Annotated in this window: 66 protein-coding genes and 4 tRNA genes (2 of these 70 cut by a window edge); 4 read left to right on the top strand and 66 right to left on the bottom strand. The window is 70.3% G+C overall.

Annotated features, from left to right (window positions below; genetic code table 11):
• The 8 genes from KYK13_RS10685 to KYK13_RS10645 all read right to left on the bottom strand — a co-directional run.
• On the bottom strand, positions 1-65 hold the start of the coding sequence (locus tag KYK13_RS10685) for a hypothetical protein (RefSeq protein ID WP_223643961.1). The gene continues 1,006 nt to the left of window position 1, outside the view; the window shows 65 of its 1,071 coding nt (coding positions 1-65); it begins with the start codon at positions 63-65; the stop codon falls past the left edge of the window.
• Positions 66-117: 52 nt separating this feature from the next.
• A complete protein-coding gene (locus KYK13_RS10680; protein WP_223643960.1) occupies positions 118-1,308 on the bottom strand; it encodes a hypothetical protein in 1,191 nt (396 codons plus the stop codon).
• Positions 1,309-1,311: 3 nt separating this feature from the next.
• On the bottom strand, positions 1,312-2,685 hold the full coding sequence (locus tag KYK13_RS10675) for a baseplate J/gp47 family protein (protein ID WP_223643959.1): 1,374 nt from the start codon (positions 2,683-2,685) through the stop codon (positions 1,312-1,314).
• Between the two features lie 3 nt (positions 2,686-2,688).
• Entirely contained in the window at positions 2,689-3,093 is a 405-nt protein-coding gene (locus KYK13_RS10670) for a hypothetical protein (RefSeq protein WP_223643958.1), read from the bottom strand.
• A 608-nt stretch (positions 3,094-3,701) separates the two neighbouring features.
• Positions 3,702-4,412, bottom strand: a complete 711-nt coding sequence (locus KYK13_RS10660) for a Gp138 family membrane-puncturing spike protein (RefSeq protein WP_223643957.1) — start codon at positions 4,410-4,412, stop codon at positions 3,702-3,704.
• A gap of 3 nt (positions 4,413-4,415) precedes the next feature.
• The gene (locus tag KYK13_RS10655; RefSeq protein WP_223643956.1) at positions 4,416-5,252 is read right to left on the bottom strand and encodes a hypothetical protein; all 837 of its coding nucleotides are present in this window, start codon (positions 5,250-5,252) and stop codon (positions 4,416-4,418) included.
• Entirely contained in the window at positions 5,249-5,599 is a 351-nt protein-coding gene (locus tag KYK13_RS10650; RefSeq protein WP_223643955.1) for a hypothetical protein, read from the bottom strand. The genes KYK13_RS10655 and KYK13_RS10650 overlap by 4 nt, the downstream gene beginning before the upstream one ends.
• A 130-nt stretch (positions 5,600-5,729) precedes the next feature.
• Positions 5,730-6,644, bottom strand: a complete 915-nt coding sequence (locus tag KYK13_RS10645; protein ID WP_223643954.1) for a DUF2971 domain-containing protein — start codon at positions 6,642-6,644, stop codon at positions 5,730-5,732.
• Between the two features lie 501 nt (positions 6,645-7,145).
• Here KYK13_RS10645 and KYK13_RS10640 point away from each other — a divergent pair.
• Complete coding sequence (locus KYK13_RS10640; RefSeq protein ID WP_370645332.1) at positions 7,146-8,003, top strand: hypothetical protein; 858 nt, start codon at positions 7,146-7,148, stop codon at positions 8,001-8,003.
• 3 nt (positions 8,004-8,006) lie between these two features.
• On the opposite strand, the gene KYK13_RS10635 is transcribed toward KYK13_RS10640, so the two are convergent.
• The 53 genes from KYK13_RS10635 to KYK13_RS10375 form a co-directional block, all read right to left on the bottom strand.
• On the bottom strand, positions 8,007-8,585 hold the full coding sequence (locus KYK13_RS10635) for a phage baseplate protein (RefSeq protein WP_223643953.1): 579 nt from the start codon (positions 8,583-8,585) through the stop codon (positions 8,007-8,009).
• Positions 8,586-8,620: 35 nt separating this feature from the next.
• The gene (locus tag KYK13_RS10630) at positions 8,621-10,342 is read right to left on the bottom strand and encodes a phage tail tape measure protein (protein ID WP_223643952.1); all 1,722 of its coding nucleotides are present in this window, start codon (positions 10,340-10,342) and stop codon (positions 8,621-8,623) included.
• Positions 10,339-10,485, bottom strand: coding sequence for a hypothetical protein (locus tag KYK13_RS10625; protein ID WP_223643951.1), 147 nt, complete (start codon positions 10,483-10,485; stop codon positions 10,339-10,341). The genes KYK13_RS10630 and KYK13_RS10625 overlap by 4 nt, the downstream gene beginning before the upstream one ends.
• Positions 10,486-10,517: 32 nt before the next feature.
• A complete protein-coding gene (locus KYK13_RS10620; protein ID WP_223643950.1) occupies positions 10,518-10,931 on the bottom strand; it encodes a phage tail assembly chaperone in 414 nt (137 codons plus the stop codon).
• A gap of 25 nt (positions 10,932-10,956) precedes the next feature.
• Entirely contained in the window at positions 10,957-11,370 is a 414-nt protein-coding gene (locus KYK13_RS10615; RefSeq protein WP_223643949.1) for a phage protein, read from the bottom strand.
• An 8-nt stretch (positions 11,371-11,378) separates the two neighbouring features.
• Complete coding sequence (locus KYK13_RS10610; RefSeq protein WP_223643948.1) at positions 11,379-12,704, bottom strand: DUF3383 family protein; 1,326 nt, start codon at positions 12,702-12,704, stop codon at positions 11,379-11,381.
• Between the two features lie 9 nt (positions 12,705-12,713).
• Entirely contained in the window at positions 12,714-13,238 is a 525-nt protein-coding gene (locus KYK13_RS10605) for a hypothetical protein (protein ID WP_223643947.1), read from the bottom strand.
• Positions 13,239-13,604, bottom strand: a complete 366-nt coding sequence (locus KYK13_RS10600) for a hypothetical protein (protein ID WP_223643946.1) — start codon at positions 13,602-13,604, stop codon at positions 13,239-13,241. It abuts the gene before it with no gap.
• Positions 13,605-13,606: 2 nt separating this feature from the next.
• Positions 13,607-14,158, bottom strand: coding sequence for a hypothetical protein (locus KYK13_RS10595; RefSeq protein WP_223643945.1), 552 nt, complete (start codon positions 14,156-14,158; stop codon positions 13,607-13,609).
• Positions 14,159-14,160: 2 nt separating this feature from the next.
• Complete coding sequence (locus tag KYK13_RS10590) at positions 14,161-14,520, bottom strand: DUF4054 domain-containing protein (protein ID WP_223643944.1); 360 nt, start codon at positions 14,518-14,520, stop codon at positions 14,161-14,163.
• Positions 14,521-14,527: 7 nt separating this feature from the next.
• A complete protein-coding gene (locus KYK13_RS10585) occupies positions 14,528-14,875 on the bottom strand; it encodes a hypothetical protein (protein WP_223643943.1) in 348 nt (115 codons plus the stop codon).
• A 102-nt stretch (positions 14,876-14,977) separates the two neighbouring features.
• Complete coding sequence (locus KYK13_RS10580; RefSeq protein ID WP_223643942.1) at positions 14,978-15,931, bottom strand: major capsid family protein; 954 nt, start codon at positions 15,929-15,931, stop codon at positions 14,978-14,980.
• Between the two features lie 43 nt (positions 15,932-15,974).
• Entirely contained in the window at positions 15,975-16,478 is a 504-nt protein-coding gene (locus KYK13_RS10575) for a hypothetical protein (protein WP_223643941.1), read from the bottom strand.
• A gap of 42 nt (positions 16,479-16,520) precedes the next feature.
• Positions 16,521-17,726 carry a DUF2213 domain-containing protein gene (locus KYK13_RS10570; protein WP_223643940.1) on the bottom strand — a complete coding sequence of 402 codons (1,206 nt, stop codon included), beginning with the start codon at positions 17,724-17,726 and terminating at the stop codon, positions 16,521-16,523.
• 10 nt (positions 17,727-17,736) lie between these two features.
• On the bottom strand, positions 17,737-18,612 hold the full coding sequence (locus tag KYK13_RS10565; RefSeq protein WP_223643939.1) for a phage minor head protein: 876 nt from the start codon (positions 18,610-18,612) through the stop codon (positions 17,737-17,739).
• A complete protein-coding gene (locus tag KYK13_RS10560) occupies positions 18,609-20,042 on the bottom strand; it encodes a DUF1073 domain-containing protein (RefSeq protein ID WP_223643938.1) in 1,434 nt (477 codons plus the stop codon). Before KYK13_RS10560 ends, KYK13_RS10565 begins: the two co-directional genes overlap by 4 nt.
• A 48-nt stretch (positions 20,043-20,090) precedes the next feature.
• On the bottom strand, positions 20,091-20,456 hold the full coding sequence (locus KYK13_RS10555) for a hypothetical protein (RefSeq protein ID WP_223643937.1): 366 nt from the start codon (positions 20,454-20,456) through the stop codon (positions 20,091-20,093).
• Positions 20,457-20,741: 285 nt separating this feature from the next.
• On the bottom strand, positions 20,742-22,394 hold the full coding sequence (locus tag KYK13_RS10550; RefSeq protein ID WP_223643936.1) for a hypothetical protein: 1,653 nt from the start codon (positions 22,392-22,394) through the stop codon (positions 20,742-20,744).
• Positions 22,395-22,404: 10 nt separating this feature from the next.
• Positions 22,405-23,046, bottom strand: coding sequence for a terminase small subunit (locus tag KYK13_RS10545; protein WP_223643935.1), 642 nt, complete (start codon positions 23,044-23,046; stop codon positions 22,405-22,407).
• Between the two features lie 3 nt (positions 23,047-23,049).
• Entirely contained in the window at positions 23,050-23,271 is a 222-nt protein-coding gene (locus tag KYK13_RS10540; RefSeq protein WP_223643934.1) for a hypothetical protein, read from the bottom strand.
• A 149-nt stretch (positions 23,272-23,420) separates the two neighbouring features.
• Positions 23,421-23,612: a hypothetical protein gene (locus KYK13_RS10535; protein ID WP_223643933.1), complete on the bottom strand. Its 192-nt coding sequence runs from the start codon at positions 23,610-23,612 to the stop codon at positions 23,421-23,423.
• A gap of 74 nt (positions 23,613-23,686) precedes the next feature.
• Positions 23,687-23,845, bottom strand: a complete 159-nt coding sequence (locus tag KYK13_RS10530) for a hypothetical protein (RefSeq protein ID WP_223643932.1) — start codon at positions 23,843-23,845, stop codon at positions 23,687-23,689.
• Between the two features lie 886 nt (positions 23,846-24,731).
• Positions 24,732-24,929, bottom strand: a complete 198-nt coding sequence (locus KYK13_RS10525) for a hypothetical protein (protein ID WP_223643931.1) — start codon at positions 24,927-24,929, stop codon at positions 24,732-24,734.
• A complete protein-coding gene (locus tag KYK13_RS10520; RefSeq protein ID WP_223643930.1) occupies positions 24,926-25,456 on the bottom strand; it encodes a hypothetical protein in 531 nt (176 codons plus the stop codon). Before KYK13_RS10520 ends, KYK13_RS10525 begins: the two co-directional genes overlap by 4 nt.
• Before the next feature lie 208 nt (positions 25,457-25,664).
• Positions 25,665-26,018: a hypothetical protein gene (locus KYK13_RS10515; RefSeq protein ID WP_223643929.1), complete on the bottom strand. Its 354-nt coding sequence runs from the start codon at positions 26,016-26,018 to the stop codon at positions 25,665-25,667.
• Positions 26,015-26,479, bottom strand: coding sequence for a hypothetical protein (locus KYK13_RS10510; protein WP_223643928.1), 465 nt, complete (start codon positions 26,477-26,479; stop codon positions 26,015-26,017). Before KYK13_RS10510 ends, KYK13_RS10515 begins: the two co-directional genes overlap by 4 nt.
• Positions 26,479-26,772 carry a hypothetical protein gene (locus KYK13_RS10505; protein WP_223643927.1) on the bottom strand — a complete coding sequence of 98 codons (294 nt, stop codon included), beginning with the start codon at positions 26,770-26,772 and terminating at the stop codon, positions 26,479-26,481. Before KYK13_RS10505 ends, KYK13_RS10510 begins: the two co-directional genes overlap by 1 nt.
• Entirely contained in the window at positions 26,769-28,088 is a 1,320-nt protein-coding gene (locus KYK13_RS10500; RefSeq protein WP_223643926.1) for a hypothetical protein, read from the bottom strand. Before KYK13_RS10500 ends, KYK13_RS10505 begins: the two co-directional genes overlap by 4 nt.
• A 256-nt stretch (positions 28,089-28,344) precedes the next feature.
• Positions 28,345-29,007, bottom strand: a complete 663-nt coding sequence (locus tag KYK13_RS10495) for a hypothetical protein (protein WP_223643925.1) — start codon at positions 29,005-29,007, stop codon at positions 28,345-28,347.
• Positions 29,004-30,728 (bottom strand): DEAD/DEAH box helicase, encoded by a 1,725-nt coding sequence (locus KYK13_RS10490; RefSeq protein WP_223643924.1) that lies wholly within the window; start codon positions 30,726-30,728, stop codon positions 29,004-29,006. The genes KYK13_RS10495 and KYK13_RS10490 overlap by 4 nt, the downstream gene beginning before the upstream one ends.
• Positions 30,725-31,108 (bottom strand): hypothetical protein, encoded by a 384-nt coding sequence (locus KYK13_RS10485; protein ID WP_223643923.1) that lies wholly within the window; start codon positions 31,106-31,108, stop codon positions 30,725-30,727. Before KYK13_RS10485 ends, KYK13_RS10490 begins: the two co-directional genes overlap by 4 nt.
• The gene (locus KYK13_RS10480) at positions 31,105-33,348 is read right to left on the bottom strand and encodes a DNA cytosine methyltransferase (RefSeq protein WP_223643922.1); all 2,244 of its coding nucleotides are present in this window, start codon (positions 33,346-33,348) and stop codon (positions 31,105-31,107) included. Before KYK13_RS10480 ends, KYK13_RS10485 begins: the two co-directional genes overlap by 4 nt.
• A gap of 165 nt (positions 33,349-33,513) precedes the next feature.
• The gene (locus KYK13_RS10475; protein WP_223643921.1) at positions 33,514-33,678 is read right to left on the bottom strand and encodes a hypothetical protein; all 165 of its coding nucleotides are present in this window, start codon (positions 33,676-33,678) and stop codon (positions 33,514-33,516) included.
• A complete protein-coding gene (locus tag KYK13_RS10470; protein WP_223643920.1) occupies positions 33,671-33,862 on the bottom strand; it encodes a hypothetical protein in 192 nt (63 codons plus the stop codon). Before KYK13_RS10470 ends, KYK13_RS10475 begins: the two co-directional genes overlap by 8 nt.
• Positions 33,855-34,211, bottom strand: coding sequence for a hypothetical protein (locus tag KYK13_RS10465; RefSeq protein WP_223643919.1), 357 nt, complete (start codon positions 34,209-34,211; stop codon positions 33,855-33,857). Before KYK13_RS10465 ends, KYK13_RS10470 begins: the two co-directional genes overlap by 8 nt.
• Positions 34,204-34,509, bottom strand: a complete 306-nt coding sequence (locus KYK13_RS10460; RefSeq protein ID WP_223643918.1) for a LexA family transcriptional regulator — start codon at positions 34,507-34,509, stop codon at positions 34,204-34,206. Before KYK13_RS10460 ends, KYK13_RS10465 begins: the two co-directional genes overlap by 8 nt.
• Positions 34,506-36,113: a DGQHR domain-containing protein DpdB gene (gene dbpB / locus KYK13_RS10455; RefSeq protein ID WP_223643917.1), complete on the bottom strand. Its 1,608-nt coding sequence runs from the start codon at positions 36,111-36,113 to the stop codon at positions 34,506-34,508. Before dbpB ends, KYK13_RS10460 begins: the two co-directional genes overlap by 4 nt.
• Entirely contained in the window at positions 36,110-36,352 is a 243-nt protein-coding gene (locus KYK13_RS10450; RefSeq protein WP_223643916.1) for a hypothetical protein, read from the bottom strand. The genes dbpB and KYK13_RS10450 overlap by 4 nt, the downstream gene beginning before the upstream one ends.
• Positions 36,349-37,059 carry a PP2C family serine/threonine-protein phosphatase gene (locus tag KYK13_RS10445; protein ID WP_223643915.1) on the bottom strand — a complete coding sequence of 237 codons (711 nt, stop codon included), beginning with the start codon at positions 37,057-37,059 and terminating at the stop codon, positions 36,349-36,351. The genes KYK13_RS10450 and KYK13_RS10445 overlap by 4 nt, the downstream gene beginning before the upstream one ends.
• Positions 37,056-37,193 carry a hypothetical protein gene (locus KYK13_RS10440; protein WP_223643914.1) on the bottom strand — a complete coding sequence of 46 codons (138 nt, stop codon included), beginning with the start codon at positions 37,191-37,193 and terminating at the stop codon, positions 37,056-37,058. The genes KYK13_RS10445 and KYK13_RS10440 overlap by 4 nt, the downstream gene beginning before the upstream one ends.
• A gap of 407 nt (positions 37,194-37,600) precedes the next feature.
• A tRNA-Arg gene (locus KYK13_RS10435) sits at positions 37,601-37,674 on the bottom strand.
• Between the two features lie 11 nt (positions 37,675-37,685).
• Positions 37,686-37,759 (bottom strand) — tRNA-His (locus KYK13_RS10430).
• A 94-nt stretch (positions 37,760-37,853) separates the two neighbouring features.
• Positions 37,854-37,927 (bottom strand) — tRNA-Arg (locus KYK13_RS10425).
• A 44-nt stretch (positions 37,928-37,971) separates the two neighbouring features.
• A tRNA-Pro gene (locus tag KYK13_RS10420) sits at positions 37,972-38,045 on the bottom strand.
• A 71-nt stretch (positions 38,046-38,116) separates the two neighbouring features.
• Positions 38,117-38,704 (bottom strand): RdgB/HAM1 family non-canonical purine NTP pyrophosphatase, encoded by a 588-nt coding sequence (gene rdgB / locus KYK13_RS10415; RefSeq protein WP_223643913.1) that lies wholly within the window; start codon positions 38,702-38,704, stop codon positions 38,117-38,119.
• On the bottom strand, positions 38,701-39,405 hold the full coding sequence (gene rph, locus KYK13_RS10410; RefSeq protein WP_223643912.1) for a ribonuclease PH: 705 nt from the start codon (positions 39,403-39,405) through the stop codon (positions 38,701-38,703). The genes rdgB and rph overlap by 4 nt, the downstream gene beginning before the upstream one ends.
• Before the next feature lie 48 nt (positions 39,406-39,453).
• A complete protein-coding gene (locus tag KYK13_RS10405; RefSeq protein WP_223643911.1) occupies positions 39,454-40,260 on the bottom strand; it encodes an N-acetylmuramoyl-L-alanine amidase in 807 nt (268 codons plus the stop codon).
• Between the two features lie 71 nt (positions 40,261-40,331).
• Positions 40,332-41,396 (bottom strand): selenide, water dikinase SelD, encoded by a 1,065-nt coding sequence (selD, locus tag KYK13_RS10400; RefSeq protein WP_223643910.1) that lies wholly within the window; start codon positions 41,394-41,396, stop codon positions 40,332-40,334.
• A 13-nt stretch (positions 41,397-41,409) separates the two neighbouring features.
• Complete coding sequence (locus tag KYK13_RS10395; protein ID WP_223643909.1) at positions 41,410-42,354, bottom strand: DUF4388 domain-containing protein; 945 nt, start codon at positions 42,352-42,354, stop codon at positions 41,410-41,412.
• Between the two features lie 37 nt (positions 42,355-42,391).
• The gene (locus KYK13_RS10390; RefSeq protein WP_223643908.1) at positions 42,392-43,114 is read right to left on the bottom strand and encodes a lipopolysaccharide assembly protein LapB; all 723 of its coding nucleotides are present in this window, start codon (positions 43,112-43,114) and stop codon (positions 42,392-42,394) included.
• Positions 43,115-43,150: 36 nt separating this feature from the next.
• Entirely contained in the window at positions 43,151-43,855 is a 705-nt protein-coding gene (locus tag KYK13_RS10385; protein ID WP_223643907.1) for a hypothetical protein, read from the bottom strand.
• Positions 43,852-44,622 carry an outer membrane protein assembly factor BamD gene (locus tag KYK13_RS10380; protein ID WP_223643906.1) on the bottom strand — a complete coding sequence of 257 codons (771 nt, stop codon included), beginning with the start codon at positions 44,620-44,622 and terminating at the stop codon, positions 43,852-43,854. Before KYK13_RS10380 ends, KYK13_RS10385 begins: the two co-directional genes overlap by 4 nt.
• 12 nt (positions 44,623-44,634) lie before the next feature.
• Positions 44,635-45,141 (bottom strand): regulatory protein RecX, encoded by a 507-nt coding sequence (locus tag KYK13_RS10375; RefSeq protein WP_223643905.1) that lies wholly within the window; start codon positions 45,139-45,141, stop codon positions 44,635-44,637.
• A gap of 35 nt (positions 45,142-45,176) precedes the next feature.
• Between KYK13_RS10375 and KYK13_RS10370 the strand changes: the two genes are divergently transcribed.
• Positions 45,177-45,914: a hypothetical protein gene (locus KYK13_RS10370; protein WP_223643904.1), complete on the top strand. Its 738-nt coding sequence runs from the start codon at positions 45,177-45,179 to the stop codon at positions 45,912-45,914.
• Positions 45,915-45,942: 28 nt separating this feature from the next.
• On the opposite strand, the gene KYK13_RS10365 is transcribed toward KYK13_RS10370, so the two are convergent.
• The 4 genes from KYK13_RS10365 to KYK13_RS10350 form a co-directional block, all read right to left on the bottom strand.
• Positions 45,943-47,355 (bottom strand): type IV pilus twitching motility protein PilT, encoded by a 1,413-nt coding sequence (locus tag KYK13_RS10365; protein ID WP_223643903.1) that lies wholly within the window; start codon positions 47,353-47,355, stop codon positions 45,943-45,945.
• Positions 47,356-47,498: 143 nt separating this feature from the next.
• Positions 47,499-47,900, bottom strand: coding sequence for a 30S ribosomal protein S9 (gene rpsI, locus KYK13_RS10360; protein WP_120526842.1), 402 nt, complete (start codon positions 47,898-47,900; stop codon positions 47,499-47,501).
• A 9-nt stretch (positions 47,901-47,909) separates the two neighbouring features.
• On the bottom strand, positions 47,910-48,356 hold the full coding sequence (rplM, locus tag KYK13_RS10355) for a 50S ribosomal protein L13 (RefSeq protein WP_223643902.1): 447 nt from the start codon (positions 48,354-48,356) through the stop codon (positions 47,910-47,912).
• 191 nt (positions 48,357-48,547) lie between these two features.
• Positions 48,548-50,614, bottom strand: coding sequence for an ATP-dependent helicase (locus KYK13_RS10350; protein WP_223643901.1), 2,067 nt, complete (start codon positions 50,612-50,614; stop codon positions 48,548-48,550).
• 34 nt (positions 50,615-50,648) lie between these two features.
• Here KYK13_RS10350 and KYK13_RS10345 point away from each other — a divergent pair, with 34 nt between their 5' ends.
• Together KYK13_RS10345 and KYK13_RS10340 are read left to right on the top strand one after the other, a co-directional pair.
• Positions 50,649-51,209: a hypothetical protein gene (locus tag KYK13_RS10345; protein ID WP_223643900.1), complete on the top strand. Its 561-nt coding sequence runs from the start codon at positions 50,649-50,651 to the stop codon at positions 51,207-51,209.
• 22 nt (positions 51,210-51,231) lie between these two features.
• Positions 51,232-51,735 (top strand): caib/baif family protein, encoded by a 504-nt coding sequence (locus KYK13_RS10340; protein WP_370645331.1) that lies wholly within the window; start codon positions 51,232-51,234, stop codon positions 51,733-51,735.
• 25 nt (positions 51,736-51,760) lie between these two features.
• On the opposite strand, the gene KYK13_RS10335 is transcribed toward KYK13_RS10340, so the two are convergent.
• Positions 51,761-52,435, bottom strand: the 3' portion of a protein-coding gene (locus tag KYK13_RS10335) for a class I SAM-dependent rRNA methyltransferase (RefSeq protein WP_223643899.1). Its footprint extends 504 nt past the window's final position; 675 of the gene's 1,179 nt are visible here — the last part of the coding sequence; the start codon falls outside the window, past its right edge; its stop codon occupies positions 51,761-51,763.

Genomic DNA, 52,435 nt, shown 5'->3' with positions numbered 1-52,435 from the left:
GTGGGCGCGGTGGTGGCCCAGCGCGGCACCTTGCTGGGCTTGGGGAGGGGGTTGCCGAAGGGCATGGACTTCTCCTGGAGGGTGCCATCCCGGCTACCAGCGCTCCCCCAGCCATGGCTACACGGCCATGGCACCCGAGAGCCGCCCGCCCTCTGGCGATGCCCGCACTGCATTCCAGGCCCATGACGCGCCCACCGCATAGCCGGTGGAGGGCGCCCACTGGATAGCCACGCCGGAAGGGCTCCCGCCGGAGAGAAGCGGCACCAACCCCGTCCCCATGCCCGTGGCCGCGCTCCACGTCGCGCCGCCATTCAACGAGTAGCGGAACGTCCGGGCCGTGCCGCTCACCACCTCCACCACGACACGTAGCGACGCGGCGAGAGACGCCACCAGCGCCAGCGTGGGCGCCAAGGGCGCCTTCACCGTCCACTGCCAGGAGTCTCCCGACAGGTAGGGCTTGCCGTCCGGCCACGTCACCACCAGCCCCGAAGGCAAGCCCGTCGCAGCGAAGTCGAGCGGTACCGGCACGCCAGAGGAGCCCCCTGGGTACATGTACCCGCTACCCTGGAAGTCCTCGTCCAGGAACCACATGAACGTCCAGTCGGGCGCGGGGTCCAACACCTCCACCCGGTAGACGCCGGACACAGGCGCGCCACCCGCGACGAGCCCAAGAGTGGGTGCTGCGCTGCCATTGCCGTTTTCGACTTCGACGGCGGGGCCCAGGATGGGCGGTGCCACCACCTCTTCGCGCGCGCCCAGTACGTCCTCCTGCAGGCCGGCGAAACCCATGCCCGCACCGCCGCCCGCGAAGGCGAACGTGTCCGCGTCGGCTGCTGGCTGGTACTCCAGCAGGGCCCGCACGCCTGCGGCCTTCGCCTGCCGAAGGAGGGCGGCGAACTCCGTCACCCGCGCGAGCGCTCCGCCACCCACGTGGAGGGTGAAGGCGGCGGGAAACTCCTCGCGCAACTCCAGCGCCAGGGGCGTCAGCAGCCGGAAGAGGAGCAGCACCCGCTCCGCCTCCCCGCTGCTGCGGTTGAGGGCCAGGCGCTGGCGGATTCGCTGGCGGAACACCTCGTCACCCAGCCCGAGGCGCTCCGCACCCACGACGCGGCCGAGGACGTCCAGCGCCGCATGGGTAGCCGTGGCCAGCTGCCGCGACGTGAGGAGGGCCACCAGCGCGCCGTCCACCTCCTGGAAGGGTGCGGCCAGCCCGCGCACGAAGGCCTCGAAGCGAGGCTTCCCTCGCAGCGCCTGGGGCACCCGGGCCAGGGCGCGCGCCTCGTAGTCGTCCTGTGGCTGGAGGAGCATGGGCTACAAGTCCTCCACGCCCAAGCGCACCAGCGTCAGCGCGACGCGACTGGAGTCGAGGCGCGCCCGCTGGCGAGTGGTGACGTCGATGTTGGCGGTGCCCAGGCTGCCGGGACGGGTGCCGATGACGAGGCCGGAGACGTCCTCCACCCACGCCACTTTCACCAGCGCGCCCTCCACCTTCGTGCGCACCACGTTGCGGCCCACCTGGAGGGAGTCCCCCAGCGCCACCACGGCCGCGCGCAGCGTCGCCTTCGCCACCTCGTCGTCCGCGGGCGCGTCCGGCGTGAGGTACGCCGTCGCCTCGACGTACACGTCCAGCAGCTCGGGCCGGCTGAAATGCAGCACGTGGGGCTTGCCCTGGGAGTCCAGCACCGTGCCGCTTTCGGTGCCATGCGTCTGGATGCCAGCCGCCTTCGCCTGCCACAGCGTTTCCAGAATCCGCTGCGCCTCCCCGCCCTCCACCAGCACCTCCACCGCGTGGGGCGGCACGCCGTCCGCGTCCACGTCGGCCGTGGCATTCTCGAAGACGATGCAGGAGGTGGCCCCCGCGCCCGTGGACGCGTCCAGCATGCGCGCGCGGATGGCCTCCGCCGAGGCGTTGCCCTGGGCACGCAAGTCGAGGACGCGGCGGGCCCGCAGCGCGTCGTCCTCTTCCGTCTGTCTCCCCTCCTCCGCGTCCAGCGGATTAGCGACGCCGCGCCAGCCCGCCACCGGAGTTTCAATGGACGTGAGGCTGTGGGCCGGGGCGGCGAGCGGCCCCACCTCCTCCGCGGAGGCCGCGACGGAGGCCAGCGCCCCGCCCGCGCCGAGGAGGCGCCAGGTGACGCCGCCGTCCACCACCTCCGGGCCGCTGCCGGACGGCCCGCCCGAGCTCGCGGACGCGCCCGCCACACGGCAGCGCCACACCCGCCCATCGCCCACCACGACGTCCCCTACCGCGTACACCGTGGCGGGTGCCCACGCGGGCACGGCCACCAGCGTCGCGGACGCGGCCGTGGCGAAGCGCGCCCCCACACCCGTGACGGACGCGACGCTCCCCGCCGGCACCGTGGTGCCCGCGTCTCCTGTCAGCGCCAGCACCACGGTGGAGGCGGTGGCCTGGAGGCGTTGGGTGCCGGTGAGGGCGCAGAGTCCGTCCAGCGCCTCGCCCTCCGCCGCGTCGCCGTCGAAGGCGCCCCAGAGTCCTCCGCCCGCGGCCCACACTTCGCCCAGCATGTCTCCAACGAGTCCCGCCAGAACGCCGTCCGGCGTGCGCGCGGTGAGGGCCAGCGCGGGGCCCAGCTGCGTCCGCAAGCTGGCCACCACCGCCTGGTGGGACTCGTCCAGCGTGCGCGGGACGAAGCCCTTGCTGGTGACGCCGTACTCCGTGGCCATGCGCTACACCTCCACTGTGTCGGCCATCTGGGTGCCGTCCGTCGCCGTGGCCGCGTAGGTGACGGAGAGGCGGCGCTCCGCCGCGTTGAGGGACAGCTGCACCTGCCGCACGGACTCCACGCCGGGCACCGTCAGCAGCGCGGCCCGGAAGGCGGCGCTCGAGTCCTCGGCGTTGGGCGGCTTCACCCAGACGCGGCCGAAGTAGTCCACCCCGTCGCGCACGTCGAGGAACCACTCGCCGCGCACCAGCAGCAGCGCGAGGCGGCACTCCTGGGCGATGGCCGCCGCGCCGCGCACAAGGACGGCGCCGCCACCGACGAAGGCCAGGTCTCCGTCCTCGTTGAGGGCCCAGCCTCGCGCGGCCCCCTCGCCCAGGTTGAGGGCGGTGTCGTTGAGGGAGTCCGTCATCGCTTTTCGAGGTGCAGCGGGCCTCGGAGGCCCGTGGTTGGCGGAGCAACGAATTGCTCGGGCGGCATTGGAATCACTCGAAGCTCAATGCCAGCGTCATCCGAAGAGAATGCGCCGCAACCGCCGCTCGCGTTTCGATGGGACCGAATTCGCATGATGATCGACTGCTGATCATCCGGACGCGCGTGAACGCCTCCGTCCGCTCGCGTCTGAAAAACCGCACGCGGCAGCACGGCACTTGTCATCTCCGCGCCGACACATCCTCCCGCCTCAAAATATGACACCCCAGTGTTCGGGGAACACGTCGCGGTTTCCGGATCAAGACTCCAAACCCTGCCCACCTCGTCGATACAGGAAACGAGATAGTCTCCAGCGGCGACACCATTGGCATCGACATACACGAGTCGCGGCAGATCGACACCCGCCCCCGGCAACCCGCGCTCTCCTTGAGGCCCCTGCGGACCGGCGGGTCCCTGCGGACCGGCGGGTCCCTGCGGACCAGGAAGGCCTCGCTCGCCATCGGAGCCATCTCCGCCGGATGCAGCCTTCGTACACCCCACAATCGCTACCATCACTGCCACCAGGAGAGTCTTTCGCATGCTCGGAGCCTACTCCTTCACCTTCACTGTGGAGCTACCGACGCTGGTGGGCGCCGTGATTTGCGTTGGAGTCGGGGCGTCCGCTGGCGTCGTCGTCGGGCCCTGCGAGGTACCGTGGGTGTGCCCGTTGAACTTGCTGGCGATGTCCTGGAGGGCTGACAGCACCTTCTCCGCGAGCGCCACCGCGTAGGCCGGTGCCGACTCGCCCAGGGCAATGCCCTGCTTCGTCAGATGCAACTGCATGCCACCGCCCCGGCCGTCGTCGAAGCCCAGCGTCACCGCGTCCAGCCGCGCTCCCGTCCAGGGCGCCGCCGGCGAGCGAACTCCGGGGCGGAAGGTGGCGTCCGCGAGGTGGTGACGGCGCACGTCCTGCGGCGTGACAAGCCGCGCCTCCGTGCTCGACTTCCACTCGTCCAGCGCCCTGTCATGGAAGGAGAGGACGCCGGTGTCCCCGCGCTGCACCGGGAAGGTGAGGCGGAAGCCCCCCGCGCCGGGCCACTCCACGGGCACCTCGTTGAGGACAGGCAAATCCTCCACCACCTGCCCTCCGTCTCCGTCGTCCGCCACCTCGCGCAGCAGCGGCACCACCGACACGGTGCCACGCGCCTCGTTGTAGGACTCCACGCGCGCGGGCAGGTGCACGCGCAACCGCGCCGCGCCCGCGTCCACCGCCGCGCGGATGATTTGCGCCCAGGTGGGCGTCTGCCGCGTGCTGTCCATGGGTTACTTCCTCGCCACCGTCTCGCACTCCGACAGCCAGCCGGGGCCGTGCGTGTCCCCGCTGTGCGTCACCTTCAGTACCTTGAAGTCGCCCTGCACCGCGGCGGCGCGCACCTGCACCAACACGCCCGGGCGCAGCGACGGCTGCAACAGCGAGCGCACCTTCAGGGTGGGTGGCCCCTTCGCCTTGTCCGGCGTGTTGTACTCGGGGCTGCCCACCAAGCCCGTCTCCGGCGTCAGTAGCACCGCCTTGCCGGGATCCACCTCCGAGGCCCCCAGCACCTGGAGGCGTCCGTCCTGGATGCTCCACGAGAGTCCCCGGCTGGCCAGCAGCGTCGTCAGCTCGTCCGCCGTCCGGCCTTGCGTGCTGAAGCCATGCGGGAAGGGCACGTCCTGTACCTGCGTGAGGGCCTTCTCCAGGTTGCCCATGTCCACGCCCTTGAGGGTGTCCGCCAGCGCCCGCGCCACCTGGCGTACGGAGGTGCCGGGTGCAAAGGAGCGGCTGATGCGCGACGTGGTGAGGGCCGTCTCCCCGTCACCACACTCCACCTTCGTCAACCAGTCCGGCCCCGCGCGCACGTGCTGCACGCCACCCACGCGCCGCGCCTGCCCGGAGAAGAGGAGCCCCACCGTCCCCGTGTACCCGGCCGAGAGGCGCACCTGCGCCCGGTGCACCTGCGACAGGTGGCGCCGCGTCGTCTCCGCGAGGTTGTACAGCGTCACCTCGGCGGTGTTGGGCTCGACGCCGCTGGTGCGCACCACGCGGAAGACACACCGCAGGCCCGTCACCTGCGTGTCCTCCACCTGTACCACCACCTGCCGGCCGAAGAGCTCGCTCACGCGGCCAGCCCGGCGAGTAGCGCCTTCACGTCCGCCGCGTCCGTGTACGTGACGACGACGCGAGTCCCCAAGTCGTCGAAGCCCGGCTCCGCCTTGCCCTCCAGGCACTGCACCAGGAATTCACCCGGCGGGTGCGTGCCCGGGCGGCTGGGGCGCTGGAGACGCGCGCCCTTGCAGATGCGGACGCTCGCGCGCAGGAGGTTCCAGTCCGCGTCGTAGAGGTTCACCACCCACCACAGCACGCGGTGGTTCCAGCAGACGTCGAAGCCGTACGTGCGTCCGTCCAGCTCCACCTGGAAGCGCTGGAGGGGGACGCCGGGGAGAAGAGGGAGTTCCGTGGTGGCCATGCCGCTGGCCTACGCAGGGACCCCCCGTCTTGTCACCCATCTCCGGCATGCGGGATCAGGTCAGGGCCTCCACATTTAGAGGCAGACACAAAATACTGACAGCCCTCTCACTGCCCGACATTGGGACAAGTCACGAAGGCCGAAACGGAACACGCGACGTTTCGACCTTTACGACTCCAGCTGAATCGTACTCCGCAACCCTGAGAGACACTGCACGTGCCGCCAAATCGCGATGAGGCGATGGCCCGCACACAATCTTGGCGATGGGCAGTCCCTTGTCTTGCCCCCCGTCAATCCTGCCCATTCCAACCTCCAAATACGGAACAATAAACGAACCTGACGACCGAAATTTCAGCCTCCCATTATTCTGCTTACCGAACACAACCAAGCGCCACTCACGCTCATCACGAAAACTCGGATGCTTAAACCTAAAATAGGCCTCAGCAAGGGACAGGCGAAACTGAAAATGAAGGACCCGCAGATGCTCCTGCTCCGATTCTTTCCCCATCTCCACCGCCCGTTTAACCTGCTGACAAAACCAATCAATCTGCTGAAGAACATAAGCCTGCTGCACATCAGCGTCATACACCACTTTTTTCAAGTGACTGGAGACGCCATTCCCTTTCGTACATGCCTCAAGCCACCTTGCCTCCATTCCAATGGCATACCCAGACCCCGACGATCCATACCCACGCCACTGCCCCAAGGCATCGCCATCCTCACAAAAACAGGCAACATACGATGCAAAGTCTGCCGAATCCGCACCAAGCCTCTTCGACCACAAAAGAGTCTCACCCAGCATACTCCGCTCAAACTCGGACCCTGGCGATTTTAGCCGCCCCTCAATGGCATCCCGAATCATGCAGTACGCATAATCTGCCTCCACCATGTCATTCAGAAAACCCGTCTGACTAAACCACAAATTCTTTGTCCTCAAAATCTCCAAAAATCCAAATGGCGTCGTATAGTGGTAAATCGTCTCCGGTGGATTTCTATCAAAATCAAAAAACCGAGGAAACAAATCATCCATCAGTGGATTCGACATTCAACTCACTCCTATCCTTGAGCCATCAAACCCCAAAGACCGCCTTGGCGTAGCCAGGAACAGGGACCGACCGCCACTGGGAAGACGTAGGATTGCTCTGACGCTGGCGGCGAATGTACCAAAGAGCAGCGAGCACCGGATACCTCTCGGGCGAAAGACCTAGACGCCCCGCAGTGTCAACCGCCACGGATGCCTCGAGCTCGCCCATCGACACTGCCACGGATCGGAACAATGCGTCCGTCCCTGTCTGAGTATCTGCCAATGACGTGAGTCCGCTCATATCGACAGATGCATGCTCAATGAACCGGTCAACGGATAGGCCGGCTACTGCAGCTGCGATGCGAATGGACGAGGCTTCGAATGGAGTCGCGCGAAGTGCAAACGGAACAGACATGGGGTCTCCCGGCCAGTGAGTAGTTGAGCCTCTGCGCACCAAGTTCGTTCGTCAAGCTGCTGGGTTGGGGTCTTTCCGCCCCATGTCTTGCCATCGCAAGCCAGCCCATGCTGTCCTCCCCCCTCTCACTGGAGGGGATGATGCGCGCGTGGTGGCTCGTGGCAGTGCTGGCGGTAGGTGGGTGCAAGAAGGAGGCGGGGACAGCCCCCGGGCAGACGGCAGCGCCTGGTGACGCCCCGGGCCCTACCGCCAAGGCTCCCGCTCCCCCACCGCCCCCTGCCGCGCCCGCCCTCATCCACGTGGGCCCGCGCCAGCTCTGGGACGCCTACGCCGATAACGAGGTAGCGGCGGACATGAAGTACCGCGGCAAGCAGGTGGAGGTGACGGGGCTCATCCAGGACATCGCCAAGGACGCCACGGACAACATCCTCGTCTCGCTGGACGTGGGCGAGAGGATGAGCGCCGTCATGTGCCTCGTACCGGACGGGCAGATGCAGGCTGTGGCGGAGCTGTCGAAGGGTCAGCTCGTGGCCTTCCATGGCACCGTGCGTGGCCTATTCCTCAAGCGCCCCATCATCAAGGACTGCCGCGTCGCATGGGCCGGACCGAAGGCGAAGGAGAAAGTGGATCCGAAGGCATCGCTCCACATTGCCCGCTCAACAGAACTGTGCCTCCTCACGTGGATGACAGCAGATATCATGGCAACGAAATCGCGCCTGCCAGACGGCGGAGCTATCACAGAAGAGGCGGTTCGTGCCGCCCTTCTCTCAACCGACCAAGGCGGAGCGATCGCAAATATGGAGAAGAAGGCGCGCGCAGATATCGCAGAGACTGGCGAGACTGCGATCCCTTGCGACGCACCACTACTAAAGCAGGTTTTCTACTGCGAAGACGACGAACACGCTCGTGAGCCAGCGTGCCAACTGCGCCTCATGAAAGACTCGCAAGCGCAGCTGCAGCGCTGAGTTTCACTCAAAGGTCGAAGACGCCGCTCGAGCGATGCCGATCAGGACCGACTTGAGTCCAGCATCCGTCTTCTTCTTCAGCTCCTCGCTCGCCGGCTTGGCCACCAACTTGCCGCGGTTGAGGACGCCCATAGCCTTGTGCTCGGAGCGGAAGACGGGGACGATGAGGGAGTTGGCCGTGTGGATCTCCCGGAGGGTGAGGGAGAGGACTTCGCAGTGGGGCGTCGCGGTGGTGAAGGCGGTGCTGAAGCGGGTGAGGACGACGGGCTCCCGCTCCCCAATGGGGAGGGCCAGCACCAGCTTGCCGCGCGCCTCCAGCAGGCGGCCCAGTTGCTCCCGCGCGGAGCGGGCGCGGCCAGGTTCCGCGGGCCCGTCCACGGGCGTGTCGGAAATGGCAATGCGCACCTCCCAGGTGTCGGGGCGCAGCACCATGTGGTCCGTGACGTCGGCGCCGGACTCCACAGGGTTGTCGGTGGGCTGGGCCTCCTGGGTGACGTTGGCCTCCAGAATGGCGTCCGCCTCCAGGGTGAGAATGCGCTCCCCGGTGGTGGGGGAGTAGCGGAACAGGACTGGCCTTGCCATGGGTGCCTCCTCGCTGCGTGCTGCGGGGCTGGGAGCTACTGCTTTACGGCTTCGTAGGTGGCGCGCTGCTGGGCCTCGAGGGCCTCCTGGGCCCTGTCCATGGAGGCGTTGGCCACGTCCACGGGGGACTGCCCGGGGGCGGCCTGCACCGTCTGGTTGAGAGTCACCGGGGCATTCACCTCCATGTAGGAGGCGGCGGTGCGGGAGCGCGCGACGCTGGACATGGCGGTGTCAGCCCGGCCGCCAGCACCGAAGAAGGGCGTCAAGTCCTCGCTGCCCCGGCCGACGGAGAAGCCCGTCACCTTCGTGTCGCGCGCCACCATGCGGCCCCAGCCGACGACAGCGTCCGCTGCGTCCGTCACCCGGTTTTCCAGCGTCGGCCCGGCGGCCACGTCCGCGAAGCGCCGGCGCCGCTCCGCCTCCGTCACCGCAGTGCTGCGCAGCTCGGCGATGGGGCCGCCGCCAAAGCCAATCTTCATGTTCTTCAGCGGGGCGAAGATGGAGCCGATGAGCTCCACAATCAGGTCCACGTAGGAGGTGAAGAGGCGAAGAATGGACTCCAGGTACAGCTTCCACTTCCGCGTGTCCGTCAAGTCGAAGAGGACGGACATGCCGCGCTTGAAGAAGTTGATGAGGGCGTTGTCCTCCGGGTCGATGGTGTCCACCCACTTGATGAAGCGGCCGAAGAGGGAGTCACCGCCCTGGGAGAAGACGTACAGCTCATCCGCCGCGAGGACGATGGCCGCCGCCAGCAGGGCCCACGGGAGAATGGCGGCCCACGCAGCCACAGTGGCGGTGGCGCTCGCCGCCGCCGCGCGCAGGCTGGCCACGACGGCCGCCTGTCCCTGGGCCACCTGGGCCGCGGTGAGGGCGGACGTCGCCAGCAGCAGCTTCGTCACCATGACGACGGCAAGGGCGCCCAGCACCCAGTCCAGGTGCTCCCCGGCGCGCGCCACGAAGTCGAAGGCTACGCCCAAACCACGTGCCCACTCGCTCGCCTTCGACTTGATGATGGGCACCAACTCCTCTGCAATCTCCTGCAACCTCTCCACGAGGTGGGTAGCCGCCCTCATGAAGTTGGTGCCGAGCGAAAGCGCCAACCCGTCGAGAGTGCCCATCAGCCGCCCGAGGGCCGCGTCGAAGTCCTTCGAGGCCTGGATGGCCTGCGAGTTGAGGATGATGCCCAACTTGGCGGCTTCGTCGGCCTGGGCCTTCAGCCCGTCACGCCCCTGCGTGAGGAGTGGCAGCAGCTTGGCGCCCTGCCCTCCCAGCAGCTTCTGCGCGAGGGAGGCGCGCGTGACGTTGTCCGGCAGCTTCGCGAAGCCCTCCGCCAACTCCGCCAGCAGCACGTCCACGTCCTTCAGCTTGCCCTTGGAGTCGACGACGCTGACGCCCAGCTTCCGGAAGGCGCCCTGCAACTCTGTGCTGCCGCCCTTCGCGGCGACAGCCTTGTCCGCCAGGGAGACGAGGGCGCCGGCCAAGCCGTTGGCGTCCACGCCCACCGACTTCGCGGCGTAGGTGAGGAGCTGGAAGGAGTCCGTGGTGAGGCCAACGGAGGCCGCCAACCTGTCCACCTGGATGGCCGCGTCCGACGTCCGCTTCACCAGCGCGAAGAGGGCCGCGCCCGCGCCGGCCCAGGCAGCCCCAACGCCGAGGACAACCGTCGTCGCCTTCTCCAGGGCCGCGTCCGCCTTCGCCAGGCTGGACTCGTCCACCTGAATGCCGAGGACGGCCGTCAGCTCGCGGATGACACTCACGCCCTACCCTCTTTCTGGGCCAACGCCTCACGCGCCTCGCCCTCGGCATCCAGCCACTCATTGGCCTCGGCCACGTCGCAGATGTCCCAGTCCCTCTCCACCTCCGCCAGGGTGGCGTAGCCGGAGGCAACGACGCGCCACACGGGCGCGCACAGGTGCCCAACGGAGGCGAGTCCTACGCCCCCGGCGGAGGGGACAGCTTCACGCCGAGGGCGGAGGAGAAATCCTCGAACTGCCAGCTGAGCGCCTCGTACACCAGCGTCAGCACCTCGAAGGGCCCGGCCAGGACGGCGTCCACCTGGGGCCACACGGGCGTGCCGTTGAAGGTGCTGCACGCGAGCGCCTTCTCCGCGAGCCGCTCAAACTCCGCGGGCGACAGTCTGTCCACCAGCGCCCCCAGCGTCCCGCCCAGCGCGAAGAGGGCCTGCTCCTTCGTCATGCCCCCACGCAGCCCCTTGAAGACGGACTCCAGCGCGTGCGCGAGGCCGGCGCGGGCCAGCTCCAATAGCAGGCCCACCGCGGCCCGGGGCGTCAGCTTGCCCAACAGAATGCGCTTCCCGCCGACGGTGACTTCCTTCTGCGTCTGCATGTCTTCCTCCTCCTCGCCCAGGGGACTACCCGGGGATGTGGCGCTCCAGGTTGGCGATGCCGAAAGTCCACTCCGTGGCACCCGCCTCCTTGCCTCTCTCGATGTCGGCGCGGCGCTGCACCCACGCCGTCGCGGCGCGCACCAGCACCTTGCCCTGCAGCAAGTCACGCACCTCCAGCGGGCCAATGACGTGGCCGACGGAGGCCGCCTCCAGGAAGGCGTGGTCCGGGCTGGACTGGTGCAGGGTGACGGCGACGGTGGCCCTGTCGTCCGCGCTCCACGAGACGACGACGCTGCCGTCCGCCCCCGCGTAGGAGGTGGCGCTGTCAGACGCCATGGAGACTTTCACGAAGGTGCCGTCCGCCATCCCCGTGAGGACGCGGCCGTTGAAGACGACGGGGACGAGCCGGGAGCTGTACTGAGAAACCTGGCCGGGCATGGACTACCTCAGACGGAGAGGGTGACAACCAGCGGATCCACCGAGTGGATGGCGCCGGCGATGTACGCGGTGAGGGTGACGCCCGGCAGGCGGCGCGCAGCCTTGTCCGCGGCGGGCACCTCGGAAGCGCGCGGCGCGGACACCACCGGCGCGGGCTCCTCCGCGAGGAAGCCCGCGTTGACGCCCAGCCGGGCCCGCGCCCCGACGGTGCTGGTAACGACGGTGATGCCCGGGTCCGTGAAGGGCAGCTTGAGGCTGTTGGCCGCCAGCAGGAAGACGTCCTCCTTCAGCCGGGCGACGAACCAGTCCGTGTCGCGCACCTTGTCGGCAAACTCGTCGGCGGACACCTTCCCGTCGAGGACGACGTTGCGGCCGGCCAGGGTGACATAGGGGTTGGCGTTGCGTTGCCGGAGGTTGGCCACCTGGGTGTCGGTGAGAGGCAGCGCGGAGACACCCGCGAGCGTCTTCAGGTGGAGGGTGACGCTGCCGGGCTCCGTCGCGAGGAGGTAGCCCAGTGCGGCGGCGTCCGCGAAGTCCCCGGTGCTGGCCTGCTGAAGGGCCAGCGTGCGCGCGTAGCTGCCTGCCTTGAGGGCACCGAAGGTGTCCGCCGTCGGCTGGGCCGCGTTGAAGGGCCCCAGGTGGGCGGAGTCGATGGAGGCGACAGCGAAGAGGCGCCCGTTGGCCTCCGTCCACTCGGCGATGGCGAGCGTCTCCGCGCGTGAGGGCGTGGGCGTGAGGATGCCGTACCAGTCCGGCTGCTCCGTCGCGCACGCGTCCAAGTCGGCGGCCACGCCCGCGTCGGCCCCGTCCTGCGCGACGGCCAGCACGCCGGGCGTCAGCACGCGCACGTCATGCCACGCCCCCGCCGCGCCCACAGCCTTCACCGCAGTGCCAGAGCCCACATCGGTGATGGTGACGGCGGGCTTGTCCGTGAGGGCTGTCCACGCGGCCACCAGGCCCGCGGTGACTTCGGCGCCGGTGGCAGTCGCGTCCGAGGTGTACTCCACCACGGCGTCGTCCACCTGGAAGACATAGCGCGTGGCATTGGCGACGCTGGGGGTGAAGGTGAAGGACTGCACCGGGCGGTTGGCCCGGCGGCCCACGGCGACGCGCGGCGGGCGCGGCGACTGGGAAAACACCCGGGCGGCAATGCGGTACTCGGCGTCCGTCGGGAGGAAGCCGTCCTGCGCCATGGCGCGCGTGGTGCTGTAGTAGCGCACCCTCTCCGGGAAGCGCTGGCTGCTGCCCAGAATGAGGGGCACCCCGAAGCCCTGCTGTGCCACCCCGCCGGTGAGGGAGGTGACGACGACGTTGACGACGGACTCAATGCCCATGCCGGCTCCTCAGCGCTGGAGGGACGTTGAGACGCCCACCGTCTCAATGAAGGTGGTGCGCTCCGCCGCGGACTCCACCGCGTACAGCCGCACCTCCAACGAGGCCCTCGACTGCCAAGCCACCCCGGCAACTCCCGTTATGTCCAGCACCACGCCCGCGTCGAAGAGGCCCAGCCCCGCCTCCGCCAGCCGTCCCAGCACCCCGGGCAACTCCAGGCGCTGGCGCGCGCGACTCAGGCGCTCCACGGCCAGTGGCCGGGCGACGCCCTTCGGCAAGTCCTCGAAAACCTGGACGGCCGCCACCACCTCCACCAGCGAGGACGCGGTGACTTCCACCTCCTCGCCAGGCCGGGACATGTCCACCTCCTGCGTGAGGATGGCGCCACCGCTGGGGCGCAGCGTCGTGAGGCGCAGCGTGGCGTAGGCGGCGCCCGCCGGCTGGACGAGTCCATTCTGCGGTACCAGCGCGCACGGCACGCCCGTGCCCTCCTGCACCCATGCCAGCAGCGCGGCCTGCATGGCACCCGTGTCCACCTACCGCCCCACCTTCGCGGCGCGGGCTTTCCAGAAGCCGCCCAGCTCGTCCCAGCGCTCCACGGCCTCCACCTCGAAGGACTCGCCCCGGTACACCAGCACGTCGCCCTCGCGGCTCGCGGAGACATCGGCCGCGCGCAGCTCCGTCGCGGTGACGACGAGGAGGCGCTCCTCGCTGCGCTGCCCTTCCGGCAGCAGCTGCCGCTCGCGCCCGGACAGGGGCTGCACGCTGGCGAGAATGGAGAAGGACGCCTCCGGGGCCGCCACCATCACGCCATCCACCAGCGTCGTGAGGCCCGGCCGCCGCACCTGGTACGTCCCGCTCGCCAGGAGGGCGATGGCCCCCGCGAGGTTGGCCACCGGCACGGCTACTCCTCCCTCTTCGGCACGCCCTGCTCCACGGCCCAGGAGACGCTGTCCACCATGCGCCCGGTGTCCACCAGCGTGCGCACCTCGCCCGTGGGCTTCCCGTCCTTCCCCAGGCGGCCTTTGGCCTCCTTGCGCGCCAGCGTGGAGGGGGCGTTGGGGGGCGGCACCTCCGCGCCCTGGGTGACGAAATTCTTGATGTCGTTGGCCATGCGCGCACCCGCCAGCCCCAGGCCCTGCGGCAGAGAGACGCGGCCGTCCAACATGGCCACCACCGCCTTCTCCAGCAGGCGCGCGTAGTCCTCCCGGTGCTTGTCGAAGGCGGGCCGCACGAAGGGCCGCTCCGGAATGCCCACCTCCGGCGCACCGAATTCGTGCGTCGCCGCGAGCTCCGGCATGGTGAGGGCGTCGCCTTCCGGCCTGTCCCGCTCCTGCCCGAGGAAGCCCGTGCGGACGTGAATGGCCCCGTCGCGCAGCTGCCGCAGGTTGGCCTTCAGCACCGCGAGGCCCTTGCCGGTGGTGTGCAGCTTGAAGCTGGTGCGCGTGGTGGCCACAGCTACCCCGCGAAGAGGGCCGGGCCCAGGCTGGCCACCAGCTCGTCGAAGAGGACGCCGTAGCGCGTGGTGCCGTGGGCGCCCCCGGCACTCGCGGCGGAGGCCACGGCGAAGGACTGCGAGACGCCGCCCACGGAGACGGACTGCACCGGGCCCTGCGCCATGCTGGCGCCCAGGCCCGGGTTGTACGAAAGCAGCAGGTGCGCCGCGAGGTACGTCACCCCTTCCGCCAGCCGGGAGCCCCACCACTCCACGTCCAGGCGCGCTTCCGCGTGGCGCAGCGCCACGTCCACCTGCGCGTCCGTGGCCGCGTGCGCCTCCGCGCAGACGGCCTCCAACTCCTGGCGAGTGACGAGGGCCACGGGGCGACTACTCCTTCTTCGGCGCCTTCAGGCTGGCCAGTTGCTTCTCCAGCGCCGCCTTCACCTCGGCGCGCTTCTCCCCCTTCAGCCAGCCCTCCAGGGTGGCCTTGTCCAGCGTGTCGCCCACCAGCTTCACCGCGTCCTCGGTGGCCAGCTTCGCGAAGTCCACCGGGCCGGAGGACTTCACCTCCAGCGAGCGCGCGTCCAGCAGCGCCTGGACGGCCGGCGTGTACTTACCCTCCTTCGTCTGCGTGGCCTTCTTCCAGGCCGCGTCGTCCACGTTGGGGTTGGCGCCGGGCCGGAGGATGACGGGGCCGAAGGCGTAGACGCGGGCGTCGTTGTTTTCGATGTGCATGCGGCAGGTGTCCCAGAGGGTGGAGAGGAAACGACGCGAGGCCAGGCCCTCCGCAGCGAGGAGGAGGGGGGATGCAGCAAGAGGGCCCGGCCCCGCGCCAAGTCAGTGGCCGGTGACGTAGGTGACGGACAGCGGGTACATGCACTGCACGCCCGCGCTGTTCGCCCGGCACGGAACCCGCGTTTTGAAGCCGCGCACCTGGGGCGCGGCCTGCTCGAACTGGATGCCGGTGCGGTAGCGCAGCGCCCGCGGGTCGGCCCGGTAGACGATGCCCAGCCGCGTGCCGCCGGTGCCCGCCTCGGCCAGCCGGGGCCAGGGCTCCACCGTCTTCACCCACGGGTGCTTCGAGGTGAAGAATTCGAGGACGGTGGTGTCGCTCGCCTCGGACAGCTTCGTGGTGGCGATGAGGGTGAAGCGGTCCAAGTCCAGCAGCATGCGGTTGGGCCGCATGGGCGCCACGTTCTTCGTCAGGATGGGGCCGAGGTTGGCCGCGTTGTTCAAGTCCTTGAGGATTTCGGCCGGCGTCTTGTCCGTCCACTCGGTGGGGTTGCCCGCAGCCGCGCCCGGCTCGCAGGTGTAGACGTTGGCGTTGGGCAGCCGCGCGAAGCCCAGCAGGCCCAGCTCCGGCGCACCGAAGAGGGACACCTGCTCGTGGAACTCCTCCACCGCCATGCGCGCGGCCTCGGCGCGCGGCACGTCCAGCGGCACGCCGGAGAAGGCCGCTGCCTCCAGCTCCGCCTCGGTGTACTGGTAGGCGGTGCCGAAGTCCTTGATGGGGCTGGAGAAGCGCTTGGCGCTCACGTTGACGACGGGCAGGTCCTCCGCATCCGCGGACAGCCACTGGGCCACGCCCAGCCTGTCGTACATGTCGTAAGCGATGGACTCCGCGCCCCGGGGAATGGAGGTGTCCACGGGGATGTGCTTCGCGTACTCCACCTCCGCGTGCTCGACGTTGTAGACGGCCGGGTCGAGGTACTGGAGTTGCTGCTGCTGGAAGAAGGCGAGCGCCTCCGCGTCGTTGCGGAAGGCCGACTGGTAGGGGTTGCGAGGGGCCATGAGGGGGGGGGGCTCCGGGAAGAGGTGGTTGCGGCCGGCGCGGTTACGCCTGGCCCGCGCGGATGGTGTTGGCGTCGAGGAGGAGGACGGCGATGCCATTCGCCGCGGCGCTGGTGAGGTACATGGCGCCCTTCAACTCGACGGCGTTGGTGGTGTCGGCGTCCTTGCGGAAGGCGCCCTTCTGGCCGGTGCCGGAGAAGCGCGCGAAGGCCCTGTCGCCCTTCACCACCGCCTGCTCCACGCGCACCAGCACCGCGCCCTGGGCCAGGACGTTGAGGATTTCCTTCGGCTTCAGGCCGGTGCCGGAATAGGCCTCGTACCCGTGACGGGCCGAGTAGACGGTGACGCCCGCCACCTTGTCGGTGGCCGCCGCCAGCAGCTTCACGCCTTGGGCGCTGGTGGTGTCCTCGGCCACGAGGACGCCCCACGGAATGGCCGCCGTGGACTCGGCATTGAAGCGGGAGACGATGCGCTGGGGCGTGTCGTGCTCCGCGAGCTGGCCCGGGAAGCCGCGCTCCATCTGGTACTGCGGAATCGTCGTCTGCATGCGTGCCTCGAAGGTGCGGAAAGGGGTGGTGGAGGGGCGCGGCTACCTGCGCGCGTCGCGCTTCCACGAGGAGGTGAGCGTCTTCTCGTAGGCCGCGCGCGACGACGGGGCGTCACCGGGCGGGGCCACCGCCGCGTCCGCGTGGAGGCTGCCCCTGTCCTTCTCGAAGCGCGCCACCTCCATGTCGAAGAGGGCCTGGACATAGTCGTCGGACTTGCCGTCCAGCTTCACGTCGGGCGCCAGCTTGCCGAGGACGGCCAGCTTCACCGCCTTGTCGTCCAGCGCGTCCATCTTCACGGCCGCGCCCAGCACCGCGCTGGAGCGCTTCTCCAGGGAGACGCGGGCCTGCACGCGCTCGCGCAGCTTCACCGGATCCTCCGCGTCCTGCCGGGCCTTCTTCATGGCCTCCAGCTCGCGCGTCAGGGAGTCCACCTTGGCGTTGGCGGTGTCGGTGGCCTTCTTCGACTCCTCCACCTGAGTGGCGGACTCCTCCTTCGCCGTCTCCGTCTCCTCCTTCGCCGCGTCGATGGCCTGCTGGTACTGCGCGGCCTGCGCCGTCAACGCCTCGGCCACGTCCTTGGGCACCGCATACGCCTTGCCGCCGATGATGACGGGCACCGTCTCCATTGCCACTCCTTCGGAAGTTGGACTGCTTGCGGCCTCGGACGGCACCGCCGCACCTCCCGCCATGTCAACGTCGGGCGTCACCTGCACCGCGTCGCATGCGTCCATGCGTACCGCGCACGCGGGGCCCGCGCGGCCGGCCGTCACCACGGCCAGGTGGTTGCCGCGGATGTTCCGCTGAATGGCGTCGTAGGGCTGGCCCTCCCAGAGTCCGGGCGTCTCCTCCAACTCGCACGCGTACCCGTTGGAGAGCTCCGCGCGGACGCCGGACTCCATGTCCCGAATCAGCTCGTCGTCGGTGACGAGGAGCGTGGCGCGCACGTAGTCCCCGTCGCGCACCACCTCGCCGTCCACGTGCCCGCGCTGGTACAGCCGGGTGTTGGCCGCGGTGAGGTGCTCCGGCGGGTGCTCGCTGGTGATGGGGACGCTGCGGAAGCTGGCCATGGAGTCCGGGTGGAAGACTTCCTCCGGCAGGCGCAACTCCTTGCGGATGCGGCCGTCCGGCAACCGGTAGTTGAAGATGCCGACGCGCGTGGGCAGCCCTTCCGCGCGCAGCCAGCCGTTGGGGAGTCGCGTCGGAGGCGCCAGCGTGCCTCCGGAGTCGTAGCGTCGGACGGGGGCCATGGGGTGTCCTTCAGAGGGTGTCGAGCACCGATTCGACGTCAGGGTCCGCGTAGCAGCGGCAGTTGACGGCCTGCCCGGGGTGCCCCTCCGGCGGGGGCTTGTCCCAGGGAATGCGCTTGCCGGAGAGGGCGACGTGCTCCGGCCGCACGCGGTTGTCGCGCGCGGTGCGCCAGACGTAGTGGGTGATGCCCAGTCCCTCCTGGCGCGTCTTGTTGAGGCTGCCGTACAGCTTGCCCACCTGGTCATTCGCGATGAGGGCGGCCTTCGACTCGCTGACGGAGTAGCGCTGCTGCAGCACCTCGGCGAGCTGCTCCGCGCGCGCGCCGGTGGTGAGTGCCTGCACCAGGTGCGCCTCCACCTCCTCGAAGTAGCTGGAGGCCATGGACTGGATGAGGGCGACGTTGTCCCGCGTGAAGGACTCCACTAGCGGGCGCAGACTGGGCTCCGCGGAGAGGACGTCCACGCTGAAACCCTCCTTGAAGACGCGGCGGAACTGCGCGCGCTGGAAGTCGGACACCTTCCCCGCCACCACGCCCGCGAGGCGCAGCAGCTTCGGCGTCGGCACCTCGGCCAGCCACTGCTTCGCGGCCCGGCGCACGGCCGCGCGCGCCTCCACGGTGGGCCCGGGGCGGCCGAAGCCGCCGTCCGGGGACGGCGCGTCCGCGCGCTGGGCATCCTCCGCGCGCATGCCCTCCAGCACGGGGCGCAGTTCCGCCTTGAGAATGGAGTGCGCGTCGCGAAGCAGCGGACGCAGGAGGCGCAGGTACAGAAGGCGCTGGGACTCGGGCTCCGCCTGCCGGGGCAGACGTCGCGGGCCGCGACGCGGTGGGGCCCGGCCCGCCATGGCGGCGCGGCGCTCGGCCATGAGAGAGGCGAGCGTCTTCATGCCGGCACCTCACTCGTCGTCAGCGGCGGGAGGGCGGGCAGCTCCGGTGCGGGCGCCTCCGCGCCCTCACCTGTCTCCGGCGTCCCCCCGCGCGCGGCGGCCAGGGCGGCCCTGTCCTTCGTCTCCAGCTTCGTCTCGGCACTCCACTCCGGCCCGCCGAAGCGACTGAGGGCCACCTCCTCGGGCGTCAGCACGCCGGAGTTGATGTAGAGGGCGTCGGTGTCCGCCACCAGCTTGCGGCGCTCCGCCACCTCCTTCTGCGTCTCCTGGCGCAGGGGCCGGAAGACGAGCATCCACTTCGGAGGCTCCACGCCGCCCGTGGGCCCCTGCTGGCTGCGAAAGAGGACGCGCAGCAGCCGGTTGAAGCGCGGGCGCAGGACGGCCTCCTGCTGGGCCTCCACGTAGGCGTGCCAGTTGTCCATGTCCGCGCTCCCCGTCGCGGACAGGCCCGCCGGCGCCTCGCCCATGAGGACGGACAGGGGGATGTCCGCGGCGGCGGCCAGCACGCGCAGGAGGCGGTCGAAGGCGTCACCCGCGCCGGAGAGGGGCGCGGCCTGGCGCTGGAGGGCGTCGTCCTTGTCCACCACGGTGTAGCCGATGGCGGAGCGTGCCATCCGGATGGCGTCCAGCCGCGCGCGCAGCTTCGCCTTGCCGTCCGCGCCGGAGAGGAGGTTGGCCAAATCCTTCAGCCCCAGCACCGTCTCCCCGTTGCTGGCCAGGAGGGCCGCCAGGGTGCCCGAGCCGCCCGCCGCGTCCCAGAGGGCGTCCACGCACCGGGCCAGGATGCTGTCCCCCCAGCCCTGCTCCTCCACCCGGTGGTGGGGACTCGTCGTCACGCCCGTGAAGACGAGCAGCCGCGACTCGTGCACCAGCAGCCGCGCCGCGCCCCCGCCCGGGGACACGGGCTGCCACGCGTACACCTCCACCTCTCCGAAGCGCGGGCGCAGCGGGTCGCGGTACCAGCGGACGGGGGTGAGCTCCTGCCGGGTGATGGGCGTCAGGTGCGTGAGGCGTCGCACCGCCCGGGAGTCCAGCGGCAGGTCCGTCCCGAGCCCGTCATCCACACCCAGGAGGAGAGCCCCGCCGCCGTAGGCCCGCGCGTACTTCAGCGCGGTGGCGAGCCGGGCCCAGACGTCCAGGTCGTCCAGCTCCGCCGCGACGCGCTCCTCCGCGGCCTTATCCTCCCCCAGGCGCACGTCCCCGCGCCTCATCGTCATCGCCTCGGCGGGCTTCTCGATGATGCGGGCGGAGTACGCGTCCGCGCGCCACATGGCCTCCCAGTACGTCGGCGCCCGGCGCTGCACCACCGGCACTACGGCCGTGCGCGAGTCCTGCCCGGCGACGCCCAGGCCCGTGGCCAGGTTCTGCATGGCGTCCGCCCGGGCGACGGCGGCGCTACTTCGCGAGGAGGAGGGGCGAGGCTTACCCATGCCTCGCGGCTACCGGCGCTCCTCCCGTCTTGTCACCTGAGGCAGACGCTACTGCTGCTCAGTACCCGGAGAATCCTTGGCTACCGGATTGGCCGAACCATCTTTCGAGTCAGCCTTGCCGTCTTGAGGTTTCTCTGGATGAAGCAAGGCCCAGAGTGTGCCTTCCTCCGCCGTCGTGCCTTTGCGAGCCGCAACACATGGCGTCGATTCGGTAGTCGTCGGAAAACACCCATTGAGCCCGAGCTGCGGCGTGTAACCCCATGCAAGACACGAATCTAGCGAGGGAAGGGCTTCAACCTTGAAGATGATTTTCTTCGATGAAAAAGCCTTCGCGGAAAAACCCGGCCCTACATCTTGAATCTTGATGGCACCATCAGGTCCCGATTCTCCTTGGGCCTCCAGCTCGATATCCATCTGGCTGGCGATCTTTCCGCCTGCCTTCTGAATCTGATAATTCGTCTCAGCCAGGGCGCATGAGTGCATCAGCGCTGAACTGGCCAGGGGCATATGTGCGTAGAAGCCGCGATTCGCACACCCAGACGCAAGCAGTGAGAGCAACGCCAATATTTGAATTTTCATATCCCCCCAGCGAGCACAACGAGTTGCCCAGCAATCACAGGCACCGAAATCCAAACACTAACGGCAAGGCATTTTCAAGCCCCGCCCAGTCGATTTGATCAAACCGTGGCTGGGACATTCTCACCCCAGCCCCACGAGGCTCGCGAGCGAGTCACTATAGAGGGCCTCGGAGGTGCCGGACTGCCAGCGTAGGAGGATTTGCGACTGCTGATCCACCGCGTCCATGCCTTCGCCCTTTGGGGCGGAGCCGTGGGCGGCGATGTACCTGTCCCGCCAGGGGGCGTGTAGCGGCAGGAAGACGTTGCCGCCCTCCACGTGCCACGCGGTGGCGGCGGCGCGGGCCTCCTTGCTGCCGTACTCGGACACCGGGAAGGGCACCAGGCCGGGCACCTTGGACGCCAGGGTGTCGATGACAGCAGGGCCGTTGGCCTTGTCCTCCACCACCTTCGCGCCCACGCGCGGCCGGCGCAGGGCCTGGGCCTCCAGCGCCGCGCACGTCTCCGTGAAGGACAGCGGCTCCCACACCAGGTCCATGAGGTACTTGTGCGGCCCGCGCTTCGCCCAGGCGCCACCGGCCACCTTGCTGCTGCCCTCCGTCTTCTTGAAGGCACAGTCCCAGGAGAGTTCCTCCAGGTCGAAGGGCTCATCCGGGTTCAACTCTATCGTGCGCGACGCCAGCTCCGGCACCTCGTCTTCCCAGGGCCAGCGCCAGAAGCGCCACCAGGAGGCCTTGAAGAGGTTGCCCTCGGCCACCATGGGCTCCTGCTGGTGCTGCGCCGCCCAGCGCATGGACTTGCGCTTCTGCGCGGTGACGTAGCTGGGCCCGAAGCGCTCCGGCAGCGCGAGGACGCCGGGGCCGCGCTCGTCCCGCCAGCCCAGCGCCGTGTGCCCGCGGGTACAGGTGGCGCAGTCGCAGGCATTCTTCCCGTCGGCCTCCTGCTTGATTTTCAGGTGCTCCCAGTCGCCCTCCTCCTTCAGGACGTGGTGGCTCCAGTCCTGGGTGTGCACGCGCTGCTGGACGCCCAAGCGGATGGAGCGCTCCGGGTCATTCACGCGGGACTCCAGCGCGTCGTCCCACCGGTTGTTGACGCCCTCGCGCTCCGCCTCGCTCCAGACGCCCTCCGCGTCGTTTGGGTCGTCCAGAATCTCCGCGTCCGCGCGGTCTCCCGTCACCACCGCCTTCCAGCCCTTGGAGAGGCGCCAGCCGCCCGCGCTGGTGCGGTAGTGCCCTTTCGCGTCCTCCGTCTCGGAGAAGCTCCACCAGACGTCGAAGGTGTCCCGGTACCAGGAGGACTTCACCAGCTCGCGGCACCTCTCCGCGTCGCGGCGGGCCACGTCTGGGTTGCTGGAGAGACACAGCGCGGTGAAGCTGGGCCAGCGCAGCCACACCCACGCGAGGAACATCACCGAGAGGATGCGCGACTTCGCGTACCCCGGGGGGATGTTGACGAGCAGCTTCCGGAAGCGCTGGGGCACCACGCGCACGCGTCCCCCGTCCTCGAGGACGCCCAGGCGCCGGGCCTCCCGCCACAGCCCGGCCACGTGGTGCCGGCGCCTCTCTTCCTCCTCGCGCGCCTTCGCGTCCGTCGGAAGGGGCCCGGTGGGCAGCGGCGGCAGCGTGCCAATGCGGGCCAGCGTCGCACGCATCCAGTCCTCCACCAGCGCCTGGGCGTGCTGGCACACCACGGCCAGCGGCCACCCCCACACGAGGGGCTCCGTCGGCTCCAGCACCGGCCAGGAGGCGCGCACGAAGACGGAGAAGTCCGCCTCCATGCGCTCCCTCTCACGGGCCTTCTGGCGCCTCTCCAGTTCCGCCTTCACCGCCGCCGCGCTCGGCAGCGTCTCGGCGCCGGGCGGCCGCCTCGTGGATGGCGTGGATGGCCTGCAGCTCTTCATCCGTGTACCCCGACAAGTCTTGTTGGGCGTTTACCTGGACGGGCGCCCCGTCCTTCCCCGTCACCTCCAGCTTCTCCTTCAGCAGCCCCAGGTGTTTCGACAGCAGCTCCAGCGACTTCGGCTTGTCCCACATGCGCACCTTCGCCACGGTGCCGACGGCAGCCCCGTCCACCTTCAGCTGCTCCACCTCGATGCTGGCGATGGCCCGGCGCAGGCCCACCGGCATGTCCTTCAGCGGGCGCAGCGCCCCGTGCTCGTCGAAGGCGTCGGCCACGTCCGACGTCGCCAGCCGCGCCAGCTCCACCAGCACGTCGTCCGCCTTCAGCTGGACGCGCTCCGCCCTCGCCTTCTGGGCCGCCTCCACCGCCTCTTGAACCTTCGGGTTTCTCAGGAGCTCCGAGGCCATGGCCGCGGCGCTGCGCTCCGCGTACCCGGCGCGGATGGCGGCCCGGGTGGCATTCAAGTCCACCAGGTACTCGCGCACGAAGGCCGCCTGCCTGTCGTTGAGGCTGCCGCTCTTCTTCGCCATGGCCTACCCCACCTCGCCAGGGGCAGAGGGCACGGGCCGCTGCCCCCGGGCGTCCTCGGTGCGCGTCTGGCCCAGGCCGGCTTCGGTGAGCCACCCCTCCACCGTCTTGCGGTGCAGGCCCAGGCGCTCGGCGATGTCCGCGGCGGACAGGTTGGGATTCTTCTCTCGGATGGCGAGGGCGCGCGTCCGCTTCGCCTCGCGCTGCTCCTTCGTCAGGCACGGCATGGAGTCCTCCCCTGGCCGCGCGGAATGTCCCCGGCGGCGGGTATGGGTGGTGTCCCCAGCGGTGCTTTCCCTGGCGCTCCTGGACTTCGCGGGCCCGGCCGTTGGCGCGGCCGGCCCGCTTCCCTTCTACCTCTGACGCACAGGCACTACTACCTGAGCGCCTTCTTGAAGACTTCAGCCGCCGCGCGCTCGATGGCCCGGCGCTGCTCCGCCGTGAGTTCCGACGGCACCTCCGCCGCCCCTTCCGGCGCGGCGCACTCCTGAGCCGCCTTCTCCATCGTCTTCACCGCGCGCAGCATGGAGGCAGGCAGCTTGAACTTCACGTTGACGTTGGCCGACATGTAGGACTCCTCTTGAAAAAGGGCGCGGAAATGCACCCGTTTCCCTAAGAAGGGGCGGCCACCTGGCGGCGGGCCTAAAAAAGTGGAGGGCCGTTCGCCAGCCACCTCCCGCGCGGCAGCTTCACCCCGGCGCGGGCGGCGAGCTTCTTCAGCCCCGCGTAGGTGAGGCAGGGGAAGCGCTCCAGGACGGCGCTGTGGTGCACCCCTTCGCGGAGCAGCTCCAGCGCCTTCACGCGCTGCTGGCGCCGAAGCTGGGCGGGCGTCAGGCCCTCCGGCCGGTCCGGACCGAGGTCGCGGAGATCGCACGAAGGATCGCTCCACCTTCCGCTCCGGTCTGGCGACGTTCTCTCGGTAGAAAGCTGATGGCCACTCGCGGGACGGCGACACGTCATTGGGATCGCCCAAGTCTTCGCAACTTGCCTTGACGTAGAGGATTGGCGAGACGTGCCGAAGTATAAAACCCCGACCGTTTGACATTGGGTTCGCCCTGGCTACATTTGATGACGCTGCCCTTCGGCAGCGAAGCCCAAACAATAGGAGCAAAAAATGACAACAATATTTCGCCGTAATTCAGGAGAATCACACCCCGCCTCAAACGTGACCCATCGACGTGGCCAGCAGCACTATCAAACCGTGCGTGCACTCGGCGGCTTTCAGGAGCGCATCCCAACGCGCAAGGACCCAGACTCAGTGACCTTCGTTCTCCCTCGGGGCGTCTCGACCGGACTGGAGGAGGGATGTAGTCTTATCTCCCCACAAGGAGCATATCGACTATTCATAACTTCGGAGGACATGACCGAACATGGAACTTTTGTGACTGCGTTCACGCAGTAAGTCCTAAGACCTAAATCGGCAATGCTCAAGAGGCCCAGCCCCTGTGAGGGGCTGGGCCTTCCTATTTTAAGTGTCTCCCGCGCGCCTCATGTGGAGCATGTTGCGGCGGACGCGCATCTCCGCGTGCACGGCGTCCACGGTGGTGTCCCGGAGTAGCAGCCCACGGGCGAGTACCGCGAGACGCCGGGCCGCGCGGCTGTCCTGGCACAGCGGCACACCTTCCTGCGCTTCCTGGGCGCGCCTCCAACGGCAGCAGGAGTTGCTCCGGATCGTGGCAGGCCATGGCTACCCGCCCTCCGTCTTCGCACCCTGCCGCGACTCCAGCACCGGCACGCCCTTGTAGACGTGCCCGTCGCGGATGGCCTTGATGGTCTCCCAGTGGCAGCCGTAGAGCCGGGCCAGGTGCGCCACGCTGTACCCGGCGGCGAGCGCGGCGCGGATGCGGCCCACCTCCTCGCGCAGGTCCCCTGGGCGGCACGTCATGACTTCTTCCCTCCCGGGTAGCTGGCCGGCGTGGCGAGGGCCGCGAGCCCGCGCAGCGGCCGGGACGGAGCCTTTTTCGGTGCCTTCGGCTTCCGCGCCCTGGACGCGCGGGCAGAGGCGGCCTCGGCCGGCACCGGAGGCGGGGGCGGGGCCAGCGCGTCCTGGGCGCGGACAGCCGCGGCGAGGGCGTCATCCCCCCAGGAGAGTTCCACCAGCACCGAGGGCTCGCCCTGTGCCTGGGCGTACACCCAGCGCACCAGCGGCGAGGCGTCGTCCAGGCGCAGCTGCCGCGCCACCTCGTCGCGGATGCTCTTCATGGCAATGGGGAGGTTGTCCCCGCTGTCGAGCGTCCTAGGGGACACGCGCGTCAGGCGCACCACCAGGAGCGCGGGCCCGCTCCAGCCGGGCCACAGCAGGTGGGTGGCGTCGCGCTGTCCCTTCGCGCGCCTGTGGCGCTCCATGTGGTGCTCGCGCCGGTTGGAGGTGTTGACGGTCTCCACCGGCACCTCGAAACGGATGCAGCTCATGGACGGACGCCTCCCTCGCGGATCCGCTCGTGCAGGCCACAACTGCAGGCGAGCCGCCCGTGGGTGCGCGGCAGGCGGCACCCGCGCTGGTGGGCGCCGTACCTGTCCAGTGCCTCGGCGAGGCGACGGACGCGGGCGGAGAGCTCCGCCACGCGCTCCCTCTCGTGAGCCAGCGCCTTGTCTATGTCGGGGTGCTTCCGGCAGGACGTCACGACTCCACCTCCTCGGGCAGCGGGACGCGCTGGATGCGCAGCCACAGGCGGGCCTCCAGCACGTAGGACTTGCAGTGGCAGGACGCACACTCCACCTCCCGGCCAGGAGGGCCCAGGTGGTCCACCCACTGCGTTGCAGGGTGCTCCGCGGCGTGGGCGAAGTCGCCGAACTCATCGCACCAGGGGCACCGGAGGCTGTCCGCCTCGCCCTCCTGCACGGACGCCTCTGCGCACCGCTCGCAGAAGTCCGCGTCATCCAGCGCCGGCGCCGTGCAGCGCTCGCGGGCGCCGCGCTTCGGCGTCCGGACGGCGATGCAGAGGCGGCGCGGCGGAGCTGCTGTGGGCGTCACGACGTCACCTCGCGGATGAGGTGCCCCGCCCTGTCCAGGATGAGCGCCCGCCCTGGCCAGCCCTCGGCGCGGCACAGGCTCACCATGTGCCGCGTCCCGCGCCCCAGCCCCGGGTCCGTGTGCGCAGCCACCCAGCCCACGCGCTGGCCCTGGGCGGCGAGCGCGCGCAGGGCGTCCCGCATCGCCTCGTTGCGCTGAGGGCCCGCGCGGTTGCCGTCGCGCTTCCAGTCCGCGGGGAAGCGCTCCACGTCCTCCACGCGGAACCAGGGCCACTCCAGGTGGGCGGCCACCTCCCAGAGGCGGTCCGCGCCGAAGGCCTCGGGCTCGTCCGTCTTCCGCGCGTCCCCCGCGCCGTGGATGAGACGCATCCCCACGTGGCCGGCGAAGCGCCGCATGTACGCGCGCAGCGCCGGCAGGTGGTTCAGCGTCAGCCCACTGCTTCCGCAGGCCAGGAGCACCATCACGCCTCCCCCGCCACGCCGAGCATGCACAGCGAGGTGGGCTCCACCGCTCGCAACAGCTCCGGAGACACCACGGCCAGCGCGAGGAGGAGCGCGCCGCGCTCGGGCTTGTGCGGCAGCCCCTGCTTCCAGTCGCACTCGGGATGGGCATCCATGTAATCCCTGGCATGCCGCAACAGCGGACTCACGTCGGGGGGCTCCGGCACGAGGTGGACGGCGCCGATGACCGAGAGGAGCGCCTGCCCGAAGGCGCGCGGATCTCCCGGTGGAAGTTTGCGGAGTCGCCTCTTCATGGACTCATCTCCTGGGCGGCAGGGAGTGCTCCACGCGCCCGGGACGCCACCCAGCCCGAGACGCTCTCCGTCGTGAGGCGCGGCACATCCGCCTCCAGCCGTGCCGCGCAGGCCCGGCACAGCGGGTGCCCCCACACCACCAGGGCGGACACCGTTCCGCACCCGGTGCCGCAGGGGGCGCTGGGCTCCTCACCGCGGCCGACGCTCAGCTGCGCGCGACGACGGGCCTCCGCGGGGGGCAGCTGCGCCATGCCCGCGCTGCCCGCCTCTGCCCCGCCCTGCCCTGGGACGTGCCGGCGCCACACCTCGGGTCCGACGAAGGCCCGCGTGGCGCACACCGGTTGGCGAGCCTGCCCCCAGGCGTCCTCCAGCCACGCCAGCCAGGCCGCGCGCAGGCGCCCCTCGTCGCCTCCGACGGCGGCCAGCGCGTCCGCGTACCAGGTGGCCCAGCCCGGCGGGGGTGCCTCGGGGATGGCCCCGGGGAAGCGCCGGCAGCGCTCCTCCTGCGCCCACGCGAAGAGCACCTTGTCCGGGCTCGGCGCGTCGTCCTCCATCCACTTCGGCGGTGCCTTGCGGACGACGGGGGCCACCGGGACAGGGGCTGCCGGGGACGTGTCCCCTCCGGCTCGGGACAGGGGGACAGGGGACATGTCCCCGGGGACAAGGGGACAGGGGACAGGGGACACGTCGCGCGCGCTTTCAGCAGCAGCTCGCTTCTTCTCTCTCTGCTTCTGCTTCTTCAACCTCTCGTACTCTCTCCGCTTTTCGTCTTTCGACGCTGTTGCTGCTGCTTCCCCCCTACCCCCCTTCATGTCCCCTGTTGTCCCCGGGGACATGGGGGACATGTCCCCGGGGACAGGGGGGACAACCATGGGGACAGCGGGACGGGACGCGCCAGGGACAGGCGCGGGGACGGTGAGGGACGGGGCCAGCAGCGCGATGGCGTGCGCGAGCCCCTCCGCACGGCCCTCGCTGCGCGCCAGGTCCTCGCGCAGCTGGGCCATCTGGGCACGCAGCGCGTCCAGCTCATCGTGCAGGGCATCGGGGTCGAACGTGTGCGCGCAGCACGCCCCCGCGGGCTCGTGGCGGTAGGTGGGCGCGTCGGACTCCGGCGCGGGCGAGGCCTCACCGGGCCAGCGCGCCTCGGGCGGCAGCTCGCCGGGAATCACCTGGGCCGCCTCCTCCTCGCTGACGAGCTGTCCGGACAGCAGGCGCACCATGCCCGGGGGCACCGGCTCGCCCTCCGCGATCTCCGGAGGTGGGGGCGGGACAGGCCGACGACGACGGCGGGCAGGAGGCGTGGGGCAGATGCTCATGGTGTGGGGTCCTGCACGGGAAGAAGGGGCGACGCCTCCGGATGGGGGCAGCACGCGGGCGGGACGGGCCGATCCACGCAGTCGGCCAGCGCCGCGACGCCGTGGCCGCAGGTGGGCCAGGGGCCCGGGTGCTTCGCGCGCACGGACTCTGAGGCCACGCGCGGTGCGTGGGGCGCGGGCAGGCCAGCGGCGGTGACAGCGCCCATGCGCGGGGCGCCGCAGTCCTCGCAGACGACGGTGGGTAGGCGGCACCGGCTCAAGGCGACCCCCCCGTGGCGCAGGTGTGCGGCGGGCACCCGGGCGCAGTGCAGCGCCAGGCACGGCACGTGGGGCACTTCGTCATCGCGCGCCGGCAGCTGCACTTCCGGAGGACTCGGTCGCGGAGGCTTGCGGGCTCACGGCCCCCGGAGCGCGCGGCCAGGTCCTCGTAGGCCGCCCAGCGCGCCGTGTCCGCCTGGACGACGGCGCCGAAGGCGAGGCGCACGCGGGCCAGCACCGGCGCGGGCACCTCCCACAGCGTGTCCGCCGGGCCGGGCTCGCAGGCCACCGGCTCCGGCAGCGCCACCACGTCCTCCAGCCACAGCCCCACCGGGCCCACGTACCAGCGCGACTGCCGCTCGCCGTCCGGCCACAGCGACACCGCGGCGACACGCGCCACCGCCATCACCGCGCACGTTGGCAGTTCGTCCGCGGGCGGGGCGCTGACGCCCGGGCCGGAGGGCGAGGCCATCCAGCCCTTGAGCTCCGGCACGTACTCCGCCGCCGCGCACACCGCGACGTAGGCGCCCAGCACATCCGTCGGCGGGGCCCGGTGCAGGTTGAGCACCGGCGCGTTGCGGACCTGGACGGACCAGGCCCACGGCTGCGGCGCGGTGACGCCGAAGATGGGGACGCGCATGGGGGCGTCGCAGGGGCTCACGCCGCCCTCCGGTTCTTCAGGAAGGCCTCGGCCAGCTTCCGCACGCGCCCCTCGTCCGTCTCCAGCCGCTCCATGAGGCTGGCCTGCGGATCGCGGATGCCCTCCATCTGGTTGCGCTTGATGCCGAGGACATCCGCCACCACCGGGTCGGAGCCGGAGTCGGACACCAGGAAGTAGGCCATGACAGGGTCCGGCTGGCCGTCGCGGTGGACGCGGCCGCACGCCTGCTCGTGCACGCCGGGACTCCAGTCCAGCTCGCCGAACACCACCGTGCGGCAGCAGTGCTGGAGGCCGTCGAGGCCCGCGCCCGCGCGCAGCGACATGATGAGGATGGGCGTCTGGCCCGACTTGAAGCGCTGGGCCTGCTCCTCCTTCTGCGCGGGGCTCTCCTGGCCGGTGAAGATGGCCGGGGAGTACTCCGCGAGCCGCTCCCGCCAGATGCTGTACACCTCGTGGTGCCAGCCGTAGAGCAGCACGCGCTCGCCGTTTTCCACCAGCATGCGGACGAACTCGGCGACGAAGGGCGCCTTCGCGATGCCGGTGGCCTGCCGCAGGCGCCAGGACAGCTCCCCGGACGCGTGGAGCCGCTCCTCCGGCTTCACCCCGCCCTGGGCGAGGATGATGCGGGCGAGCTCCGCGGCCTTGTCCTGCACCTCGTCGAGCACCCGCGTGTCCGACTCGACGGTGTGCACATCGCGCGAGAGGGACGGCAGCTCCCGCCCGACGTCCTGCCGCGTGCGGCGCAGCATGAGTCCCGCGTCGCGCAGGTACGTGCCGAAGGCGCGCGGGTCCTTGAAGTTGAGCTTGTCGTCCACGCCGGTGCACCACTCCCGGCTGAACTCCTCACGCGTGCCCAGGACGCCGGGTTTGATGGCGTCGAGGACGTGAAACATCTCCCCGCCGTAGTTGTAGATGGGGGTGGCGGACAGGCCGATGACGAAGGGCGTGCGCTCCGCCAGGTAGTGGGCGGCCCGGTACTTGTCCGACTCCGGCCCGCGCCGCAGCTCCTGGCACTCGTCGAAGACGATAGAGCGCACGCCCGCGTTGGCCAGCGTGTCCGCCCAGCCGGACAGCTTGTGGTAGTTGAGGACGAGGACGTCCGGCCACGGCAGCTTCCGCCCGCCGCGCCCCCGGGTGACGTCCTCCGGCGTCGCGCGCTTCGCCACGTGCACGCGCAGGCGCGGCAGGAAGCGCGCCAGCTCGCGCTGCCACTGCCGGGGCAGGTGCGTCAGCGTCACCACCACGGCCGGCAGCGTGCGCGCGTCCGTGAAGCCCGTCAGCGCGGAGGCCGTCTTCCCCAGGCCAACGTCGTCCGCGAGCAACAGCCGCTGCAGTCGCAGCCACATGTCCGCTGCCTTCCGCTGGTACTCCCGGGGCGGGACATTCATCGCGAAGTCGGGCGCCTGGTACTCGGCCGCCAGCAGCTCCGCCACCTGCGCCTCGCGCCGTGCGTGCTCGCGCGCGCCGTGCCGGAGGAAGTCCTTCGCCTCCTTCCCCACCACCTCCATGGGGTAGCGCTCCAGGAACCAGTCCAGCTCCCGCGCCGTCTCCGCGGTGGCAGCCAGGAGGACTTCGCCGACGTCACCCTTGTTGATGCGGTCGAAGACGCGCTTCAGGCGCAGGGCCACGTGGGGCTCCGCCTGCACCACCCACGCGGGCCGCTCACCACCGCGGCTGCCCAGCTTCCGCGCCTCCAGGCGCACCGTCCCGTACGTCTTCACAGCAGGCCTCCCCTCAACACGGCGACGCGCACGGGCTTGCCCTGCATGAGGGCCGGCAAGCTGTCGTGGCGGCTGCGGGTGGTGACGAGCAGGAGGGCGTGGACGTCCTCCCTCTCGGCGTAGCGCAGAAGCTGGCGGGTGACCTCGGACAGGCCCCCGTCCACCTTCACTTCGAGGCCGACGTGGGCTTCCGACAGCAGGAAGTCGATGCGGCCCGCTTCCCCCAGCCGCACCTCGCGCTGAAAGGGGATGCCCGCCTCCGTCAGCACCTGGGCGAGCGCCTCCTGAAGGAGGGACTCCCCGGCGCAGCGGAAGCGGTGGCGGGTGACGAGGGCGCGGGCCTGCTCCAGCGCCGTCATGGCGGGCGTGGGCGCGCTCATGCCGCGTACCCCTCAAAGCCCGGGCGGAACCAGAAGTCGCTCACCAGCGACCAGCCGTGGCCCAGCTTCGACTTCAACGCGGCGAGGAGCTGCTCCTCCTGCCACACGAGGGCGCCGCCCGCCGGGATGCCGTCGCCCACCATGCTGCGCACGCGGGCGTCGCTGGAGGAGACGAACTCCAGCGGCATCCCGTCCACCACCGGCGGCAGTCCCTGGAGGACGGCCAACTCCAGCGTCGTGAGCGGCCGGTGCCAGCAGCCCGAAAGCGGCGAGAGAATGGCCGGGGCCAGCGCCCCCTTGGGCGGCTCCCAGCCCTCGGCGAGCAGCGCCAGGGCCAGGTGGATGCTGATGACGGGCCGGGGCGCGGGACGCGGGTCCGCGATGGCCGCGGAGCCGTTGTCCACCTGGAGGCTCCCCGTCACCGTGCGTGCCGGAGAGTCCCACTCCAACACGCCGTAGAAGCCGTTGCGGCAGGTGGGCCCGACGCCCAGCGCGTCGAGTGCCGCCGCGGCGCGCGAGTCCGCGAGCGCGGCCGGCGTGTTGCTGCTGCTCACCGTCGCGGAGCCGGAGACGGTGGGCGCCGGGGCGCGCTCGTCCATGACTCCGAAGAGTCCGGGGCGACCGTGGTAGCTGTCCGCGCCCGCGGCCGTCTGGCCCAGGCCGACGAGCTCAAGGACGCGCTGGTCCCCCACGGCGGGTGCACCACTACCGGGGCGCGTGGCGGCGGTCACCGTGCCCGCAGGCCCGGCCCAGTCCGTCACCGCGTACTTGTTCCGGTGGCGCAGGGGGTTGTCCGCCCCCATGGCGATGCCGTCCAGGCGCGGATCCGCCACGGAGACGGGCGTGCTACCGCCGGAGACGTAGGGCATGCCGATGACGGTGCCCGCGGGCTCGCGCCAGTCGATGACGCCGCAGGTACCCGCGCGGCCGTCCGCGCGCAGCGCCAGCGCGTCCAGGGGGCGGGCGTCAGCCACCACAGCCGCGCCGGCCTGGACGTCCGTGGCGCCCGTCACCGTCTTGCCTGGGGCGGCCCAGTCCTGCACGCGGTACTGGTCCGCGAAGCGCTCGCCCCGTGCGTGCGTGAGGGACACCCCCTCCAGCGCGCGCGGGTCGGCCACGGCCGCGCCGCCGTTGTCGTGCCGGGCGACGCCGCGCACCGTGGGCGCCGGGCCGTCCCAGGCCGTCACGCCCTCAGCGCCCCGCCGCGGGGAGTGCCCGAGTCCGAGCGCGTCCAAGGGACGAGGGTCCTCCACCGCGCACAGCCCCGCGCCCCCAGGCCCGGACACCGTGGGCGCCGGCTCCGCCCAGGCCTGCACCGGGTGCCGCCGGTGCACCTCGCGGCGCTGCTGGCCCGGCTGCACTGGCGTGCCGAGCTGCTCCTCCACCAGGGCACGGAAGGGGCTCGTGTCCACGCCCGCCGGCCACAGCCCGCGCGCCTCCAGCCACGCCACCACGCCCCCACGCGGCGGCAAGTCCCGCCAGTCCCCGCCCGGCGGAACGAGCGCCAGGCGCACCGCGTTCAGCCACTCAATCTTCGGCAGGCGGTGGTGCTTCCCCGCGCGCGGGTCATCCGGGAAGGGCAGCGGCCCGAGCACCTCACCCACGCCGCGCAGGCGTTTCTTGTTGGGCATCGCCACCGGCACCGGGCAGCGCTTCGCGTCGCGCCAGCAGATAGTGAGGCGCTGGCGGCGCTGAGCCAGCCCCGCCTCCTCGCCCAGGTCGTGCTCGACGACGGACACCTCGTAGCCCGCGCGGCGGCCCAGGCGCAGCACCTCCGCGAGGTTCTCCGGGCAGCGGTGCCGGTACGCCGGCACGTTCTCGATGACGACCATGACGGGGCGCGCGTCGCCCTGCCACGCCGCCAGCACCTTGCGCGCGGCTTTCACCGCGAGCCGGTTCATGTCCTGGTACTTCTTCGTCGCCGCGCGCTCCTTCGAAGTGAGCCGGGAAGCGCCCTTGCAGGGCGGGCTCCACTTCATGAAGTAGGGCGCGCGCTCGCCGAAGAATGCGCGCAGCTCGCGCGGGCGCATGCGTCCGATGTCCGCACAGAGAGACTTCGCGCCCGTCAGCTTCGTGAACGTGTCGCAGCGCTCCTGCTCGAAGTCGATGCCGCCCACGTTGCGGACGGTGGCGCGGTGGCCGTCCACCTCCACCTGGGCGCAGTCCGCGCCGTACGCACCGACGCCCGCGCCGCAGAAGAGGTACCCGACGGTGAACTCGTGCTCCTGGATGCAGCTCATGGACGGCTCCGGACGACAGCGACGGCGCCGAGCGCCGCGAAGAGAGAGAGGAAAGAGAAGAGGGAGGCACCCGCGCGCGGCTCGGCGCGGGTGAGGCGGTAGCCGGCGCACGTGCCAGCCAGGAGGAGGCGCGCGGGGCTCACCTGGGGCACTCGGGGAAGTGGTTCATCGCGAGCCCTCCACCCGGCGGAACTCCATCACCGACGTCATGCCGGGCGCGTGCAGGCCGACGTCGTGCGAGCGCAGGTAGCCGAACCATCTCCACGGCCCGCGACTCGCTGCTGCGTGCCGCGCGCGGATGGCCTCCAGCTTGTCGTCCGTCTCAGCCATGGCGCTGCGCCCCCTCTCGCTGCGTGGAGAGGCCACCGGGCAGCACGCGCAGCACGGGCCGGCCGGTGTTGGGAGTGGGCGTGGCGGGCGCCTTGTCGCGGTCCACCAGGTCGAGGAGCGAGGTGACGCCACGGAGCGCGGCGAAGGCGACGAGGATGCCGGCCGCGGTGAGCAGGTCACGCATGGCGCACCTCACGGCTCGTCGCGAAGGTGGCCAGCAGGGCCGCCTTCGCGCGCTCGTGGAAGGGCTGCTCCCGCTTCTTCGCCGTCTTCCACAGCCGCTCGCAGGCAGGATGCCGGCAGGTGGCCACCGGGCGGTCCTGCAGCTCGTTCAGCTGCTCGCGACGGGAGCGCATCGTCCAGCACACCGCGCACCGGGCCTTGAGCCCGCCGTACCCGGCATCCTCCGGCGACACGGGCGTCTCGCGGTACAGCCGCAGGCGCAGCAGTCCGGCCTCGCGCTTCGGGCACGTGCGCACCAGCGCTCGCACCTGCTCGCGGCGCTCGTCGGGCGTGGGCAGCGGGCTACCCATGGAGCACCTCGGGGTGCTCGCTGAGGTAGGCATTGGCCAGTGCCTCTCCGGACTCGGTGATGATGAGCCCGCGGTGGACGTTCGGCAGACGCTTCAGGAGGCGGCGCTGCTCCAACCGCTCGAAGTAGTCCGTCGCGGCGCGCTTGGACGCCCAGCCGAAGCGCTTGCACACCTCGCTCGCCGACGGGGCCAGTCCGTTGGCCTGCCGGTACGCGTGGACGTAGGCCAGCACCTCCTGCTGGCGCTTCGTGGGGGCGCCCCCGGAGGGGCCATTCTCGGGAGGGGGACGGCAGCTCATGCGGCACCAGCCTTTCGGGTGCGCCGGTGGGGTTTCGCCGCGCGGCGCTCGCGGTAGAGGGCGCCCAGGTGCTGCGCGAGGAGGGCCACCTCTTTGGGGGTGTTCTGCACGTCGTTCCACCGGCGCTCGCCGGCGGGGAAAGCCCAGGTGCCGGACGTCCAGGCGCAGACGTCGCGCACCAGCGCGAGCTCGCGCTCGAAGTCGGCCTGCGTGGGCGCGGCGTTGCCCTCCTGCGCGAGGAAGTGGCAGGCGGCGTCCATGAGAAGCGACAGGGCGCGCACGCCCGCGCCGTGCGACAGGCGAGACTCCTTGGGCCGCCGGGCCCACGCATCCGGCCAGGTGCTGGCGACAGCGGCCCACCACGCGGACACGCGCGCCACCATGGCGTCCACCCCTGCGTCCGCGCGCTCCAGGTCGAAGAGGGTCCCGTGCGCGAGGGAGTCTTCCAGCGCGGCCAGCAGGGACGTGTCCTTGATGACGCCGGTGAAGCTCTCCCCCATCTTCTTTCCCGTGGCACGGGGGCACGTCTGGGTGATGACGAGGCCGCGCAGGCTGCTGCCCTCGTCCACGTTGAGGCGGGCGAGGAGCTGCGCCGGCAGGCGCTTGCGCTCCAGCGCCGCGGGGAGTGCCGCCGTCGTGCTGGGCAGCAGTTCGTGGATGAGCCCCTTGGGCAGGGGCTTCGTGGAGTTGACCAGGATGAACTGCTCAGCCTGCTGGCCGACCGTCTCCGCGATGAAGCCGGTGCATGCCAGCGGGAAGGCCTTCACCGCCGCGTCGCGCACAGCGGCCAGGCGCTGCTGCCCATCCACGATGAAGCCCGGTGCGTCCGGGCCGGCCTGGCACGGGATGACGAGGTGCCCATGCCGCGCGCCGTCCGCCGTCCCGGGCAGCTCCTCGAAGCGGACGCGCGAGTCGAAGGCCAGCACCACCGCGTTGGGCACCAGCGCCCCCGCGCTCTCCATGTACTCGCGGATGGCGGCTACGTGGTTGAGCACCTCGGGGCGCTGGTAGCCCTCCAGCACGCCGTCGGTGCGGCGCACCCGCGAGACGGTGGCGAAAGAGGGCACCCGCTTGCCGTCCACCGCGAAAAGGTAGAGGCGCCGGCCGGACGGCTGCTCCACCTCCAGCGCCGGGACTCGCAGCGGAGTCCGCGCCGCCGCGCGCATCCGACTCGCCTCCGCGAGGATGCGTAGCCGCGCCCCCTGGGTGGCGCCCTCGAGCGGCTCCACGAGCGTCCAGCCTTCGCGCGGAGAGGCGACGAGCGCATCCTGGAGAGGCTCCGCGTACGCACGCCCCGCATAGACGAGCAGTTCGACGGCGCCGGCCGGGTAGCGGCGCGCGAGCGACTCCAGCACCTGCCGCCCCCAGGCACCGCGCGCCTTGGGCGGCATCCCTCGGAGGGTGACGTCGTAAGGCTCAACCTCCTCGTCCAGCGAGAGCAGTCCATGGAGGGCCGACAGCACGTAGACGTGCGGCGTCGTGGCCTCGGCCTCGGCCAGGTGCGCGCTGAAAAGGTTGCCCGTGTAGAGGTCGCGCGCAGGCGCACGGTGCTCGAGTTTCTTCTTGCCGCAGCCCACCAGGGCCACCTGGACGGGAGCGCTCATCGCGCAGTCCTCCGCGGGACGGCGGAAACGCAGGCGCTGGAGGCATGGGTGGCAGCCTCCCGCTCACGCTCGCGACGCACGCGCTCCAGTTCGTCGGCCTTCAGCCAGGCCTTGCGCGCGTCCGCGTTCCAGACGCTGACGACGACACCGGAGGGGTCGCTGATGGAGACGCGGTGCCCCGTGCCGCTGCGCAAGGCCACCCGGACGACAGCGGCGGAGTGGGTACGGGGCGCGCTCATGCAGCACCTCGCACCGTCTCCGAGTCGTCCTCAGGCACGCGCACCACCAGGGCGGTGCAGTTGTCGCGGCTGCCGGCGGCGAGCGCGGACTCCACCAGCGCCCGGGCGGCCACCTGGGCGTCGGCGCCATCCGTCAGCACGGCGGCGAGCTGCTCCGGCGTCAGCGTCTCGTGGACGCCGTCCGTGGACAGCAGCCACACGTCCCCGGGCTGGACGTCCGTCTCCAGCACGTCCGGCGTGCAGTCGCTACGGGAGCTGCCGAGGCACCGCGTCAGGACGTGCCGGCTGTCGCGGTGGTCCTCGGTGAGCTGCTCCAGCTTCCCCGCGCGCAGCCGGTACACGCGGCTGTCGCCCACGTGCGCCACCGCCGCGCGCTTCCCCACCAGCACCAGCAGAGCCAGCGTGGTGAGCCCCGAGTGCCCGCCAACGCGCTGCTCGTGGTGGACGTCACGGTGGGCGCACCTGACGGAGGACTCCAGGCCGCGCTTGAGCGAACCGCCAACAACGGCAACCTGGTCCAGGTACGCGTGCCCTAGCACCGACCGCACCGCAGCCTGGGCCGCCTTGTCGCTGCCCTCGTAGCTGCCCAGGCCGTCCGCCACGGCGGCGATGAGCCCGGCCGGGCCTCGGGTGTGGCCCACGGCGTCCTGCTGGTAGTCCCGGCGCCCTTGCTCGGAGCTCGAGCCCACGTCGAAGGCGCGGCTCATCGGCCACCGCCCTTCTTCCCGCGCCGGGCCTTGGCGTCCGTCCCCGTGGACGGGAGGCTCGCGGCGGAGACGGTGGCCTTCAGTTCCTCCAACTCCGCGACCGCGACAGGCAGCGTGTGCCGCCAGCAGGCCATGGGGGGCTGACCGCACAGGAGGCTGGCGCGACAAACAGCGCAACCAGGAACCAGCGGAACCCTCAGCCGGAGCTCGGTGACCGGGTCGGCGCTGGAGCGTCCAGAGGGGCGATCATCAAGACTCGCGCCGGACGCCCACTGTCGCGGGGCCTGTTTCCCCGCCTGTCCACGTCCCGTCTGGGCGTGCTCGAGCGCTCCGAGGATGGCGGCGCAGTCGCGCGGGTCGAGGGTAAGCTGGCGCCCACCAACCCCGGCCGAAAGCGCAGCCCGGAGGATCGCTCCCAGGGGCCGCGCCACAATCGGGGCCCGCTGAAGTGTTGGTGAAGTGTTGGTGCCGGTTGAAGCGCCCCGCTCACGGGAGCGGCCCGAAGGCCGCTTTTCACCGTGAATCTGAGGACTTAACTCTTTGCACCCAGAGGGACTTGAACCCCCAACCCTCGGCTTCGAAGGCCGATGCTCTATCCAGTTGAGCTATAGGTGCGAGAGAAGAAGGGCGAATGACCGGGATCGAACCGGCAACCTCCGGAGTCACAGTCCGGCGCTCTAACCAGTTGAGCTACATTCGCCGTCACTTCACACGTCACGGCTTTGGAAAGCGGCGGTCTCCTACCGTGGAAACCGGGGCCATTCAAGGCCCAAAACCAACTGCCAGCAGATTTGCGCCCCAGGCAGGGCTCGAACCTGCGACCCCCGACTTAGAAGGTCGGTGCTCTATCCAGCTGAGCTACTGGAGCTGGTCGGCCAATGCTGCTGAAAACCCCCACTGCGGCACTTCAAGTCGGGGCGAGAGGATTTGAACCTCCGACCCCCTGCGCCCAAGGCAGGTGCGCTACCAGGCTGCGCTACGCCCCGAGAAGTGTCGCCACCTTCGCCTAACGCGGACAGACGCGCAAGCCTGCTCTTCCTGACGCCCGCCCGCCCGGTCAGAGCGCCAACAGATGGCGCCGCATCAGCTGGAACGCCCGGGCCCGGTGCGACACCCGCGCCTTCTCCTCCGGCGCCAGCTCCGCCATGGAACGCCCGCCCTCCCCGTCCACCTGGAACACGGGGTCATAGCCGAAACCGTTCGCCCCCTTCGGCGCGCGGAGGATGACACCCTCGCAGCGGCCCACCTCCACCGCGGGCTCCCCCTTCCCCGTCACCAGCGCCAGGGCGCAGCGGAAGGACGCGGTGCGCTTGTCATCCGGCACGTCCGCCAGCTCCGCGAGGAGCTTCTCGTACCGGTCCTTGTCGCTGCCCGGCGCGTACCGGGCGGACAGCACGCCGGGCTGGCCATCCAGCGCGTCCACGAACAGCCCGGAGTCATCCGCCAGCGCGGGCAGGCCCGTGGCCTCCGAGTACTCGCGGGCCTTCTTCACCGCGTTCGCCTCGAGGGTGTCACCGTCCTCCACGGGCTCGGGCACGGGGGGCAGGTCCTTGAGGGACACCACCTCCACGGCGTCCCCCACGAGCATGCGCAGCTCGCGCACCTTGCCGGCGTTGCCGGTGGCGAAGAGCAGCTTGGGCTTCATCCGAGCACCTTCGCCTGCGCGGCGGTGAGCTGCTGGATGGCGGCCAGGCCTCCGTCCAGCATCGCGTCCATGGACTTGCGGTCGAAGAGCTTGTGCTCGGCGGTGCCCTGCACCTCCACGATGCGGCCGTCGCCCGTGGCCACGAGGTTCAGGTCCACCTCCGCGGTGGAGTCCTCGTCGTAGTCCAGGTCCACCCGCACCTCGCCGTTCACGACTCCCACGGACACCGCGGCCAGCGGGGTGAGGCCCTTGAGCAGCGCCGGCTTGTTGAGCGAGCGGATGGCCAGCACCAGCGCCACGTACGCGCCGGTGATGGACGCGGTGCGCGTGCCGCCGTCCGCCTGGATGACGTCGCAGTCCAGCGTGAAGGTGCGCACGCCCAGCGCCTGCAGGTCCACCGACGCGCGCAGGGCGCGACCGATGAGGCGCTGAATCTCCATGGTGCGGCCGGACTGCTTGCCCTTGGCGGCCTCGCGCGAGCCGCGGGTGTGCGTGGCGCGCGGGAGCATGCCGTACTCGGCCGTGACCCAGCCGCTCCCCTTGCCCATCAGGTGCGGCGGGACGCGGTCCTCCACCGAGCAGGTGACGAGCACCTTGGTGTGGCCGAACTCCACCTGGACGGAGCCCTCCGCGTAGCGGTTGACGTTGGGCGTGAGGGTGACGGGCCGCAGGTCCAGCGCACCACGGTTGAAGGAACGCACGAGGGAAGGCTCCTGACAGGGAGGGACGGGTAAAGCCCCCACGCTTTATCAGGGCGCGGTGGATCCAGCCACCGGTTGCGAGGGCGAGCCGTCCCGCCGCCGCGTCTCCCGGAGGAAGGCCTGCACCCCGTCCGCGATGGCCTCCGCCAGGGTCTCCTGGTACGCCGCCTTCCCCAGCTTCGCCCCCTCCTGCGGGTGGGAGATGAAGCCCACTTCAATCAGCACCGCCGGCGCCTCCACGCCCGTGAGGACGAAGAAGGGCGCCTGCTGCACGCCCCGGTCCGTGGCGCCGCTTTTGGACACCAGGCGCGGGTGGATGGCGTAGGCCAGCCGGGACGCGTCCGAGTGCGCCTCCGTGCGCGCCAGGTCATCCAGGATGAAGGCCAGCGTGGAGTGGCCACGCGCCGCACGGGCCGTGGGCGCTTCCGCGTTCTCGCGGTCCGCCACCGCTCGCGCCGCCTCACCCGACGCGTTGGCGGAGAGGAAGTACGTCTCGATGCCCTCCGTGCGCTCGCGCAGGCGCTTCGTGGGCATGGAGTTGGCGTGGATGGAGAGGAAGAGGTCCGGCCGCTGGATGTTGGAGAACTCCACCCGCTCCGACAGCGCCATCAACGTGTCGCGGTCGCGCGTGAGGAACACCTCGCTGCCCGCGGCCTCCAGCTTCTCGCGCAGGCGCTGGGCAATCTGGAGCGCGACCTCCTTCTCCCAGAGCTCCCCGGGCCCCTTCGCGCCCTCCTTCGCCCCGCCATGGCCCGGGTCGATGACGATGCGCGCGCCGCGCTCGCCCGCCCCGGAGAGGGCCGGCAGGAGGCACGCGAACAAGGGGAGCCAGAGGGGGAAGCGGCGCGGCGACATTCGCGCCGGGATGTTAGCCGGGGCCCGGCCCGGAGGCGAAATCCGCTCCCGGACGCCAGTGCCCCGCCAGCTCAGCCGATGACTTCGATGCCGGGGCGGCCCGCCTGCACCTCGCCGATGAGGGCCGCGTCCACGCCCGCCTTCTCCAGCGCCTGCACCGCCTTGAGCGCGTGGCGCGCGGGCACGCTGGCCAACAGGCCGCCGTTGGTCTGCGCGTCCGCGAGCAGCCACTGGATGTGCTCCGGCAGCCCCTCGGGGAACGTCACCTGCTTCTTCACGTGCGCGAGGTTCGTCTTCGTGCCGCCCGGAATCACGCCGGCCTCCGCCAGCGCGGGCACCTCCGCGATGAGCGGGATGCGCTCCAGGTCCACCGCCGCGCGCGTCTTCGCGCCGTTCATCATCTCCAGCAGGTGGCCCAAGAGGCCGAAGCCCGTCACGTCCGTGAGCGCGTTCACCTTGAAGGCGCCCGACGCGAAGACCTCGCCCGCCGCCTTGTTGAGCGTGGCCATCTGCGCCGTCACGCGCTTCGTGAGCTGCTTGGACGCAAGGCCCCGCTTGATGGCGGTGGTGGCGATGCCCGTGCCCACGGGCTTGGTGAGCAGGAGCACGTCCCCCGGCTTCGCGCCCGCGTTGGTGAGCACCTTCTTCGGGTGCACCACGCCGGTGACGGCCATGCCGAACTTGGGCTCCGGGTCGCGGATGCTGTGGCCGCCCAGGATGGGGATGCCGGCCTCGTCCGCCTTGGACTGGCCGCCCGCCAGAATCTTTTGCAGCGTCTTGAGCGGCAGCTCGTCCGGGAAGCACACCAGGTTGAGCGCGAACAGCGGCTTCGCGCCCATGGCCCAGATGTCCGACAGCGCGTTGGCCGCGGCGATGGCGCCGAACTGGAACGGGTCGTCCACGAGCGGCGGGAAGAAGTCCACCGTCTCCACCACGGCCATGCCCGGCGCCACCTGGTACACGGCGGCGTCGTCATTCGTGTTGAAGCCCACCAGGGCCCGGGGGTGGGACGCTGCCCCCTTGAGCCCGCCCAGGACCGTGGCCAGGTCCCCCGCCTTGAGCTTCGCCGCGCAGCCCGCGCAGTGGCTCATCTCCGTGAGGCGCTTCTTCGGCGCCGCCGGCTTGTCACCCGCCATGGTGTTCCCCGCCCTACTCCGCGCGCACGTAGTCGCGCTTCATGAGCTGCACCACCGATTCGGCGGTGAGCACGTCGTCACCGTCCGAGTGGTCCAGCACGCCGCCCAGCGAGCCGTGGTTGTGCACCAGCTGCAGCACGTCCAGCAGCTCCGGCGTCAGTTCCTTCAGGGGCGCCGTCAGCGGCTGCGCGAGGCGCAGCGCCGTGGACATGGCCGGCAGGTTCGGCTGCAGCCGCTTGAACTCGTCCAGCTGGCGCAGGGCGTCCATCAGGAGCGCTTCGGTGGAGGAGTCCAGCTCCACCATGAACTCCTGCGTGTCCGCGGGGCGCAGCTCGAAGTCACCCTCTTCCCAGGTGACGATGCGGTTGAAGCTCTTCTGCGGGCCCAGGTTGTGGTTGTCGTCGATGACCGCGTAGTACACGCGGCCCTGGCGCAGGTAGATGCGGCCCTCGTGGGCGTTGTTGACCACGAGCACGCCGTTCTTCTTGGACGTGTGGAAGAGCTGGAGCAGGTCCGGGAGGGGAATCTCTTCAATCTTCCCCGTCATGGAGCTGGCCTTGGTGGTGCGCGCGGCCTGGGCGGCGGCGGCCTCCTCCAGCTTCTGCTTCACGACGCTCTCGTCCACCGGAGCGCTCTCCGCGCCCTGGTGCACGAGCTTGAGGATGGAGGTCCCGATGAGGATGCGGTCCCCCTCCTTCAGCTTGGCCTGCTTGACCTTCTCGCCGTTGACGAAGGTGCCGTTGGTGGAGCCCAGGTCCTCGATGGTGATGGCGCCGTCGGAGAACAGGATCTTCGCGTGCTTGCGCGAGACCATGTCCTCCACCAGGACCATGTCCAACTCGCTCGACCGTCCGACGACGATCTGCTTGTTGGCCTTCAGCGGGAACTCACCGCCCTGGTACTTCCCGGAGATGAACTTGAGGGCAAAGGACTTCGCCGTACCGCCAGGAGTGCTCACGGTGCCGCGACCTCGATGATGGAAGTTGCCATGGTGCTCAACCCGTCCCTTCCGCCTTCCCCGGGTCCTTCACCAGGTTGAGGTACATCTGCGCGCTCTTGTTGCCGGGACTGCGCACGAGCACGTCTTCCCAGACCTTCACCGCCTCGTCACGGCGTCCCGCCGAGTACAGGGCGATTCCATAATTGATCCGTCCAGGAATGTACGACGGATTCTGCGCGATGACCTGCTCGTACTCCGCGAGGGCCGCCGCGTTGTCGCCCGCGTCCCTCAGGGCATTGCCCAGCTTCAGGCGGATGTCCACGAACTCGGGGAAGTGGGCCAGGGCGCGGCGGTACTCCTCGATGGCCTTGGCCCACACGCCGCTGGAGGCGAACACGTCGCCGATGTCGGCGTACATGTTGGCCACCTTCTTCATGACGTAGGGGTCCAGCTCGCCGGGGGCGCCCTTCTGGCGGGACAAGGCGGCCTGGTAGACCTCCTTCGCCTCCGCGTACTTCCCCATGTCGTTGTAGATGACCGCCAGGTTGAGCGCGGCCTCGGTGTACGCGGGGTTGAGCCGCAGCGCGGACTCGAAGGCCCGCTGCGCCCGGGCGAACTGGCCCTGGTCGTGATAGATGATGCCGAGCATGTTGTAGACGTCGGCGAAGGTCGGATTCTGCTCGACCACCTTCGTCAGAAACTGCTCGGCCTGGGCGTACTGCTTCTTCTCGAAGGAGCCGCGCCCGAGGGTCAGTAGCTGCTTGAGGGCTTCGTCCATGACTCGGCCCGCGCGGGCCCTGCCTCCTCGGGTAGCCTACATGAGCCCGGGCGAAAACAAGAATTGATCGCCCTCGCGCAGGAGCAATAACGGACGCTCCCCCCGCGTGTCGACCGGCCTCGACGGAAGGTCCCCCTCCACCCGGTAGTGTTCCGTCACCGTCACCTCGTCCCGCTCGAGCCGGGCGTACCAGGCCTGGACCGTCAGGCGCCGCTTGCTCAAGGGGGCCAGCTCCTCCCACGTCCGCCCCGCTCCGCCATCCCCCCCAGGGCCGGCCATGCGCGACAGCGCGTCCGGCTGTCCGTCCGCCAGCGCCTGGCGCCGCGCCTCCAGGGCCGCCACCGCCGCCACCAGGCGGGGCGCCAGCGAGGAGACGGGCTTCCACCGGCCGGACTCGCGGGTGAAGGGCACGGCCTCCACCCCCGCGGTGCTGACCGTGGTGGCGCCCAGGACGCCCTCGAAGTCCAGCGTGGCGAAGGCCTCCGCGCTCCGGCCATCCGGCGCCACGGAGACGGTGATGCGGGCGTACTGGAGCTTCCGGGAGACGAGCGGGAGCGGGGCACCGGGCACGGGCAGGGACACGCCGTCGTGCTCGGCTTGCTTCAGGGTGGTGACGATCTCGGCTTCGGGCCCGGCCGCGAAGCCCAGCAGGCGCGGGCCCAGGAACGCGAGGACGCCGGTGACCGCGAGCACGGCGATGCCGATGCCCCCCAGCCGCCCCCAGTCCTCCAGGCGCCTCACGAGCCCAGCATCTTCTGGGCGCGCTGGGCGGCGGGCGTGCCCGGCAGGCGCTTGAGGACCTCGCGCAGCGTGTTCTGCGCGCGCTCCTTGTCGTTGAGCTTCACGTACGCGTCGTGGAGGTCGAAGAGGGCCTCCTCCTCCAGCGTCGTGCCCGGGTAGTCCTTGAGCAGCCCCTCCAGGCGCTGCGCCACGGCCTTCCAGCGCTCGCGCTTGGCGTAGAAGGACGCGACGTAGAGCTCGTGGCGCGCCAGGCGCTGGCGGGCGTCGTCCCGGCGCACGGTGGCGTCCTTCACGTACTGCGAATCCGGGTACTGGCGCAGGAAGGCGTTCATCGCCCGGAGCGCGTCGTACATGGGCTTCTGCTCCTTCTCGTAGGAAGGCGGCAGGGCGAAGAACTCCGAGGGGAACTCCTCCACGTAGGAGAGGGCCGCGCGGTAGGCGGCGTAGTCCACCTTGGGGTGCGTGGGGTGCAGCTTGATGAAGGAGTCGAACTTGTCGCGCGCCTCCGGGAACATCTCCCGGGCGAAGTCCAGGTCCGCCAGCTTGAGCTCCGCCTCGCGGGCGGCCTCCAGGTAGGGGAACTTGGTGCGGACGTGGTCGAAGTACTTCTCCGCCTTGAGGTAGTCCTTGTTCTCCAGCGCGGCCTGGCCCAGCGCCAGGTTCTCCGCCGCCTGGGTGGCGTAGTCAGGCTCACCCGCGGGCCCCGCGGTGAGGGCGGCACAGGCGGACAACATCAAAGCGGACAAGGCGAGGACGACAGAGCGCATCACGCCCCCAAACTATTCGTCCTGCCCGGAGGGGTCCAGCGAAGGTTCGCCCACCAGTTGGGTCACGACATCCGGCGCGAATCCCCGGCTGAGCAGGAGCCGTCCCGCACGGGCCCGCTCCTTCGCGTCGAGCGGGCGGCCAGCCAGACGCCGGCGCTCCAGCACCTGCCGCGCGGCCGCCAGCGCGTCGAAGCCCACGGCCTCCTTCGCCTCCGACAGCGCGCGCCGGGCCTCGGTGCCCTCCAGCCCGTGGGCCTGCAGCCGCTGGAGCACGGCCCGGGGGCCCAGCTTGCCCTTGCCCAGAAGGGCCGCGGCGCGGTCGCGCGCGAACTTCGCGTCGTCCAGGTACCCCCAGTCCGACAGCCGGGCGAGCACCGCGTCGCGCACGGACTCCGGGTAGCCCTTGCGCTCCAGGGCGAGGTTCAGTTCATGCCGGCTGCGGCCCCGCGCCCTGAGCAGGCGCAGGCAGGCGTCGGTGGCGCGCTGGACAGCCTCGGGGCCTTGGGGCTCGTCAACCATCGCGGAGTCCCTACCATGTGGTAACAGGCCCCGCCATGCACCCCATCCTCGCCCGCTTCCTCACCGCCGACGCCGCCAGGGAAACGCTCCGCAAGGAGAAGGCGGGTGAACCGCTGACTCCGGAGGAGCAGCACTTCCTTGCCGCCGCGGACGCCAACCCCAAGCAGAAGGCCCTGCTGTTGGGCGTGAGCGGCCGCGCGCTGTCCTCAGACGCGCAGGCCGCGCTGGTGCTGCTGGCCGCGCACGCCTCCGCCCGCGCGCTCGCGGAGGATGAGTCCCTCTCCGCCGCGGCGACGAAGGCGCGCGAGGCGCTGAAGGAGGAGGGCGCGAGCGACGAGGAGACGGACGCCTTCCTCGCGTCCATCCTCCTGGAGGAGGCCTTCGGCTACGAGCAGGAGGTGGACAGCTTCGACGCGGACTACGTGAAGGAGTCCCTGGGAGAGGTGCCCGCCCTGGCCGCGCTGTCCAAGCCGTCCGTGGACGCGCTGTTCCTCGCGTTCGCCAAGGCCGCCCCCAACGACGCGGACCGCAAGGCGCGCGAGCACATGGCGCGGGCGCTGTTCGACATCGCGTGGTCGGAGGGGCCCACCTCCATCAACCCGGAGCACCTGGAGACGCTCATCGACAACGAGGTCGTCCAGGAGTCCGAGGAGGTGCAGGACGCGCGCGTGCGCGCCACCGTGTCGCTGCTCCAGACGCTGGCGCACCAGGGCCTCATCGGCCCCATGCGCCTCACCCGGCTGCGCGCGCAGCTGGGGGATGACGACGCCTGAGGCGGCCGCCCTCCCCCGCCGCGCCCCGCTAGAAGCGTTCGATCTGGAAGTCGTCGTCGCCCCCGGCCGCCGGAGCCGGCGCGGGCACCGGGGCGGGCGTGGGCGGACGGGCGGCCCCCTGCGGAGGCAGGGGCCGGCCCTGGACCCCGCCTGGCGGCGGGGCGGCGGGACGCGGCGCCGCGACGCCGGGCGGAGGCGTCATGGGACGGCCAGCCATGGGCGCACCGGGGCGAGCGGCCTGGGGCGCGGGCGCGGGGGCCGCCGGGGCGGCCTGGGTGGGCGCGCCCTTCTGCGCGAAGGACTGCGAGCCCGGGATGGGCCGCTCCTCGCCGGCCTTGGCGTCGAAGGCGTCCCACTTCGAGTCGGACGTGCCGCTGATGCCGGAGAAGCGCAGCGCGAAGTCGTCCGGGTTGCTGGCCTGACGGTGGGCCTCGTCGTAGGTGACCAGGCCGTTGCGCACCAGGCTCATCAGCGACTGGTCGAAGGTCTGCATCCCGTAGGAGTCCGTGCCCTGCGAGATGGCGTCGTGGATCTCCTTCGTGCGGTCCTTGTCCTCGATCAGCTCGCGCACGCGCGCCGTGACGCGCAGCACCTCCACCGCCGCCACGCGGCCCTTGCCGTCCGCGCGCGGGACGAGGCGCTGGCTGACCACGCCGCGCAGCACGCTGGAGAGCTGCAGGCGCACCTGTTTCTGCTGGTGCGGGGGGAACGCGGACACGATGCGGTTGATGGTCTCCGTGGCGTCCAGCGTGTGCAGCGTGGACATCACCAGGTGGCCCGTCTCCGCGGCGTGGAGCGCCGTTTCGATGGTCTCGTGGTCGCGCATTTCGCCCACCAGGATGACGTCCGGGTCCTGGCGCAGCGCGGACTTCAGGGCCTGCGAGAAGCTCATCGTGTCCACACCCACTTCGCGCTGGTTCACGATGGAGCGCTTGTCGCGGATGAGGAACTCGATGGGGTCCTCGATGGTCATGATGTGGTTGGTTTCGTTGGAGTTGATGTAGTCGATCATCGCCGCCAACGTGGTGGACTTGCCGGAGCCCGTGGTGCCCGTCACCAGCACCAGGCCGCGTTCCTCGCCACACACCTTCTCCAGCACCGTGGGCAACAGCAGGTCCTTCATCGTCATCACCTTGAAGGGGATGACGCGGAGCACGGCGCCCACCGTGCCGCGCTGCTGGAAGACGTTCACGCGGAAGCGGCCCAGGCCCGGCACGCCGTAGGCCAGGTCCACTTCGTTGCTGACCTTGAACTTCTCCTTCTGGAACTCGTTCATGATGCCGAACGCCATGCGCGCCACCTCCTCCGGCGGCAGGCGGCGGCCGTCCTTGAGCGGCACGAGCGAACCGTCCACGCGGAACATGGGCGGCAGGCCCGCCTTCAGGTGGATGTCGGACGCTCCGCCGCGCAGGGCGATCTGCAGGATTTCGTTGAGTTCCATGAGGGTGCCCGGATGCTAGCAGAACGCCCGCGCGCATCGCGACGGGGCGCTGCCCACCCGCTCGCCCAGAAAGCACGACGGCGGAGGCTTCCCGAGGGAAACCTCCGCCGAAGAGCGGCCGGACAGCTGGCCGGCAAGCGGGATTAGCGCTTGGAGAACTGGAACCGACGACGGGCGCCGGGCTGGCCGTACTTCTTGCGCTCGACCGCGCGGGCGTCACGGGTGAGGAAGCCGGCCTTCTTCAGCGCCGGACGGAACTCCGGGTTGAAGGCGCACAGGGCGCGCGCGATGCCGTGGCGGATGGCGCCGGCCTGGCCGGAGAGACCGCCGCCGCGCACGTTGACCGTGACGTCCAGCTTGCCCTTCTGCTCGAGGATCTCGAGGGGCTGGTTGAGCACCATCTTCGACGTCTCACGGCCGAAGTACTCGTTGATGTCGCGGCCGTTGATGACGACGGCGCCGTTGCCAGGACGCACCCACACGCGGGCGGTGGCCTCCTTGCGGCGGCCCGTGGCGTAGAAACCAAGTTCAGGATTGATCGCCATGGCTGTTCCTTACGCCTCGACCTTGTACGCCACCGGCTTCTGCGCGGTGTGCGGATGGGTGTCACCAGCATACACCTTGAGCTTCGTCATCATCTGACGGCCCAGGGCGTTGCGGGGAAGCATGCGGCGCACCGCGTTGAGGATGATGTCCTCAGGGTGGCGCTGACGCAGCTTCGCGAGGTTGGTGATCTTCAGGGCGCCCGGGAAGCCGGCGTAGGGGTGACGGTAGTACTGCTTGTCCGTCTCCTTCGTGCCCGTCACCTTCACCTTGTCGGCGTTGATGACGATGACGTGGTCACCCGTGTCGATGGACGGGGTGTACGTCGGCTTGTGCTTGCCCTTCAGGAGGGTGGCGATCTGACTGGCGGCGCGACCAAGCACCTTGTCGGACACGTCGATGACGTGCCACTGGCGCTTGATGTCCCCAGCCTTGGCGCTGTAGGTCTTCTGCGACATTTCGTGCACTCCAGACTTCGGCGCGACACCCAGGTGCATGCCAGGGGTCGCGTGCTCGTGCGAACCAACCGCGAGTCTTCCGCCAAAACTCCGACAGAAGCCCGGAAAGGCCGACCCTCCTAGTCGGACGGCCGGATCAAGTCAAGGTCAGGCGTACATCGCCGGGGAATCCAGGCCTGAGCCGCCCACCGTCAGGGCGCCCGGCCCGGCGTGCCCGGCCCCGGCCCCCCGGCGGCGGGCTTCTTGAAGCGCTCCTTCAGGTTGGCGAAGAAGTTCTTCTCCTTCTCGTCCGGAGGGCCCTGACGCGGCGCGTCCATGTCCACGACCTCGATGGCGTCCGGGGGGAGGTCCTCCAGGAAGCGCGAGGGCGTGCGGGGGACCTCCTTGCCGCGCTTCACGCGGGTGGTGGCGCGGGTGAGGTAGAGCTGCTCCTTGGCGCGGGTAATGCCCACGTAGCAGAGGCGGCGCTCCTCCTCGAGGTTCTGCGCCTCGCCCTGCATGCCGCCGTGGGGCATCAGGTCCTCCTCCATGCCGATGAAGAAGACGAGCCGGTACTCCAGGCCCTTGGAGGCGTGCAGGGACATCAGGGTCACGCGCTTGTTCTGCCCTGGCACCTCCTCCTCTTCCTGGCGCGTGTCCAGGCTGAGGCGGTTCAGGTACGTGAGGAGGCTGGCCTTGGGGCCCTCGCGCTTCTCGAAGTTCTCCAGGGAGGTGAGGACCTGGTCCACGCCCTTGAGCTTCTTGTCCGCGGCGGTGCCGGACGTGGCCTTGGCGCGGGTGGCCTCCCGGAAGCCAATCTCCTCCAGCAGCATCTTCGTGGCCTCGGACAGGCGGGGCGTCTGGGCGAAGGCCTCGCGGTAGCGCTCCACCATCTCCACGAACTCCAGGACCTTGCCGCCCGCGCCGGAGGGCAGGTCGTCGTAGGTGTCCGCGCGGCGCATCACCGTCCAGAGCGTCACCCCTTCGGCCTGCGCGTGCGCGTGCAGCCGCTCCATGGTGACGTCGCCAATGCCACGCGAGGGCACGTTGACGATGCGCATGAGGGAGATTTCGTCCAGCTTGTTCGCCAGCACCTTGAAGTAGGCGATGACGTCCTTCACCTCGCTGCGGTCGAAGAACTCGCTGCCACCGACGACTTCGTAGCCGATGTTCTTCTCCCGCAGCATCTCCTCCACGGGGCGGGACTGGCCGTTGGTGCGGTAGAGCACCGCGATCTCATCCGCGGGCATGCCCAGGGCCATGTGCTTCTGGATTTCGTGCGCGACGAAGCGGGCCTCCTCCTCGTCGTTGGGGCACGCCACCACCTTCACCCGTGCACCGCCCGTCCGGTCGGTCCACATGCGCTTGTCCTTGCGCTCCGGGTTCTTGGCGATGACGGCGTTGGCCGCGTCCAGGATGCGCGCGGACGAGCGGTAGTTCTGCTCCAGCCGCACCTCCTTGCCGCCCGGGAAGTGCCGCTCGAAGTCCAGGATGTTGCGCACCTCCGCGCCGCGCCAGGAGTAGATGCACTGGTCGTCGTCGCCCACCGCGCACACGTTCCTGGACTCGCCCGCGAGCAGCTTGAGCAGGTCCAATTGCGCGTGGTTGGTGTCCTGGAACTCGTCCACCAGGAGGTAGCGGAAGCGCTGGGTGTACTTGCGGTGCAGGTCCGCGTGCTCGCGCAACAGGCGCGCGGGCAGCACCAGGAGGTCGTCGAAGTCCACCGAGCCCTGCGCCTTCAGCGCGAGCTGGTAGTCCGCGAAGATCATCGACGTGATGAGGTCGTAGTCGTCCCCCATGCCCTCCGGCTTGGGCTGGGGCGCCTCGCCGGAGTTCTTCGCCTTGGAGATGAGGGTGAGGACCTTGCGCGCGTCGAAGGCGCGGTCGTCGATGCGCTTGTCGCGCATGGCGCGGCGGATGATGGAGAGCTGGTCTCCCATGTCCGCGATGGCGAACTTCCGGGGCCAGCCCAGCCGGTGGATGTCCTCGCGGAGCATCTCCGCGCCGAACGCGTGGAACGTGCAGACGAGCACGCCCTGGGCGCGGGGGCCGGCCATGTGGACCAGCCGCTCCTTCATCTCCGAGGCGGCCTTGTTGGTGAAGGTCACCGCGAGGATGTTGCGGGCCATGATGAGGCCCGGCCGCTCGTTGAGCAGGTGGACGATGCGGTGGGTGATGACCCGCGTCTTGCCGCTGCCAGCGCCCGCCAGCACGAGCAGGGGGCCCTGGAGCGTCACCACGGCCTCGCGCTGAGGAGGATTGAGCTTCGAAAGGTCCATTGCGCGCGGGCCAGGGATACCCTTTGATTCGTCCGTGCGCGACTATTTCCTCCGGCTGGCCATCGCATCATTCGCGCTCGGCGCGGGCGGCGGTTGCCTTGACGACGAACGCACGACCTCTCCCACCCCGCGCGACGTGGTGACGACCGCCGCACCGTGCGTGTACTTCAAGGAATTGACGCCGTTCCTGCCGGAGTCGCTGGAGGGCTTCACGGTGGGCGCCACGGCGGGCTCCACGGGGAAGTACGGCGAGGTGTCCGTGTCGGAGGCGGAGCGCACCTACACCCGGGACGAGGGCCGCGAGGTGAAGGTGCGCATCGTGGACACCACCATGGGGCTGAAGCTGGGGCAGGCCATCCGCGAGGCGGCGCAGAAGGCGAAGGGCCGCGCGGCGAGCGACCCGACGGCGCCCATCCAGTGGAAGGAGGCCGTGGGCTTCGTGCGCTATGACGCGGACGAGGCCGTCGCGGAGGCGAACCTCCTGGTGGGTGACCGGTACGTGGTGGCCATCACCAGCCGCGGCTTCCCCAGCACCGTGGAGGTGCGGCGGGTGGCGCGCGGCATCGACCTGGCCGGGCTGGCCCAACTGCAGTGACTCAAGAGTCCAAGGAGCGTCCGTGGCGGTGAAGGAGAAGGGGTCCCGGCCCCAGACGACCCAGGAGTTGCTGGAGCAGGAAAAGGCGGCGCGGCAGGGCGTGGCGGCCCTGGGCAAGCGCGAGTTCCTGGAGCAACTCCAGAAGCTGTCCAAGAACTACGCGGTGGACCCGGGCAACCCCGGCTCCTACGCGTGCGAGGGCTGTCAGCGCTGCGCCAACTGCATGTTCTGCAAGGACTGCGACAGCTGCCACCAGTGCACGCACTGCACGCAGTGCGCGCTGTGCACCAACTGTTCGCACTGCGTGGAGTGCAAGAACTGCCACGCGTGCGCCTACTGCGTGCAGAGCGAGAACTGCTCCAGCAGCGCGTACGTGGTGATGAGCAAGAACCTGCAGGACTGCAACTACTGCTTCGGGTGCGTGGGACTGTCCAAGAAGGACTTCCACATCCTCAACGTGGGCTTCCCCCGCACGGAGTACTTCAAGGTCGTCAGCCGGCTGCGCAAGGAGCTGGGCCTGCCGTGACGGGAGGCCCCCGCGCGCCCTGGCACTACAGGGCGCGCACGTAGAGGGCCTTGAGGTACTCCGTCTCCGCGAGGCCCGCGAGCACCGGGTGGTCCAGCCCGGCGCCCCGCCGCTCCAGGATCTGCACCGGGCGCTTCGCGTCCGCGGCGGCGTCCAGCACCATGGACTCGAAGCCCTGCCGGTCCAGCTTCCCGGAGCACGAGCACGTGACGAGCAGGCCGTCCGGCTTGAGGCAGCGCAGGGCGCGCAGGTTGAGCTCGTGGTAGGCGCGCAGCGCGGTGGCCAGGCCCTCGCGGCGCTTGGCCAGGCCCGGCGGGTCCAGGACGATGGTGTCGAAGCGGCGGCCCTCCTGGTCGAAGCGGCGCAGCACGTCGAAGGCGTTGGCGTTCTCCACCTTCACGTGGGCGCGGCCGTTGGCCTCCGCGTTCGACTGGATGCGGGAAGCGGCCTTCGCGTCCTGCTCCACCGCGAGCACCGACGTGCAGTGCCTCGCGAGCGCGAGCGCGAAGCCGCCGTGGTAGCTGAAGCAGTCCAGCGCCTCGCCCCGGCCCAGCTCGCCCGCGCGCAGGTGGTTGTCCACCTGGTCCAGGAACGCGCCCGTCTTCATGTCGCCCAGGAGGTCCACGTCGAAGCGGTTGTCGCCCTCGTGGTAGGTGAAGCGCGCGCTGCCCTCGCCGTGCAGCAGGCGCACCTCGCGCGG

Origin of the sequence: Corallococcus sp. EGB (genome assembly GCF_019968905.1) — a bacterium.
Lineage (GTDB): Bacteria > Myxococcota > Myxococcia > Myxococcales > Myxococcaceae > Corallococcus.
This window is presented reverse-complemented; position numbering and strand designations above follow the sequence as displayed.

Excerpts from the sequence above, each read along its gene's own strand:
- KYK13_RS10680 (WP_223643960.1), bottom strand. The coding sequence starts at position 1,308 with ATGCTCCTCCAGCCACAGGACGACTACGAGGCGCGCGCCCTGGCCCGG.
- KYK13_RS10675 (WP_223643959.1), bottom strand. The coding sequence starts at position 2,685 with ATGGCCACGGAGTACGGCGTCACCAGCAAGGGCTTCGTCCCGCGCACG.
- KYK13_RS10670 (WP_223643958.1), bottom strand. The coding sequence starts at position 3,093 with ATGACGGACTCCCTCAACGACACCGCCCTCAACCTGGGCGAGGGGGCC.
- KYK13_RS10660 (WP_223643957.1), bottom strand. The coding sequence starts at position 4,412 with ATGGACAGCACGCGGCAGACGCCCACCTGGGCGCAAATCATCCGCGCG.
- KYK13_RS10650 (WP_223643955.1), bottom strand. The coding sequence starts at position 5,599 with ATGGCCACCACGGAACTCCCTCTTCTCCCCGGCGTCCCCCTCCAGCGC.
- KYK13_RS10645 (WP_223643954.1), bottom strand. The coding sequence starts at position 6,644 with ATGTCGAATCCACTGATGGATGATTTGTTTCCTCGGTTTTTTGATTTT.
- KYK13_RS10640 (WP_370645332.1), top strand. The coding sequence starts at position 7,146 with ATGCTGTCCTCCCCCCTCTCACTGGAGGGGATGATGCGCGCGTGGTGG.
- KYK13_RS10635 (WP_223643953.1), bottom strand. The coding sequence starts at position 8,585 with ATGGCAAGGCCAGTCCTGTTCCGCTACTCCCCCACCACCGGGGAGCGC.
- KYK13_RS10620 (WP_223643950.1), bottom strand. The coding sequence starts at position 10,931 with ATGCAGACGCAGAAGGAAGTCACCGTCGGCGGGAAGCGCATTCTGTTG.
- KYK13_RS10615 (WP_223643949.1), bottom strand. The coding sequence starts at position 11,370 with ATGCCCGGCCAGGTTTCTCAGTACAGCTCCCGGCTCGTCCCCGTCGTC.
- KYK13_RS10610 (WP_223643948.1), bottom strand. The coding sequence starts at position 12,704 with ATGGGCATTGAGTCCGTCGTCAACGTCGTCGTCACCTCCCTCACCGGC.
- KYK13_RS10585 (WP_223643943.1), bottom strand. The coding sequence starts at position 14,875 with ATGCACATCGAAAACAACGACGCCCGCGTCTACGCCTTCGGCCCCGTC.
- KYK13_RS10580 (WP_223643942.1), bottom strand. The coding sequence starts at position 15,931 with ATGGCCCCTCGCAACCCCTACCAGTCGGCCTTCCGCAACGACGCGGAG.
- KYK13_RS10575 (WP_223643941.1), bottom strand. The coding sequence starts at position 16,478 with ATGCAGACGACGATTCCGCAGTACCAGATGGAGCGCGGCTTCCCGGGC.
- KYK13_RS10570 (WP_223643940.1), bottom strand. The coding sequence starts at position 17,726 with ATGGCCCCCGTCCGACGCTACGACTCCGGAGGCACGCTGGCGCCTCCG.
- KYK13_RS10565 (WP_223643939.1), bottom strand. The coding sequence starts at position 18,612 with ATGAAGACGCTCGCCTCTCTCATGGCCGAGCGCCGCGCCGCCATGGCG.
- KYK13_RS10560 (WP_223643938.1), bottom strand. The coding sequence starts at position 20,042 with ATGGGTAAGCCTCGCCCCTCCTCCTCGCGAAGTAGCGCCGCCGTCGCC.
- KYK13_RS10555 (WP_223643937.1), bottom strand. The coding sequence starts at position 20,456 with ATGGATATCGAGCTGGAGGCCCAAGGAGAATCGGGACCTGATGGTGCC.
- KYK13_RS10550 (WP_223643936.1), bottom strand. The coding sequence starts at position 22,394 with ATGGAGGCGGACTTCTCCGTCTTCGTGCGCGCCTCCTGGCCGGTGCTG.
- KYK13_RS10545 (WP_223643935.1), bottom strand. The coding sequence starts at position 23,046 with ATGGCGAAGAAGAGCGGCAGCCTCAACGACAGGCAGGCGGCCTTCGTG.
- KYK13_RS10540 (WP_223643934.1), bottom strand. The coding sequence starts at position 23,271 with ATGCCGTGCCTGACGAAGGAGCAGCGCGAGGCGAAGCGGACGCGCGCC.
- KYK13_RS10535 (WP_223643933.1), bottom strand. The coding sequence starts at position 23,612 with ATGTCGGCCAACGTCAACGTGAAGTTCAAGCTGCCTGCCTCCATGCTG.
- KYK13_RS10525 (WP_223643931.1), bottom strand. The coding sequence starts at position 24,929 with ATGACGTGCCGCCCAGGGGACCTGCGCGAGGAGGTGGGCCGCATCCGC.
- KYK13_RS10520 (WP_223643930.1), bottom strand. The coding sequence starts at position 25,456 with ATGAGCTGCATCCGTTTCGAGGTGCCGGTGGAGACCGTCAACACCTCC.
- KYK13_RS10510 (WP_223643928.1), bottom strand. The coding sequence starts at position 26,479 with ATGGTGCTCCTGGCCTGCGGAAGCAGTGGGCTGACGCTGAACCACCTG.
- KYK13_RS10505 (WP_223643927.1), bottom strand. The coding sequence starts at position 26,772 with ATGAAGAGGCGACTCCGCAAACTTCCACCGGGAGATCCGCGCGCCTTC.
- KYK13_RS10500 (WP_223643926.1), bottom strand. The coding sequence starts at position 28,088 with ATGAGCATCTGCCCCACGCCTCCTGCCCGCCGTCGTCGTCGGCCTGTC.
- KYK13_RS10485 (WP_223643923.1), bottom strand. The coding sequence starts at position 31,108 with ATGAGCGCGCCCACGCCCGCCATGACGGCGCTGGAGCAGGCCCGCGCC.
- KYK13_RS10480 (WP_223643922.1), bottom strand. The coding sequence starts at position 33,348 with ATGAGCTGCATCCAGGAGCACGAGTTCACCGTCGGGTACCTCTTCTGC.
- KYK13_RS10475 (WP_223643921.1), bottom strand. The coding sequence starts at position 33,678 with ATGGCTGAGACGGACGACAAGCTGGAGGCCATCCGCGCGCGGCACGCA.
- KYK13_RS10470 (WP_223643920.1), bottom strand. The coding sequence starts at position 33,862 with ATGCGTGACCTGCTCACCGCGGCCGGCATCCTCGTCGCCTTCGCCGCG.
- KYK13_RS10465 (WP_223643919.1), bottom strand. The coding sequence starts at position 34,211 with ATGGGTAGCCCGCTGCCCACGCCCGACGAGCGCCGCGAGCAGGTGCGA.
- KYK13_RS10460 (WP_223643918.1), bottom strand. The coding sequence starts at position 34,509 with ATGAGCTGCCGTCCCCCTCCCGAGAATGGCCCCTCCGGGGGCGCCCCC.
- dbpB (WP_223643917.1), bottom strand. The coding sequence starts at position 36,113 with ATGAGCGCTCCCGTCCAGGTGGCCCTGGTGGGCTGCGGCAAGAAGAAA.
- KYK13_RS10450 (WP_223643916.1), bottom strand. The coding sequence starts at position 36,352 with ATGAGCGCGCCCCGTACCCACTCCGCCGCTGTCGTCCGGGTGGCCTTG.
- KYK13_RS10445 (WP_223643915.1), bottom strand. The coding sequence starts at position 37,059 with ATGAGCCGCGCCTTCGACGTGGGCTCGAGCTCCGAGCAAGGGCGCCGG.
- KYK13_RS10440 (WP_223643914.1), bottom strand. The coding sequence starts at position 37,193 with ATGGCCTGCTGGCGGCACACGCTGCCTGTCGCGGTCGCGGAGTTGGAG.
- rdgB (WP_223643913.1), bottom strand. The coding sequence starts at position 38,704 with ATGAAGCCCAAGCTGCTCTTCGCCACCGGCAACGCCGGCAAGGTGCGC.
- KYK13_RS10405 (WP_223643911.1), bottom strand. The coding sequence starts at position 40,260 with ATGTCGCCGCGCCGCTTCCCCCTCTGGCTCCCCTTGTTCGCGTGCCTC.
- selD (WP_223643910.1), bottom strand. The coding sequence starts at position 41,396 with ATGGCGGGTGACAAGCCGGCGGCGCCGAAGAAGCGCCTCACGGAGATG.
- KYK13_RS10390 (WP_223643908.1), bottom strand. The coding sequence starts at position 43,114 with ATGGACGAAGCCCTCAAGCAGCTACTGACCCTCGGGCGCGGCTCCTTC.
- KYK13_RS10380 (WP_223643906.1), bottom strand. The coding sequence starts at position 44,622 with ATGCGCTCTGTCGTCCTCGCCTTGTCCGCTTTGATGTTGTCCGCCTGT.
- KYK13_RS10375 (WP_223643905.1), bottom strand. The coding sequence starts at position 45,141 with ATGGTTGACGAGCCCCAAGGCCCCGAGGCTGTCCAGCGCGCCACCGAC.
- KYK13_RS10370 (WP_223643904.1), top strand. The coding sequence starts at position 45,177 with ATGCACCCCATCCTCGCCCGCTTCCTCACCGCCGACGCCGCCAGGGAA.
- KYK13_RS10365 (WP_223643903.1), bottom strand. The coding sequence starts at position 47,355 with ATGGAACTCAACGAAATCCTGCAGATCGCCCTGCGCGGCGGAGCGTCC.
- rpsI (WP_120526842.1), bottom strand. The coding sequence starts at position 47,900 with ATGGCGATCAATCCTGAACTTGGTTTCTACGCCACGGGCCGCCGCAAG.
- rplM (WP_223643902.1), bottom strand. The coding sequence starts at position 48,356 with ATGTCGCAGAAGACCTACAGCGCCAAGGCTGGGGACATCAAGCGCCAG.
- KYK13_RS10350 (WP_223643901.1), bottom strand. The coding sequence starts at position 50,614 with ATGGACCTTTCGAAGCTCAATCCTCCTCAGCGCGAGGCCGTGGTGACG.